This is a genomic window from Sphingobacterium sp. UBA7631, from assembly GCF_002483935.1.
Classification (GTDB): domain Bacteria; phylum Bacteroidota; class Bacteroidia; order Sphingobacteriales; family Sphingobacteriaceae; genus Sphingobacterium; species Sphingobacterium multivorum.
On sequence record NZ_DLIX01000002.1, the window covers coordinates 1 to 57,671 of the forward strand.

Genomic DNA, 57,671 nt, shown 5'->3' on the forward strand with positions numbered 1-57,671 from the left:
TCAAGGGCTTCTTTCGTTTAGCTACCTGCCTGTACTTCCCCGACCAGCCCTGCCCTCTAGCCTTTACTGTTAAAACAGCGGATGGTGCAGTAGTATGACCATCGATGACTGTAGTTCAGTTTACAACTGTGCTGTAATGGTATGGAGCATCCTCGGAGTCAGGGGCATGCAACCGTCACCGTGGTCTATCGTATGGTAAATCGACGTAGCCAGCAGGGGTATGCAGTCGTCACTGTGGTCTAGCGGTACTGTGTAGCGTCTGTTCCAAAACTTTCGTATCTGAGTTTTTTTTATATTGCTAGAAGTATTATTGGCCACATTTGGTATGCTGTAGCGTCATAGTCACGGGGTATTGTAAGCCAAGTGGACAACGGTCGCACAAAAGCTACTTGTAATGACCATTAGCCTACCTTGTCCGAACTGTTATCCTGATAGCTTGCAAATGGGATAAAATCTCTCTTTCTGGGGATATCATTCGCATTTCTACGAGATATTATCTAATTTAGTTGTTATTGCATTATATTATGATAAAAGTAAAACAGGTATTGGTGTTCGGTTTTTTAATCGTGTTTTTTTTGAAGAATAATCGATTAAATGCACAAAATAAATCTTTAGATGATGGTGTGCTACGAATATTGGCCATCGGTAATAGTTTCTCGGAAGATGCTATTGAACAGAATTTATATGAATTGGCGAAAGCTGGGAAAAAAAAGATAGTAATCGGCAATCTCTATATTGGGGGGGCTCCTTTAAGTTTACATGTTAGCAACGCAAAAGAGGATAAGCCGGCTTATCGCTACCGTAAAATCAATCTTGACGGGCAGATGTCGGAGAAAGCAAATGAGCGCTTATCTGAAGCGCTTGTAGATGAGGCTTGGGATTATATTAGCTTTCAGCAAGCAAGTCCGCTATCAGGAGATTATGATTCGTATGCGAAGGATCTGCCGCTCTTATATGATTATGTAACAAAACATATTTTATTTCCTGAAACCAAGTATATATTACATCAAACCTGGGCGTATCAGAACGGTTCATCACATGAAGGTTTTGTTCGCTATAACCGTAGCCAAGATAGCATGTATAGGGCTATTGCCAACACTTCGCAGGAGGTGTTTAACTGGGGTAATTTCGATCTTTTGATTCCTTCGGGTACAGCTGTTCAAAATGCGCGTTCGAGTTTTATAGGTGATCATTTTACACGTGATGGCTATCACTTAAATCTGAACTACGGACGTTTCGTTGCTGCCTGTACCTGGTACGAGGCGTTATTTCATGAAAATGTACTCAACAATACATTTTTACCGCTCAAGGTAACCTATGTAGAGGGAGAAATTGCGCGAGCAGCAGCACATAAGGCTGTGGAATCACCCTATGCTGTTACCGTATTAAAAGATTTTCAATTCATGAATTAATATTTATATGAGTATCAAAAAGAGCTATTTGATCGAATTGGATCACGAAACAAAAAATACCAAACGTATTCTAGAACGCATACCAGACGATAAATTGGATTGGCGTCCACACGAAAAATCGATGAGTCTGGGAGAACTAGCTGCTCACATTGTTGGACTACATAATTGGGTACACCAAGCAATACCAAAAGATGTATTTGATTTTAAAGTGGATTATCAGCCCATTAAAGTATCTTCTGTAGAAGAATTAAAAGAGATATTAACAATAGGCCTGGAAAATAATAAGGCCGCAATTGAAGACATAAAGGAAGAAGACTGGTTTAAAGATTGGGTGTTACAATCGGGTGATTATCTCATTGCACGTTTACCACGAGCCGGAGCAATACGTTTTATTGTCAATAATCATATTGTTCATCATCGTGGCCAGTTGACGGTTTATTTTCGATTATTGGATATTGCTGTACCGGGCTTATATGGACCATCGGCAGACGAAGCAATGCCTAGTTGATGTTGTAATGTAATTATATAGGTATAAAAAAAGGGAATCAAATTTGATTCCCTTTTTTTATATGTTCGATGGTCTAATTATTTAGCCAATTCTTCTGCGATTGCTTTTCCAATTTCAGCCGGAGACTCAACAACACGAATACCACACTCACGCATAATTTTCATTTTTGCTGCAGCAGTGTCATCTGCACCACCTACAATTGCACCAGCGTGTCCCATACGACGTCCTGGAGGCGCTGTTTGACCTGCGATAAATCCAACAACAGGCTTAGTACCGTGTTCTTTGATCCAACGAGCAGCTTCAGCTTCCATTCCACCGCCGATTTCACCAATCATGATGATCGCTTCAGTTTCAGGGTCGTTCATTAATAATTCAACAGCTTCTTTCGTTGTCGTACCAATGATAGGGTCACCACCAATTCCGATTGCTGTTGTGATACCTAATCCTGCTTTTACAGTTTGATCTACGGCTTCGTAAGTTAAAGTTCCTGATTTAGAAACAACACCCACATTACCTTTTTTGAAGATAAATCCTGGCATGATACCGATTTTAGCTTCTCCTGCAGTGATAATACCTGGGCAGTTAGGACCGATCAAACGAGAGTTTTTGTCGCTCAAGTAAGATTTTACTTGGATCATATCTTTTGTTGGGATACCTTCTGTAATACAAACAATCACTTCGATACCAGCAGCGGCAGCTTCCATGATCGCATCTGCAGCAAATGCTGGAGGTACAAAAATAATAGAAACATTAGCTCCTGTAGCGTCTACTGCATCTTGCACAGTATTGAATACAGGACGGTCTAAGTGTTGTTGACCACCTTTACCAGGAGTAACACCACCAACTACATTTGTTCCGTACTCAATCATTTGAGTAGCATGGTAAGTACCTTCGTTTCCAGTGAAACCTTGAACGATTACTTTTGAATCTTTATTAACTAATACACTCATTTCTTCTTTAAATTTTGCACACAAATCTACTATTTTGCTTTCTAAAATGGAAGCAATGTGAATAGGAATGTGACCTTTATTGATAAATTTTTAATTGAAATTGCGTTTTTGGATAAAATCCCAAAGAATAATGCCAATTGCGACAGATACATTTAAGGAATGTTTGGTCCCGTATTGGGGGATTTCGATGCAGGTATCAATTTTTTCCATGACATCCTCATCTACTCCATTAACCTCATTTCCAAAAATCAGCGCATACTTTTTGTCATTTTCTGGTTCAAACTGATGTAACATAACACTATCATCTGCTTGCTCGATGGCAATAATGACATAGCCTTCTGTCCGAAGCTGATCTACAACAGCTGAGGTATCTCTGTGGTATTCCCAAGCGACCGATTGGGTTGCCCCGAGGGCAGTCTTTTCGATTTCACGATGAGGAGGTGTGCCGGTAATGCCACACAGGTATATTTTTTCAATAGCAAATCCGTCTGCAGTACGGAAGGCCGAGCCCACATTATGCATGCTCCGTACATTGTCCATAACGATTGTGATAGGAGTTTTTTCTTGTTTTTTAAACGATTCAACGTCTGTACGTTGAAGTTCATCCATCGATAATTTTTGCATGTCGCAAATATACTAAACCTAAAAAATAAAATAGATTTTGAATATTGAAAATAAGGTGTTATTTTTGCAGTCCGAATTACAAGAAAAAATTGAATAAAAATTAGCTAAAAAAAATGGCAAATCATAAATCAGCGATCAAAAGAATTAGAGCAAACGCTACTAAACGTTTAAGAAACCGTTACCAAGCAAAAACTACACGTAACGCAATCAAAAAATTACGTCATACTACTTCTGCAGAAGAAGCAAAAACATTGTTACCACGCGTAATTTCTATGCTTGATCGTTTGGCAAAGAAAAATGTGATCCACAAGAAAAAAGCTTCTAACAACAAATCGAAGTTAACAAAATTTGTTAACGGTTTAGCGTAAGCTTTTCGTATAGATTTAGAGGGGTACAGCTCGCTGTATCCCTTTTCTTTATGTTATATACTTTGGATTTCTCTTTCCAAGCGAATAGTAAATAAAAAAGCATCGAATACCGATGCTTTTTTATTTTAAAACTGAAATTTGCAGTGTATTTATTGCTGTAAATTTGGAAGTAGCTCTGCGATGACCTTTTTCAATTTGTTGGGATCTTTCATGTAAGGTTCTAAATCGTAAAGTTCCACTTTTTTGAAATCAATGGGATGGCTCTCACTCTGAAGTGAAATAGTACCCTTGTTTAAAAGCTGTCCATCTTTCTTCACTTTGGGATCGAAACCACTTACATTGCCGCCACCAATTTGGGGTTTAGTATACTGTAATACGACCTTGTTTTCAAGGATATGTTGCACAAGAGAGTCTCCCAACACCAAGAAATCAGCAGTTACCCATTGATCTCCAGCATAGGTTTTTGATGTTGAGCTGATGCAATGTGGTGTGAATAGCTTATTGTCGATCACAACGTTTGTGCCTGGTGTACAAAGATTACTTGTGGTCCGTTCGTCCTTGCCATTTCCACCCAGCAGTTGCCCTTCGATAGATATTGGAAAGTCTTGATCCACACCCATGGTATTAGGATCCTGTCCATGTAGCATGGCTCCGCTATTACGCCAAGCCCAACCTTCTCCACCATTTACCTGTTCACCGACAAATCTGTAAGTGACGCGCAACAAATACGCTGAGAATTCTTTATTGTAGAACAGATGGCCATACTGAAAATTGAAATTATCATAACCATCATATCTTACCTTGAGTAAACCGTCTTCTACACGAAATGTATTTTTATAATTATCGCCAACTTTGTGGTTTCTGATTTTTGGAGTCCAGTTCTTCAAATCTTTCCCATTAAATAACTGAATGGGTTTGGGTTTCTTATCTTGAGATTTGGCAAATAAAGAAGTGCTAAGCAATAGGATTCCAGCACTGTAAATGATATGTTTGAATTTCATCCTGAATTAGGTTTATTGACCTAAATTAGGCAAACATTTTTAAATAAGCAATTCTTTTTGTTTCACATATTCGCTTGGACGGATGCCGACGACCTTATTGAATGTGTTACTAAATGTGGGAAGGCTATTGTATCCAACTTTGAGCGCAACTTCATTTACGCTTAGTTTTTCGTCTAAAAGGAGCTTAAGTGCGGTCAGCATTCTGAGGATCGTGTAGTATTGGATAAAAGACATATTTAATTCCTTTTGAAATAGTCTAGCCAATGTGCGTTCACTAATGTTAAATAATCCGGCAAGTTTTTTAAAGCTGACATTTTCCTCTATATTTTCTTCGAGGTAAGTGACAATATCCTTTAATTTCTGATGACTAGGATAGGGTAAGGCTAATGGAAGCTCATGCAGCGATAGTTCCGGCAGGATAAGCTTGAATGCTGTAGCGATACTATATTTAGGTTCTTCGACCGGAAAGATATTGCCATTCCAGCGGTTGGTAAACATAATCAGCTCTATCAAAAGATCATTTACTGGATAAATCCCCATTTTACTGTAGAAGGGGGCGTCATTAGCGGCTTTGGGAAAATATAAATTACGCATAACGACCTCAGGGGTACTTGGATGAATACTATGTTTTATGCCAGCAGGAATCCACAAATAATGACGAGCAGGTAGGAAATACGATTTTTCCTCTGTTTTAACAAATACGACACCGCCTTCTGTATATAGAAATTGATCCTTATCATGGCAATGTTCGGAAATATGGTTCTCTGCTATAATAGCGTGGTGACAGTAAATGCTATCTTCAAATGAGTCTACTTCCGTCATATAATAACGGTTGACATATTTGGCATCTGTACTTATATCTTGTGTATTCATTTTAACCTATAATACGATGTCACAAAGGTAAGACTTTTTTACTAGACCCCACCTTTACTTCTTGAAAGTGAGTGTATGCTTACGTTAAAATGGCAATTAATCGACTAGCGAGTTAGTCTTTACTTACTTTGGTTTTATTTTTATTGTTGTAAGTTGTTTGTTTTCAGTGTGATATATATTATACATGCGTGTGATATAAACTATTTTTTTATTATGATTTGTTGTATATTTTTGATTTGTAGTGCGTTGCGTATTTTTAGTCACCTTTGGATAATTTTGTGTCAAATGATAATAAATATGCAGTTGAAAAAAGTGCTAAAATTGTTTGGTTAAGAGGTTGCAAATTATAGCAAAGAACTTTTCAACGAAGGGAAATATATAGATTTCAATTTCTTAAGTTTACAATAATGGAATAAAATCAAACTATAAAAATATGGCTTACGAAAGAATAAAAGTTCAAAGCTTACATGATAAAGTGATTACAGCAGAAGAAGCTGCTAAACTATTTCAAAACGGAATGGTCGTTGGGTCGAGTGGTTTTACCAAGGCTGGAGACAGTAAGGTGGTGTTACCTGCCTTGGCTGAACGTGCAAAAGTGTATCCATTGAAAATAACCTTGATTACTGGGGCTTCGTTGGGACACGGAACGGACGGTAAATTGGCGGAAGCGGGAGCATTATCCAAGCGGATGCCCTTTCAGGTGGATCGTATTTTACGTCATAAAATTAATGCTGGAGATGTGTTGTTTATTGATCAGCATCTAAGCGAAACGGCCGAATTGCTGCACAATAAGAATTTGCCTCAGGTGGATATTGCTGTTTTGGAAGTAGCAGCAATAGAATCGGATGGAAGTATTGTTCCAACGACTTCTGTGGGAAATTCGGCAACTTTTGCTGCATTGGCTAAGCAGGTTATTTTGGAAGTCAATACTGCGATACCGGTGACTATTAAAGGAATACATGATATTTATCAAGCCGAAGATTACCCTCGGCGTAATGTTATTCCAATCGTAGCTCCAGAAAATAAAATTGGACGTAAAACTATTCCTTTGGACGCGAGCAAGGTGGTGGGAATTGTGTTTACGAATGAGCTTGATAGCCCTGCCGATATTGCTGAACCGGATACCAAAACAACAGCGATAGCGAAGCATATTTTGCAGTTTTTCGAAAATGAGGTAGCGCTAGGCCATTTGTCAGAAAGCTTGATGCCACTTCAAGCGGGTATTGGAAAAGTAGCTAACGCTGTTCTGACGGGATTTATACATAGTAAGTTCCGTAATCTAACGATGTTTTCTGAAGTGTTGCAAGATAGCACCTTTGACCTTATCGATGCCGGAAAACTGGATTTTGCTTCTGCTTCTTCAATTACTGTTTCCGAAGAGTGTTATTCAAGAGTGTTCGATCATTTGGATCGATACCGTGATAAAATTGTATTGCGCCCACAGAATATTTCCAATACACCTGGACTGATCAAACGTTTGGGGATTATAGCAATTAATACAGCCATAGAGTTTGATATTTATGGAAACGTAAATTCTACCCATACTTCAGGAACAAATATCATGAACGGTATCGGCGGGTCGGGTGACTTTGCACGCAATGCTTATTTGAGCATCTTTGTCACACAGGCGGCCTCTAAAGGAGATGCAATTTCTCATATTGTTCCTATGGTTTCCCATGTGGATCATACCGAACATGATGTCGATATTTTGGTAACAGATTATGGCTTGGCAGATTTACGTGGTTTAGCGCCTCGCGAGCGAGCGAAAGTAATTATAGCGAACTGTGTACATCCCGATTACAAAGAGCAGCTATTAGATTATTATAACCGCGCTTGTGAGAGAGGGGGGCATACACCACATTTGTTAGAAGAGGCTTTTAGCTGGCATATCAACCTTCGTGAAAAAGGAACAATGAAAAAAGACCAATAACCGAGGGCGTGGTTACATATGGACTAAAGGTTTATAGAAAGGCGAGGTTTAATTGTAGACTTCGCCTTTCCTGCTGTATAGTTCTTTCTTGATGTATAATTATCGCAAAGAAAATCACGCATTCATTTCATTGGTTAAGATGAATCGTCGTATCCTCCTGCCGATTCTGTTTAGTCCTCAAGTTGTGGCGATTGAGACCAATCGTAATTTTTGTCCGAAACCATTGTTTGGTTTCTGGCGATTCAATTGCTTTACTGTAGCAAGCAACAAGATCGGGATGGAATTTTGCTATTGTTTTGGCTCCCCAGCCAATTCCCTTTTTTACATGAAAATCTGTTGTGTTTGACAATGAAATCAGTAGGTTCAATAAAATGTTTACGTATGTGGCTGATAGGCCTTTTTTTACGGCATAATGTGTAGCTACACCAATTGTTCGGACAATCCATTTGTCAGAATGATGAGCTAATTCTTCTAATAGAGGTATTGCTTTTTTAGGCGAAGTCAACAGCGCATGACCAATTACGCGTTCGCCGATGATATCACAGACGTACCATTGATTACCTATGGTTATATAGGTACAGGCTTTATGGATGGATTGTTCGAAGTGTTCGGGGAGACGTTGCTGGAGAATTATTCCCGTTAAAACATAACTTCCCATTTCTGTTGTGGCAATGAGACGATCTGTTAAGTGTAACTGCTCGGTTTCAGGTAGGAATAGCATAATTTCCCTGGCCGCAAACTCCAGAAGGGGAAAACGAACTTTCTTTTTCAGTAAACACGCTTGTAAGCTTAACATAAAAGATTCTATACCAGATTGCTGTCCTTGCTGTTTCGCCGCTGCGACAATTTCTCGGATCTGTACTTTACTGGTAATTTTGTCCATGGCAGTGCTCAAATCCCTATTGTTGATCTTTATAAATATTCCAATAATTAAAGTCTGTCATTGGAGCATCCGTTATTCCAATAGCTCGGCCCATTGTAACGATCTGTCCCCTGTGATATGTTCCGTGGAGGATCAGCTGTTGTATGTATTCATACTTCGTGAAGTCGCATTGAAACCATGGTGATTCCACTTTGATATTTTTTTCAAGATCCAACTCGGTTAGCCTGTGTATGTAATCCACGAGTTGAGCTGAACTTCTTTGTAGTGCTTCAAATATTTCTTCTTTTGTGGCTCGCTTTTTCTCAAAATCAAAATCATTGCTTTCCGCAATGTGGCTCCACCAATATTCCTGTGTCTGCAAGATGTGATTTAAGGTCTTCAAAATGGTCGGGAAACTTGAAGGTACCTCTTGGTTAAGTTGGTCATCTGATTTATCAGCCAACCAATTGATGTATTTATTGACGACCCAGTTGTTATATTCAGCACTTTTTGTGATTAAGGTTTTTAAACTCATAATTTTAATCTATAGTATGGTGTTAAATGAAATATTTACTAAATATAAATCCTTTTTGGAATGAATTTACATTAAATTTTATAGTAGATAGCTTGTTTGATAAGCCGCTTTGAAAGTATTTATTTCTTATAAAATTGTGACTGGTACAGGCCTGTCCATTAAGCGTAACTTATTTGAAATAAATAAAAAGTATTCTTCATATTTTTTATATTTATTTTGCAATAGCAGAATGGTTTAGCATTTTGCAGAATGTGTGTGTGGCACCAACAGAAGATTTGACAGCTGCTTGAGCTTGTTGGATTAACCAATTAAAATAAATATGATAAAATCAACGCATTGTATTCTTTCTCTACTAGCCATGTTGTTTATGAACATGGGAAACGCCCAAGTTAATTATTTGCAGGAATCCAAAAAGGATTTTGATGAACGGATGCATTGGTTTAGGGAAGCAAAGTACGGAATGTTTATTCATTTTGGGCTTTATAGTCAACTTGGAGGGATGTATAATGGGGATTCAACCAAGGGATATGCCGAATGGATACAATCGGAAATGAATATTCCGAAGGCAGCATATTCGGAACTGATCAACACCTGGAATCCTAAGGACTTCAATGCGGATCGTATTGTTCAATTGGCTAAGGATGCTCGAATGAAATATATCGTCCTGACGACCAAACATCATGAGGGGTTTTGTCTGTGGGATTCCCCCTATACAGATTATGATATCGCTTCGACGCCAATGAAAGGAAGAGATCTCGTGCGGGAGTTGTCCATAGCTTGTAAGAAAGCTGGGATTAGATTTGGTACCTACTACAGTATTATCGACTGGCATCACGATTCGCAATATGTTGATCCCAATGGTAAAGGCGACTGGGGCCAGATTCTCATTAAGCCGGAACAGAAAGCCGCTTATATTCAATACATGAAAAATCAATTGAAAGAATTGGTTGTTAAGTATGATACTGACATCCTGTGGTTTGATGGGGACTGGGTGAATTGGTGGGATATAGCCGCGGGAGAAGATCTTTATCAATATCTACGCAAATTAAAACCCACTCTAATCATTAATAACCGCGTAGCAAAGCGGGATCAATTTAAGCGTGATTTTGGAACGCCTGAACAAGAACATCCTGGAACGTTACTGGATTACGATTGGGAAGCCTGTTATACCTTGAATAATTCTTGGGGATATAAAAAATCAGATAATAATTGGAAATCTCCTACAGAAGTAAATACTAAGCTGCGCGAGATAAATGAAAAAGGCGGGAATTTGCTGCTCAATATTGGACCTGATGCTAACGGAAATGTGCCGGCTGCCAGTAAAGAAATTTTGTTGAAAGCAACAGCAGAGCGAAAAAAGAACTAATCTGAGCGAATTTGCTGTTTATTGACTTATAGACCTTACTTTATAGCTGGTTTATAGTTGATATAATCCAGCTAAAATTATATGAACGATTAAAATTATGAAGATATCTTGTATGTTATTTCCAAAATTATTATTTATTGGCCTTACCGGTGTCGCTTCACTTAGCGTGCATGGGCAACAGTCTGGCTCGGTAAAACGTATTTACATCAGTACAAAAGGAAGTGATGAAAACCAAGGAACCATGGGCAGTCCCTATGCCACAGCTGAAGCCGCACTGCGATCGGTAGAAAAACAGAAACAAGGAAAAAATACACCAGACATCGAAATCATCTTTATGGCGGGCACCTACCAGCTGGATAAACCGATTGAATTGTCTGCCGGGGTATCGGGCACAAGAAGACAACCCTTGCTGATCAAAGCTGAGGAAGGAGCACAAGTTACGCTGAGTGGTGCCAAATCGCTTAACCTCAAATGGAAACAGGGCGATCATGGTATTTGGGAGGCTAAGGTCCCAAGTGGAGTAAACTTCCAAAGTCTATATGCAAATGATAAGCATCTTGTCCGGGCACGTTATCCAAACTACGATCCTACAGTCTTGCCATTTCAAGGCTATGCTGCAGATGCATTAAGTCCCGAACGTGTAGCAACCTGGAAGAACCCTAAGGGGGGAATTGTACATGCTTTGCATGCTGGTCGCTGGGGAGGGTTCCATTATCAGATTACAGGAAAAGACGGATTATCAACTGTTACACTTGAAGGTGGACAGCAAAATAATCGTCCCAGCAAAATGCACGAGACCTATCGCTTTGTAGAAAATATCTTTGAAGAACTCGATACCTTTCAGGAGTGGTATTTGGATGTGGAGAAGGCACGCTTATATTATATGCCTGCTAAAGGAATTAATCCCAACCAGCTGAAGTTTGTAGCGCCACAATTGGAAAATCTAATCTATCTTTCAGGTTCATCTTTCAGTCCAGTGCATGATATTGAGGTTAGTGGCCTTCGCTTCATGTATACTGCTCCTACCTTTATGAAAACAAGCGAACCACTCTTACGTAGTGATTGGACGATCTATCGACAGGGAGCAGTAAAGATTGAAGGTGCGGAAAACTGTATCTTCCGCGCGAATGATTTTATCGCTTTGGGCGGCAATGCAATATTTGTTAATAATTACAATCGCGGGGTCAAAATCGAAGGCAACCGGATTGAACAGATCGGTGCAGGAGCGATCAATTTTGTAGGAGATCCAGCGGCAGTACGCTCACCGGAATTTCGATATGAAAAATTTGTCCCATTTGACCAAATGGATACCATCGAAGGGCCAAAAACCAATAATTACCCCATGGACTGTGAGGCAAGTGACAACCTGATCCATGACATTGGCTTGATCGAAAAACAAGTGGCAGGTGTACAGGTCTCCATGGCTGAATCGCTACGAATTTTGCATAATACCATTTACAATGTTCCTCGAGCAGGTATTAATGTAGGTGATGGGACTTGGGGCGGTCATGAGATCGCTTACAATGATGTTTTTAATACAGTCCTGGAAACCAGCGATCACGGTGCCTTCAACTCATGGGGGCGCGACCGATTTTGGCATCCCAATCGAAAGGAGATGGATGAACTGACGGGGAAACATCCCAATTTAATATTGCTGGACGCAGTCAAAACAACCAAAATTCATGATAATAGATTTCGCTGTGATCACGGTTGGGATATTGATTTGGATGACGGATCTTCCAATTATGAAATTTACAATAACCTTTGTTTAAGTGGAGGACTAAAACTAAGAGAAGGGTTTTATCGCAAAGTGTACAACAACGTGATGATCAACAATGGTTTTCATCCTCATGTATGGTTTCAGCATAGTCACGATGTATTCCGTAATAATATCGTGATGGAGTCCTATCAGGATATACAGGTCAAGTATTGGGGGGAAGAGGTAGACCATAATATTTACGGACGGCAGGATGACCTCGACAAAGATCGAGCAAAAGGCATAGAAAAACATGGTCGGGTTATTCAATTGAACTTTACGAATCCCGCACATGGTGATTTCCGGTTGAAAAACTGGAAGGATCAGGATTTTAAAAATTTTGACATGCTGCATTTTGGCGTTACCAGTAAAAAACTTAAAACTCTTGCCGCTAGTCCTGAAATACCTCAGTTGATCCAATCCGAAGCAAAGGAGCAGGGGAGCAGATGGTCCTGGAAGTCGGGGGTATTTAAATCAGTGGAGACTTTGGGGGAGCAGTCGGCCGCAGGCCTACCCGCGATAAACGGCGTGCTGCTGCTCGAGTTGGATGAAAAAGGCAATCTTTACAAAAGCGGTTTGCGTGTCGGCGATGTTGTATTGAATTATCAGGGCGAGAAAATAGATCAATTAATAGACCTGCAACAAGCGATAAAAAAGCATGTACACGCTGACCAGCCGAAGGTGTTCATTTTTAGAAACCAACAGCAGCAGGAATTAACCCTGCAGCTGTAGTAAATTTTCTATGGACTTATTGAAATATAGCATTGTACTTTGGTTTGTTGACATGCGATATAGCTATTGTGAGCAATTAGCAGTAAAACATGGCAGTTGTGATAGATCGATCATCTTATGACGATATTATTTTTTTGTTTATAATTTTTATTTCCATTGGGACTATTGAGCATCTTGGTCGTCATTATAACAGTGTGTTATCATTTACTGGGGTAGACACATGATATTAAATTCTTATTCGTATTAATTGATGTATAAGGCTGTACAGCACATGAGTGCTGGCAGCCTTATTGATTTAACTGTGCAATGGGTTTGACCAAAGGTAATCGCCGAACGATGAGCGAGGAAGTGAAGGTACAACACGGGTATTACAGCGAGGGGAGTCTTTGTGAGTATGGGATGGTTGAAACAAATTTCTTAAACTGGTTTAAGTTTGGACTGTTTTTGTTCTTTTAAATTTGGTTTATATCGTTTATACCCTATTTATATAATTCATACCATGTATAGTCAACTTTTTGTACGTTTAGCTGTATCTACAGCGTTTCTGTCTGCTGTCGCAGATCGTTTGGGGCTGTGGGGGGTACCGGGGGCATCACATGTTTCCTGGGGAAATTGGGCCAATTTTGTAGCCTATTCAAATACCCTTAATTTTTTTGTGCCTGAAACTTTCGGTAATATACTTGCTATCGGCGCAACATTATTAGAGGTTGTCTTAGCAATCCTATTGCTGATCGGCTATAAACTGCGTTTTACTGCATTCGTTGCCGGGATTCTACTGATCTGCTTTGGGGTGGTGATGACCCTCTCGTTAGGAATTAAATCGACGTTCGATTATTCGGTCTGGGTAGGAGCGGCTGCCTGTTTTCTACTGCGGACTGCCGATAACTTTCCCATTAGCATAGACCGGTATATTGAACTTCGAAAAAAGTAAATGGATGGGTAACTGAAGGGTCGAAGATTTGATCGTCTTAGAAATACGTTTTAAAAAGCATAAAAAATGCCGTCAAACAAAGGAGCTTAACGGCATTTTTTTGATTACATTTCCTTTAAATTTACCTCTTTCTTTTCACCGTCTTTGTCAATGGTGACGTGCTTTTCAACATTGGCTTTGTCGACATAGGATGATCTTGCCGTACCATAATTTGTCGTGGAACCTGTATAACCCCAATAGTTATAATAATTGGTGTAGCCTGATACATAGGAATAGTTGTAAGAATTGGTAAAATCGAAGCTCGCCATAATCACGTATGCACCTGGCATGAGATCTGCAAATTCGAAATGCCCCTCATCATCATACACCTTTGCTTTTTTAATAGCATAGCCAAAATCGGGATCCAATGGAACTTCCTGCACCTTTTTCTGTTTTCGGATCTTTTTATTGACTTCCAGCCATTCTTCGTAATAGGCGGAGTTGGCGAAGAGCGTAATTTCTGTACCTTTTGGGGCATATTGCTTTTTGGCGGTATTCACGAGTCCGCCAAGTTTTTTTCCGGAGCTAGATCGAGCGTAAGCCGTCCCGATAATAACACTGTTACCCTGGGAAATCTGTTGGGCAGCCTGTTCTTTGTTAAATCTATTTTTAATAGGTTGATAGTCCAGTTCTTCGTTTACGGTAATTTCCCATTTGCCGTTTCCCATGGACATTTCCCTTTGCCATAATCGGCGATCTTTCTTATCGATGACATAATTATAGATGGCTCCGGTACTTTCTTCTAAAAGTGTAACCAGCCAACTGTCGTGTTTACCTGTTTTTGGGGAGCCATAGCTGTAGCTTTTTACTTCCTTGATGGCATAGTCTTCGACGAAAATGTCCGAATCACTATTATAATAAAATTGCGGGATGCGCGCTTTATACCCTAGGTCTAAAGGGAAAGTTGAAATCAGGTGATCTGTCCAGTTAAAATCCACAAAAGGTCTAGTTGGCTGTAAGTTGATCTTTTTTTCCTTTTTCGTTTTCTTCGAATAATAATTACCTGTAATTGTTTCTCCAAAGTTGAGGTTTACTTTTGTTTCCTTGCCATCGCTAGAATAGCTGATAGACCGAAGTGTTTTTGCGTCGGCAGTCGTCGTGCGTATCGAAGTCCAGGCATTGTCTTTCGGAACATAGGTATTGGTTAAGGTCAGCTGATTGTTGGCCGCTACAATATCGTAGGTCAGTGATCCTTGTTTGTCCCAATTGTTGTCTTTAACATAATAGACCGTATACAGTGATTTTTCTGGTTTTATATAGTTGGTATTGATATCGCTGCTCCCAGGGGTGACGGTCTTTTGACATAATCCTACGGCTGGAAGTAAACCTACTCCCAATACAAAGGCATATAATTTCATATATGTAAACTATAGTTAATGAAAAAACAAGTTGTTTTCTTGTTCGATTTATTTATCTAAGGTAATAAAAAAGTTTTTTATTTTTTTGCTGGGGATCGCTTCTTCACATAGGCTGATGCTATAGCGGAAATTTAACCTCAGAGCATTTTGGAGCTTGTTTGAATGTTGATGATATACTAGAGCGAAAAGTAAAACGGAGGTATTTCTACCTCCGTCGTTGTGCTCTTTTGAGCACCATTGATGATTAGAAAAAAAATCTTTGTGATGATGGTCAATAATTATCTTCAGCTTCCTTTTCTTTGTCGATGATAGAAGAGCGCATCCGGTAGACATTCATTTCACCCAGATGGGTATAACTTTTCCCGCCGTTTTTAAGGATCATTAGCCGGAAAAATTTGGCCTTATAGTTTTTATCAAAAGCCAAACTTTGCTCTTCAGCTACATTTGATGTGGAAAGATTATCCTTTGATGTAAACACTCTTGTCCACTGCTGGCCGTCTGAACTTATTTCTATTCCCCATTGTTTCGGACGTCCGGCTTCGTCGCTATTGTTTTGTCTGAAGAAGTACTTTATGGCGCCAATCTCTTCTTCTTGGGGAAAATTTAGTTGGATCCAGTGCGGAAGAGGGGCTGTATTTGCAGACCATGCTGTATGCCAATATGTATTCTTATCGCCGTCAAATAAATTCTTTTTGGGTCCCTCGCTGTTTTCCTGCGTGTAGGTTTCTACCATATTATCGGTCACCTGTATTTTAGTTAACTCGTTCGGGAAATAGGTCACTTCCGAAGGCCTAACGATTGGCCGAACACTATTGCTGCTTATGATATCTCCCCCAATGCTTGTTTTCTTGTCTTGATTGAACAATTGGACGTTGAAGACATATTCATATTTGTTGATCAATCCGTCGATCCGCATGGTGTCGGCAAAAGAACTTATATTGATTTTATAGATTTTATCGGGATCTTTTGATCCCACTTTTTTATATGTGATCTGTCCATAAAGATAATTGTTATCTGAAGGAAGTTTCCATTTCAAAAGAGTCCCGCCAATACGTGGTTCAGCTTCAATCGAAACCAGTTGTGGTGGCTTGGTCATTTTTATTTCGTCTTTTTTACACGCTATTGCTAAAAAGAGTAGAGCGAATATTCCGATATTGTATTTCATCTTGTGCAATTCATTAAATTAATTAATAACCGGGATTTTGTACCAATTCCTCGTTTTTATTGATCTCTTCCTGTGGTATAGGCATTAAATAATTACGCTGACTAAAACTACGTGGAAAAACGACCGTTGTTATTTTGAAAAATTCTGTATCGGTAGCTCCTTGTATATTCATTCCTTTCGCCTGTTGGTTGAGGTATTGATCGGCGATCATCCAACGTCTTAAATCCCAGAAGCGATGGCCTTCCAAGTAAAGTTCAATAGTACGTTCTTGTCTGACGATGGAACGTAGTGTTGCCTGATTCGTTGCGCCGCCAATTGGAGCCCATGCGACATCAATTGTTGGGATGCCCGCACGGACCCTAACGCGGTCAATATATTGTTTGGCCGTATTCAGATCCTGACCGTATTCGATCAGCGCCTCCGCGTAGTTCAGGTACAATTCTGCTAGACGTATCACAGGCCATGGATAATTGACGGAGACCTGCAGTCTACTTTGGTTCAATTCGGGCGCAATACCTTTTTTGTTGAGATATCCTGTTGGTGAGTAGTTATTAGACCGTCCTTGGATGCCGCAATTGTCATTTTTCCGAAACTGAACTAGGATTTGATTGGCACTCCCTCTAACCACTTCATAGTAGCTGTTGTGATATGCAATCCAAGCATTGAAGCGCGGTTCTCTGTTTAGATTTAACGATAATGTATTGCCATTGGGTGTACTTGTTACAGCGTATCGTCCATTATAGTCATAATTGGGGTCTTTGTCAATCGGTAAACCATTTTTACTATAAAACGATTCGATCAGAGTGAGGGTCGGGGATACACCGTTATACGACTCACCTTGTGCGCCGCTAAGAAAGGGAGTAGATTTATTTTGAAAATCGTAGAGACCTTCCCGACGTGTTTCCGCCCAAATCACTTCTTTGGTATTGGCTTTGTCAATAAAAGTAAGGCGTAAGTCCTTTTCAATAGGATTAGCTGGTAGTACGGTATTGTAGGTGCTGTTTTTATACAGTGAAGCCCCACTTTGTTCAGCTGCATCAATGGCTTCTTTAGCCGCTAGGGCTGCACGGCGCCATTTTTCTTTGTCGAAGGTAGTACTGATCAATGCTGTGCCATCCAAATTTTTGAAATTGGCATAGAAGCTCTGTTTATCACTTCCACCGCCATTAAAGAGCGGTGATGCTGCATAAAGCAATACCCTAGCCTTTAGCGCTTTGGCAATAACCGAGGAAGCACGACCCCACTCATCCGCAGCACGAAGAGCAGGTAACTGTCCAGCTGTCTCATCCAGCTTTTTGATAATAAAATCAACGCAGGCATCATAAGTCGAACGTTTGGGATACGCTGAAGAAGGGGCATTGACGTCAAACTCTTGGTCTGCAATAACGACTGGACCGTACATCCGGACCAGTAAGAAATGATAAAAGCCGATCAGGAAATTGGCTTCAGCTTTATATTGTGCCGCCTCCTGTGGATCTATCCCAGGGACTTTATCTACATTGCGAATTAAGATATAGCATTGTCTTATTCCTTTGTAAAGGTTATCCCAGTAGGAAATGACAGGACTTGAGGCCGTATATTGCCCACGGGGAAATCGGGCGAAGGTTTCATGTTCAAAAGCAGTCGTTACCTCGTCAGAAGTCATCAAATCAATGGAAGAGGTCCCTACCCGTGAATTCGGAATCCACGCATAGCAGGAGTACAAATAACCTTTGGCTGAATTTGGATCACGAAAGGCATCTGCTTCGGAAGGACGCTCATCTGGGACGATATCCAAGAATTTGCTGCAGGAAGTGGTGGTCAAAAAAGTCGCGCATGCAAATAATGCAAGGTAGCCTATATATTTTCTTTTCATCTGATAAATCATTTTAAAATTCTACTGATAGTTTTAATCTCGAAGTTGTTCTAATTGAAACGAAGTTGGACTCCGAGATTGAATACTTGCTGTGTCGGATATCCCAAACCATTGCCTCCACCTTGTTCAGGGTCCCAAAGTTTGAACTTAGAGAAGGTCAATAGATTATAACCACTTAGAAAAATGCGTGCAAATTTGTGTGAATATCCAATCTCAGCACTTCTGAGTTTTAGGAATGCCCCATTTCTCAGCCAATAAGAAGAAGCTTCGGTATTGTTGAGATTGTCCAATTTGCTCAGCCGTGGGTAAGCAGCAAATATGTTAGGGTTTTCAGGACTCCAGCGGTCCTCGGCAATAAACTGCAATACATTGCGCACACCTTGATTTCCAAATGGATGAAAACCACTGATCATAAAAGAAGTTCTATCAACTCCCTGTAATAAAAAGGAAAAATCAAACTTTTTGTAATTGATAGAAGTGCTCAAACCATAGACGATTTCAGGTGTTGTTGGATAACCCATGCGAACTCTATCATCGCTATTGATCAGATTTAGACCATCGATATCATTGGTTAGATCTTTATATTTGATGTCTCCAGGAGCTACAAAACCGCCTAGCTGTTGTAATGGACTGTTGTCTATTTCGGCCTGATCAATAAATAACCGTTCGGCAAGATAGCCTAGGTTTGTGCCAATGGAATACCCGATTTGAGATAGGTTGCGGTATTTGGTAAAGGCAGGTTCATTATTTTTCAGAACGGTATTATGTGCATAAGTAAAGGTTCCACGCATCGATATTCCCCAATCTTTTTCGCTTTTGTTCCATTCTAGGGAGAAATCAAATCCCCTATTTCTTACCTCACCAACATTGCCATACACTTTCGTTCCTGCAGTACCAAATACGTTAGGGATTGTTGCCGAACGGTCAACGAAGATATTGGTTCTATCTTCCTGGTATAGGTCGAACACAATATTAAACTTATTGTTAAGAATACCCAGGTCCACACCAATATTTTTCTTCTCTGCAACTTCCCATGAAATCAATGGGTTTGCAAATTGTAGGTATGTAGGGCCTGTATAAGTTGTATTCTGATCGATACCGGTTGTAAACGATGCTCCATCCAATTTGAGGTCTGAAAGATAAGGGAAACGTCCGCCGCCAATCTGATCATTACCAACTTTACCCCAGCTACCTCTAATTTTTAAATTACTGACAGCAGGAAATAAATCGGTAAAAAACTTTTCATTACTGAGTACATAGCCCAAACCAACGGAAGGGAAGAAACCAAAGCGACTCCCAGTGGCAAAGTTTTCGGAACCATTGTAGCCAAAGTTGACTTCCGCAAGATATTTATTGGCGAAGCCATAAGTTGCACGTCCAGTAATACCCTGGCGTCTACGTGGTAGCGAGCTGATTAGATCAGCTGGATTATTGACATTAAAATCGGTAGTATTGTAAAGAAATAATCCCGATACGGTGTGATTGCCGAATGTTCTGTTGTATTCGATGGAAGGCTGAAAATAGATTTCGCGATCACCGCTAGTACCCGTTTCGGTTCCCAGGGAAAGATTTTGTGGCTGCCCCACCATGACTAGATCATAGTTATATCCACCTGCAGGATCGGGAGCATAACTGTTAATCATGTATTGATTGTAACCACTGGTTCTTTTTGTTGTCGTGTTGCTCCAGTTTTTAAAGGAAACCAAGGCTTTAAATTCTAGCCCTTTTGTAATGAAATCAAGTTTTTGAGCACCGTCAATGGTAGTCAATAGGGTACTCTGGAAACCATTTTGATAGCCATTGACCATGCGGGCAAAGGGATTGACAAATCCATTGTTGACTGTACCACCAGCTTTTCCTCCGTATTGAACGTCTCTTCTGTCAATACCGGTAAATGGAAACATAATAGGGAAGTCCACGGGATTAGCATTCATAATGTCGCCAAACACGCTTGGAGCATCCACACCAGCCCCATAGTAATCACGAAGTTGTGCATTGAGCTTTAACGCTATTTTGGTAGTTGAAGTAAGGTTGACATTGATATTGTTCTGAAAGCTATAACGTTTGACAGAGACATTATTGTCAAAAGAGTTGAGGTCAAATTTGCGCAATAAACCGTTGCTAATGTTGCCGGTTGCACTGAGAAAATAACCTATTTTGCTGCCACCACCTTGCACATTTAGATTGAGCTCGTTGTTGATGGTATGGGACTTAAACATTTCATTATACCAGTCAACGTTAGGATATACATAGGGATCCAAGCCTAATCTTGTGCCGTTTATTTTATCTTGGGAATATAAAATTTCACCTGTACCGCGACCTGTAACTGCCTCATTGAACATCTCCATATAACTTACACCATCAACAAATTTTGGGATGGAAGTAGGTCTTGAGATTTGTGATTGTGCACGCGCTGAAATACGAGGTTTATTGAGGTCTTTACCTGTTTTGGTGGTGATAATTAGCACGCCGTTTGCTCCTCTAGTACCAAACACAGCGGTGGCAGTAGCATCTTTAAGGACGGAGAAGCTTTCGATAACTTCTGGTGCCAATGCGTCCAAGTCACCTTTAGAGATTGCTACACCATCCAATAAGATCAGGGGATTGGTAGCTCCGCTAAATGTCGATACACCGCGAATGAAAAAGCTAGCCCCATCTGCACCAGGTTCGCCCGAACGTTGTACCGCGATTACACCCGAAAGTCTTCCGCCCAATGCATTGGAAAGGTTGGCAGTGGGGATGCGTAAGGTTTCCGGTTTTACAGATTCCAATGCGCCCACAACACTGGTTTTTTTCTGTGTTCCGTAACCGACAACAACAACTTCACTTAAGCTCTGATCGGGAGTTAGCTGCACATCAATACGACGTTTGTCGGCAATGGCAATTTCCTGATTGGCATAACCGACATAGGAGAATATTAGTGTTGAATTTGTGGGAACCACAAGAATGTATCTTCCGTTGCCATCTGTTGTTGTCCCGATTGACGGGCTATCTTTAACTTTGACACTAACACCATAAAGATTGTTTCCGTCATTTTTCACCGTGCCCACGATCTCAACCTTACCGTTTTTTTGAACGACGGGGGCGAGGGGCGTTTTTTTTTCTCGGTCCGAAATCACAATAATGCCATTGTCAATTGTAAAGACCAAAGGCTGATGTTCCAATAACTTTTCAAGGGCCTGTTTCAGTGGCTTATTCTGGATATCTATATTTTGAATAGGCCTTACTTTGTCGAGTTGGCTGGTCTTAATGATAAAATCGACGTTTGTCTGTTTTCTGATCTCTTGAAATGCTTCGGACAATGTAATCTGCTTGTGTTTAAGGGTAACATTTTGAGCAGAGGACACATGTGTGAAAAAGATAAATGCTGTTAAGAGGATCACAACTTTTGTAGATGTGTTGCATAATGATCCGATGTATCGCATAGCTTTAATAAAAAAGACAATACAATACTTACTACATAAATAATAATGCATATATTTATAAATTGGTTAACTGGTTTGATGTTGAAATGAATTCTTGTTTTCCAAGTAAAAAATTAGTCGAGAGTGCTGGCAGGCATTTTCGGCTATTTTTTTTGGAAGAAATGTTTAGGCTGGGCTGGTTTCTTTCATAATCTGTGGTTATTAATGTGTGTTATAGTTTATTGCGATATGTACAGTTTATTGTTTCGTATACTATACTTGATGGAACCGGAAAGCTGAAGTGCTCTTAGTACATCGTTTAATCGTTTTTTTCTAGAAATTTGAGCGAAGTAGGTTTCCTGTGAAATAGGACCTTCAAAAATTACTTCAATGTTATACCAGCGCGAAATTTTACGCATGATTTCCTTTAAGTTATTATTCGAAAAATTGAAATCACCATTTTTCCAATCTAATACTTGATCCAGGTTTACTGATCTTACTGCGATATTTTGATCTGTTAAAGTAGATTGTTGGCCTGGTTTTAGTAAGGTTGTATTGTTTTTGCAACTCACTCTTACGGATCCTTCTGCAAGGGATGTCTGTGTGGAAGATTCGTCATCGTAGGCATTGATATTGAATTTAGTCCCTAAAACTTCGACCTTTTGAAGTGAAGTTTCGACAATAAATGGTTTTTGTTTATTTTTTGAGACTTCAAAGTAGGCTTCACCCGTTAGTTCTACCCGGCGTTCAGAGGCTGAAAATGCGCTTGGATATTTGAGGCTGGAATTTGAGTTTAACCAAACTTTTGTGCCATCAGAAAGGGTTATCTGAAATTGTCCGCCCTTTGGTACATTCAAAAGATTCATGGCGACGCGTACATCGGTATTTCCCTCAACCGTATAATTAATTTCGCCTTTTTCTGTTTTTTCAATTGTTGTGCCGAGCTCTTCAGTTAATTTTCCATTAGCAACATCCTCCAGTACGATCGTTTTACCGGAAGAAAGCACAAGTGTTGCTTTATCGCGACCAGGTTCGATGATAGTAGCTGTATGATCATTGTATGTGCTGCGGTTAAGAAATAAATAAGAGATAGAGATAACCAGTATTATAGCAGCTGCAGCACCTGTAATCTTATACCATGTAGGGCTTTTGATTTTTTGTGGTTCGACGTCAAGATCAATTTTACTAAAAACACGGTCTAAAATCATCTTGTCTATAAGTTCTTCTTTATCTTGAGATTCAAGTTGGTTCTCGATCATCTGTTCAAGCGCCTGCTTGTTATTCGTATCCTGAAAATATTGAAATAGCTCCGCCGTCTCTTCTCTTGAAGCGCGGTTATTGAGATATCTTTCAAATAATAATTTTATATGTTTTGAATCTTTCACTGATTGGCTATTTATAGATAATACGGAAAATAGGAGCCTGTCCTCTGCTCTGATTTTAAAAAAAAAGTAAAAAAATTAAAAGGCTTTAAAATGGGCTGTTTGAATACTGATGGAGGTGATCTGTTTGTCTATAAAAACAGGGAGTGTTTTATTTTTGATTTAACACGGCACTGATAAGAGCAATTAACAGGGACGGTGTAATTTCCTTGCTCAAACAGAAACTCTGAATCTGTTTTGTAGCCTTCACGATATGATCACTGATCGTAGAAGTAGAGATACCTAAGGAGCTACTGACCTCCTCATAGCTTTTCCCTTCAATTTTGCATAAGGTATAAATGAGTTTGCGTTTTGGAGATAAGTTTTCAATAGCTTGATTGACAATTTTTTTAGATTCTTTGTATGCATATTCCTCTTCAATGTGGGAATAGTCTGATGTTGAAATGGAAATAATCAATTCTTTTAGATTTCGATTTTTGATCTCCTTGTGAAAGAAATCATACACGAGGTGTTTAGCAATAGTGAACAGATAAGACTGAAAGGACTTTTCAGGGTCTATGCCACCGCGCCTCTCCCATAATTTCTGAAATACATCCTGAAGAATTTCTTCTGCACAGGTAGGTACTTTGACTAAGTTCAGTATATGACGGTAAAGTCTAGGGCTATAGCGGTAGTAGAGCACCTCAAATGCCTTATGATTGCTTGACTTAAGAGCGTGCAGTAACGCCAACTCATCATTTTTACATGCCTCCATAATTTAAACTTGTATTTATAACCAAATTCCTCCTGATCGGAATTTAATAATTGGATATCGTACCGTATAGCAGTAGTCTTATCTTAATGATAGCAGATGAATACTACAAGTATACTTCAAGTATATTGTTGGTATACTATTGGTACTCTTCTACAATGTTACCGATTTGTTATTTGGTTTTTATACAATTTTTTTACGCAAACGATTGCTTTAAAAATAAATCATGGTGGAATTTGTCGTTTTTTTTACTACGATCCAATCCATATACATTTTGGAAAATGGTGATTTTTGTTTTTAACTTGATTTTAGATGGATATCACTATCCATAAGAAGAGTTGCTGGATTAGATTCTGAATAATCTAAACAACATGTTGGTTTATAGGTGTGTAGTCGAGAGAAGTGGATATATCACAATAAGAGGAATTGTATTCCTCTTATTGCATTTCGAAAAATTCCGTTCGCTATTTTTTATTCACTGTATTTACTTCCACTTCGGGTTTCACTTTTAGGGAAATCCGTATAGGCTTTTCCTCCTTAACTTGAATGTCTTTTTGATCTTGATTTGAACTGACATTGGCATTGGCAGAAAGATTGATCCGCTTTGGTTGACGCGGTTGAATATCTTCGACCCATACTTCCTCAATTTTAGGGGCTACTTGCACTTCTTCGGCTATCGGTGAAACTCTTTTTGATGGTGTAGACTCTTTTCGAGGCTCCGCAAATTTGATTCGCTCCACATGTACCTCATCGATTATTTTTGGGGAATTTTGAGGTGGGGCAGGTTTTTTCCGAGGTTCCGGGAAACGTACATTACCTTCCTGTTGAGAAGAAGACCTCTGCTGGGATTTTATTGGTGGAGCCATCTCTTTTGTTGGTGATTTAGGAATTCTTCCACTAGTTTTAGGAGCCTCCGATTGCCGTGATGCAGGCGGTGTTATTGCAGTGTTGGCTGTCGCGGCTTTTTTTGGCGTAGTCGGCGTTGTTTTCTGTGCCTCCACATGTGTTGAAAACAACGTGGATATCGCTACTGTCAGTAACAAAGTAAGCCCAGGCATTAACAAGAGTTTACTTCGGGTTGTTCTTTTTTGTAACATAATTAATCGTTTTTTTGTTGTTAAGAAATTAAAATTACTGGCCGGTAATGTGTTTATATCAGGGGTGGACATGCTCCACTCGATAATTAAATGTTGGTATCTTAACTTTTCATGAATCTTGACTACTGCATCATCTGCAAGGTATTCATGTGTTTGTCGGATCGATTTTTGAATGAGATAAATAAAGGGATTGAACCAAAAAAATATAGCCAAGAGCTGTATAAAAAGTACATCCATTGAATGGCGTTGATTGGCATGGGCCCGTTCGTGCGTTAGAATTGACTGATCAATATCGCCCTGTTGATAGGCCTCTTTGGGAACATAAATTTTTTGAAAAAAAGAAAAAGGTGTTTTTAAACCACGTATGCAATAAATAGACTGTTCATGAGTCGGTGTGGCACTTCGGATATAATACAGGAATTTGCGGTACAACCAAATCTGTTTCAAGAGTAATGCAATGGCGACAATTACATAAACTAGCAGAGCGAGGTTGTACCAATCGACATAATCATTATTGAAGAGTGCTGAATCCGTTGCGGGCTGTGTAATAATCGGTCCGACCGGGATTGCATCGCTGTCTCTGTCATTCAATAAGCTGAAAACATCATATGGGACAGCGATTTGGATCATTGGAATGATGACAGATAAAGGGATAATCCCAAGTAAATAACAGCGGTTGAATAGCAACGACTTCTGGTTGCGTAGTACTGACCAATAAATGAGATACAGTAAACCCGAACAGGCTATCAGTTTTCCAATATATAGCATCATGTCTCTTTATTTTTAATTTCGGAATCAATTATATTTTTCAGTTCCTCCAATTGCTCTTTGCTCAGCTGAGATTGTTTAGTGAAAAAAGAAGCAAATTTTAATGCTGAATTGTCGAAGTAGGTTTCTACAATATCATTTACATGTGCTAAGTAATAGTTGTCTTTATCGATTAGTGGATAATACTCCCTCGAATTTCCATAAAGCACATAAGATATCGCCCCCTTTTCAGTCATTCTCTTCAATAATGTAGCAACAGTTGTTGGCGCCGGTTTAGGTTCAGAATACGCTTCCATAAGATCTTTCATAAAAGCTTTTTTCATGTCCCAAATGTAGCCCATCAATTGTTCTTCCGTAGCTGATAATTTATTCATACTACAAATATAGAATATATTCTACATTGTGTAGAATTAAAAAGTGTTAAATAATTTATATTAATTTATTTTGTTGATTTATAGTTGTTTAAATTATTTGTTTTAAGGGTGAGGATAATTTTGCCGTACAATTAGTTGTCAATTCGCATATACAAACGGTAAGTATATACAAATATGAGGGCGAATATGTGCTTGTATTTTTTCAGCTAAAGAATCTGTGGTAGCCTATAGCAGTAGTTTGATACTTAGTTTACACGGTTAGAAAAGCATTCAAAGTATAAATAAAACAAAATGGAATGTATCGTTATTATATATGGCGTTGGCCCTGTGGTGGGCGACAGTTTTAAAAAAACTTAGGATAAATAATGGCAAAACTTTTTTTAGTACGGCATGGACAATCGCAATGGAATTTGGAAAATCGCTTTACGGGTTGGCAAGATATTGATATTACCGAATTGGGACAACAGGAAGCTCGGCAGGCGGGAAAGGCTTTGGCAAATGAACGAATTGATATAGCTTATACTTCAGCGCTTATGAGAGCACAGCATACATTAAAGATTATTTTACATGAAATGGGCAATCCTTCCGTCCCCATTGTTATAAATGCTGCTTTGAATGAACGTGGTTACGGACAACTTGAGGGCTTGAATAAGGCTGAAACGGCCAAAAAATATGGTGCCGGACAAGTGCATATCTGGCGTAGGTCTTTTGATGTTCCGCCACCAGGAGGGGAAAGTCTTAAAGATACATACGAACGTGTTATTCCATATTATGAACATTTTATAGCACCTAAACTGAAAGAAGGCAAAAATGTACTTGTTGTTGCGCATGGCAATAGCCTTAGGGCACTGATTATGTTTTTGGAACATCTTTCTCCGGAACAAATATTGGAACGGGAGATTGCTACCGGACAACCGATCGAATATCAGGTTGAGGGATAGTATTATACTGATTTCTAGGCTAATCTAATCATTCATGAAATGGTGAAATTGCAGTTGTGAAACAAAAAATCCTGCCATACGAACGATGAGCAGGATTTTTGTTATTTGTATCCGCGTTATACTATTTCAAAACGAATTTAAATCCTAAAGAAAAACGCGATGGTTCGAAATTAGAACCATGAGAAAGATTCCACCAAGGTTTCCAGTCGAAATGCATGGCTAATGGTGCCGAAGGTATTTTGAACTCTAGACCCAAGGCTGGACGGATCGCAAAGTCAGTATGTGTTTTCCCATCTTTCCAGTGGTAGTCGTCATACCAGTCGTCGTGCCATTTACCATAATCAATAAATGAAACTTGTGGACCAACACCAATGTACCATGAAAGACCTCGAGATCCAGGAATACGTTTATTGTATGAATAATCCACACCGATAACAGTAATATTGTCTCCAAATAATACTTGTGCATTTCCGGCGTCATTTCCGCCAAAATTGTGTTTTATCTGTGGACCGAATAGCGTTTGACCATCGCCGACGTCTATTCCAAGACCAATGGCTGTCCGATAGGGAGTTTGTGCGTTTGCTTGCTGATGAGCAGCAAATAGTAGCGTAAAAAGTGTTAGAAAAGGTAGAATTACTTTTTTCATGATAATTTAAAAAAATATTAGTTGTGCGTTTTCGATTAGAAAACTTTCGCTGTTCAAACAAATAGTTTGCCAAAGATTTTTTTAATGTTTTGATAAACAATAAATGATCTGTAACTGCTTCTTTTTTAATGTCTTTTTTTGTGCATCATCTAAAAATAAAGCCAACCGTTTTTGCTAGCGTGTGTTCTAATCACAGAAAGTCTGTTTTTTTAAGGTATAATTAGTGCGCTGGACTATTTTTTATCGATGAACTATTATTAGATGTTATAAGACAGCATGTAAGATGCTACAAAATACGGAAAATGGAGAAACTACAAATCAATACCGAAAAGATTGAAGAATGGATTGCAGCGGGATATGATGTTCTTCAGGATGGAAAATTAATTAAAGTTGAAGGTAATCTACAGGAATTTCTACAACAGTTTGCTGATGATACAGCAGATGGAGGACCAAAAATATATTTGTTGAAGGAGCTGCTTACCTGGCCAGAGGAAGATTTAAAAAAAATAGAAATGGGTTATGGAACAGATGAAAATACCTGAAGATAAAATTGTACCACTGGATTTTGATTCAGAAGAATTACCTTTTGAAATTCGTGAGCTACGTCCTGTTGTTTTTAAAGAAGAAACATCGTATTGGTGTTTACTGGGGCCCGATCCGCATCAAGGCATTTTCGGAAACGGTGAAACGGCTTTAGATGCATTAGCCGACTGGCTAGAAAATCTGCAGGTACGTTTAAAAACCGGAGACGAAAATGATGAAGTAGCGAATTACGCTCGGGAAAGCCTTAAGGCATCAAATCGTGATGTGTGGTAATATTTTGTATTTATAGCAGAATCTTCCAATATACATTGGAAAGAGTCGGTTAGTTGAATATAGTAGGATAATTTCTCAGTCTAATCGGACTCTTACAGCGTACATTAGCTAAATTAACAGTTGGGTTAATTTAATTACCATCTTATGCTCTCGAAACCTAAAAACGAGAGATATGTTGATGAAAAGAAGACTGAACCTTTAAAAATTGACAGTAAAGACAGTTTTATAGCGAATTATCTGAATAAGATCGCATACTTCTTTTATTTAAAAATCAATTTATCTATGTTTGGAGTAACATGTTAAGTCTGTATGTGGCTGACTTTTAACAGTGTTGGTTTTGCATCATAATATATTTTAGATGAACAAAAAGGAACAGGTCAAAGAAAGAATTGGACAGGCGGCCATGGAATGTTTCGAGCGTTATGGATTGGAAAAAACAACCTTGGAAGACATTGCTAAAACTGTGGGATTGAACAAAACGTCTCTTTATTATTATTACAAGAACAAAGAGGATATTTTTATTGAAGTAGCCATACGAGAGGGACAATCTTTTATCGATACATTACAAAAAAGTACATTGAAAAAGAAGGGCGTGGAGAATCAGATTTCTTTTTATTTAGAATCGAGATTGAACTATTATACCAATGTGCTCAATATGAACAGGGTGTCTGTCGAATCACTTGATAAGATTTTACCTCGTTTTTTTGAACTATATGATGCCATGATGGTGCAAGAGAAAGCTTTTCTTACGAAGCTTCTTACGCAAGCCATTGCACATGAAAAATTGGATCTAACAGATCCTGAAAATATAGCTTCTGTACTTATAAATTTTGCTAATGCATTAAAACATAGTACAGAACAACAGGCAATACTGAAGCGGCAGGTCGAAATTGACTATGCACAAAGTCTTCGGGATACCAAATTTCTAGTCGGCCTAATTTTTAGGGGACTTAGAATCTAATTCTCGATTGTCCATTTAGGAGAATCATGGTGGGTAAGGTGAAGCATTGAAGCGATAATAATACGCTAACCAATATAAACATGAAAAAATTGCCTTATTAATCCAGATTCTCTGTATCTGTGTGCCATTTAGCTTGTCTGCACAACAGATCATCAATGGGCAGGTCAGTAATAGCTCGACATCCGAGCCGGCCTATGCCGTTTCGATCCACGTAAAAGACGGAAAGGAAGGTACTTTTACAGATGATCGAGGGCGTTTTCAGCTGAAAACAAACAAACCACTACCCATTACGCTCTATATTTCCGCTATTGGATATGAATCGAAAGAAGTTTTGGTGAATAACCTGTCATCGCCTTTGCGTATTTCGTTGAATTTGTCCCCCATTTTGGGGCAGGAGGTTGTTGTTTCTGCAAGTAGAACCGTACAGAGTAAACTATCCGCTCCAGTAACAATTGAGCAAATGAGCAGCAAAGACATTCGTAATGCTGCACAATTAAATTACATGGATATGCTTCAAGGTTTGAGGGGAGTCGATGTTACCGTATCCAGTATTGGTTTTACCAGTGTTACAACGCGGGGATTTAATACCAGTGGGAATACCAACTTTACGCAGATCGTAGACGGGATGGATAATCAGCCGCCCGGTCTGAATTTTCCGCTCGGGCCAGTCATCGGGCTAACCCAGCTTGATGTCGATAATATAGAGGTGCTGTCTGGAGCATCTTCGGCCCTGTATGGTTCAAGAGGATTGAATGGTACGATGGTGGCCACAGGCAAAAATCCGTTTAAATATCAAGGATTAAGTGTACTGGTAACTCAAGGTGTAAACCATATTAATCCTAAAAAAAACAATGATCCGGTGCCTACGTCACCTTACTATGATTGGGCTATCCGCTACGCAAAACAAATGGGGAATAAAATTGCTTTCAAGCTCAATGGCCAGTATACACAGGCAAAAGATTGGGTAGCCAACGATGAAACCAACAAAAATGGTCCGGGGACAGCGCTGACAGATCCAAACTATAATGGGGTTAACCTGTATGGCGGAGCGACTTCGACCGATATCAATCCCTTTTTGGAAGGTGCACTGCAGGGAAATCCGGAATTGGCCCCCTTAATCGAACCCTTACTGAAAAATCCGAATTATGTTGCCCGGACTGGATATCCTGAATATGGCTATCTCGATAATAGAGCCAAGCTCTTTAAAATCAATGGTGAATTCCGTGACAAGGTTTCCACAAATATTGAAGCCATAGCTTCAGCCACTTTTGGTACAGGCAATATTGTGTATACCAACGATACGCGTTATCAGCTGAAAGGATTTAAAGTTGGGCAATATCGGCTGGAACTTCGTGGGGATAAATGGTTTTTCAGAACGTACACAACCCAGGAAAATTCAGGGAGAACACTGGTTGCAGGGCCGACAGCACAATATATCAATGAATCTTGGAAAACAAGTTACGACGGAGGAACAGGTGGCTGGTATCCTGAGTATACTGCTGGTCTCTTAAACGCACTTGCTTCGGGTACTTCACTCACAGACGCTCATTTAGCAGCGCGCACGCTAGCCGACCAAGGACGTGCAGAACTCGGAACACCACTGTTCAATAGACTGAAAGACAGTATCAGCAATACACCAATATCGCAGGGCGGAACGCTGTTCTTGGACCGCAGCAAATTATACAATGCCGAAGCACAATATAATTTTTCAGATCTCGTGAAATTTATGCAGGTGATTGCAGGTGTCAATTGGCGTTTGTACAATCTAAATTCAAAAAATACATTATTCCCAGATAAGGATAAGCCAATTCATGTAAAAGAGTACAGTGCATACCTGCAACTCGCCAAAAAAGTATTGGACGATCGCTTGAATATTGCTACCTCATTCCGTTACGATAAGAATACGTTGTTTGCTCAACCAAAATTAACTTCACGGGCATCACTGGTGTTTGATCTGTTTCATATTATTTACGCCTTTCTTATCAGAATGCGTATAGTTTCCCCTCCAATATACAAGCTTTACAAAATACCTTAAATGGTTATAATAGCTATTCCTCCGGTGGTTCATCGCTGCTGTTGATCGATAATTATCAGTTTGACCGCTATCCTCCTTATACCTTGGAAAGCGTGCAGAAGTTTCAGCAATCGAACGATCCAACTGTACTTCAGAAATTTAAATTTGATGATATTAAACCGCAGTCGGTTAATGCTTTCGAACTGGGTTATGCAGCTATGTTGGGTAAGCGGGTGATGATCGATGTGTTAGGCTATTTTTCAACTTGGAAGAATTTTATTGGCTATGCCAATGTTGCTAATACTCCTGGAAGCAATGATTACAATGCGTTTAAAGATCATGCAACCTATGTGCAGTATAATATCGCCTTTAATGGCGGAGAGACCGTAAATACCTATGGATACGCCGCGAGTCTTAGTTTGGATCTAGGTCGGAATTTTGTAACCAAGGCCAATTATTATTCTGACTACCTAAAAAATAAAAACAATAGTCAAATTAACAACTTCAATACACCACACTATCACTTTAATTTTGAATTCGCGAATAGTGGCTTTGGAAAAAAACAAGTTTGGTCGTTTAGTACTTCCTTACGCTATAAACCGGGCTACTATTATGTCGTGTCTGGGGGGCTTGCCGCAGGCCAAGTGCCAAGCTCGGCGGTGATCGATGCACAAGTGAGCTATAAGTTTGTTAAGGCTCGTTCCGGAATTCGCATTGGCGGAACCAATATTACAAACAAATACTATTCTACAGGTATTGCTAATCCACGTATAGGTGCAGTATATTATGTCACTTATGCTTATAATATTTTCTAATCAAAATTAAATAAATCAGACCATGAAAAGATATTTAAAACAATTGATCGGTATTGCGGTCACAGCTCTCTTGATGTACAGTTGTGCCGACCAATCGAAAGACAGTTACAAAGTCCTAACGTTTACTCCTGGACAGGAAGAGGCTATTGAGGAAGCTTTCCTCTCCATTAAAGATAGCACCAACATCGTGCTAAAAGCCGGGAAATACTCCTTCGATAATTTGAGTATCGCACAAGTAAATCATATTAAAATTGAAGGTGAGGGCTATGATAAGACAATTATTGATTTTTCCAGTCAAACACAGGGGGGAGAGGGAATACGGGTTACCGATGTGAAAGGTTTAACGATTGGGAATATGACCATTCGTGATTCAAAAGGAGATCTGTTGAAGATAAACAATAGTCAAGACGTTGTCATTTCAAACCTTCATAGTATATGGAGCTCGGCCGATTCTACGAGTGGTGGATATGGGATTTATCCTGTGCTCTGTAAGAATGTGCTTGTCGAGAATTGTTATGCCGAAGGGGCTTCAGATGCCGGTATTTATGTGGGACAGACAAAAGGTGTTATTGTGCGTAAATGCAAGGCAACGAAAAATGTGGCTGGATGTGAAATTGAAAATACAACAGATGCTGAAGTTTATGATAATGAATTCTATGGAAATACAGCCGGATTTCTGATTTTTGATCTGCCTGAACTTTCACAGCGGGGTGGAAGAGTAAAGGCGTATCACAATAAAATCTATGCTAATAATTTTAAAAATTTTGCCAAAGGTGGGAGCTTCGGAACTTTCTGGGGGGTAGGGAATGCATCACCGGGAAGTGGTATCATTATTCTCTCGACATCAAATATCGAAATTTACGATAACGTTATCGAACAAAACAATACCTCTGCGATTACGATCGCTTCAGGCTTTGCAGTCGATGAAAAAGCTGGAGAACGAATCAATGCAAATTACTCTCCAATACCCACACATGTTAAAATTTATAGAAACACCATTAAGATGGGGGATAAATTCCCGCAAGCAGCATATGAGCATCGTATCGGTCAATTGATTATTGCTACCGAAGCCCAGTTAAATAGCGTTGAGCCGGATCGAAAAAATAAGCGAATTCCAGCCATATTGTATGATGGTATCACCAGTAATGTGATCACGAATGGTCGCACTCAAAACCCAGATTCCATCTGTATCAATCAGCCGGGTGAGAATATGTTTGTAGCCGCAGATTTTAGTCACGCAGGTCAACCAGCGAAGTGGAAACCCTCAAGTAATGTACAACCTTTTCAATGCAATTAACCGTGAAACCAACAAAATTTGCCCTCGTCTGTACCGGAATATTGAGCGTGATCCTGCTAGTGCTGCAACAGAGCTGTCGGCAGGGACAAAAGAAATCATCAGACCATGGGGTTGTTTCTTTTGAATTTAAAGAACGACTTTCCGAATACGGCTTTTTTACTGGAAAACTAAATCAATTAATCGCAAGAGCCGATATCTTGGGCTACGATCTGAGTACACCTCTATTTTCTGATTATGCCGTTAAAGACCGCTTTATTGTATTGCCAAAAGGGGGGAAAATGGGCTATACAGAACATGGTCCGTTAGATTTTCCCGACTCAACAATTATTATAAAGAATTTCTCCTACATCAATGAACAAAAGCAAAAAGTATTGATAGAGACGCGCTTACTGGTGAAGGATCCAGCTGATCATGCCTGGAAAGTGATGAATTATCTGTGGAATGATGCGCAGAATGATGCGATGAAACACATTCGTGGTGCTAAACTACCGATTACATTGATCGATCATGCTGGCAACAAGCATACGACAAACTACATGGTACCCAATACCAACGATTGCAAACGCTGCCATAACAATAGCTCCAAGCTGATGCCCATAGGTCCAAAAGCCCGAAACCTCAATTTTGTGCGATTAGGCGATTCGATCAATCAACTCGCCAAATGGGTTTCTCTTGGTCGGATGGTCAATATGCCCAATCTAAAGAGTGTACCGCAATTGCCCGTATGGACTGATGAAAACAAATTCAGTTTGGAACAACGGGCAAGAGCCTATTTAGATGTGAACTGTGCGCATTGCCACACCAAAGGGGGAGACGCTTATAATACAGGGCTTTTCCTGGATTATGATGTGAAAATTCCTTCACACCTTGGTATTGGTAAAGCTCCTGTTTCAGCTGGAGGTGGAGCAGGTGGCTTGGATTTTGATGTGGTTCCAGGAGATGCCAAGCATTCTATCCTGCTTTATCGGATGAATAGTGTGGAACCGGGTACAGCTATGCCGGAGTTGGCCAGAAGTATAATACATCAAGAAGGTGTGGATCTGATTCGTCAATGGATCGATAATATGCCGTCAAAAAAATAATAATATTGATCTTCAATTGGTATGAACAAAGAGACATCAACCGATCAGATCGGTTTAATATTTGAACAGCAGCAGCTTTTTAAATATGAATTACGGTCTAGCAGTGCAGAGGAACGGATAAAGAAACTCTACAAGCTAAGGGCGCTTATTGAAAGTCATGAGGATTTAATCTATGCGGCGCTCGAAAAAGATTTACGGAAGTCACGAAGTGAAGCCGCCATAAGCGAAGTATTGTTTATTTACGGTGAAATAGCATTTGCAATACGACATTTACGAAAATGGATGAAGCCTAGAAAGGTTGGTCGCTCAATGACCAATTTTCTTGCTAAAAGCACAATTACCTACCAGCCTAAGGGTACGGCGCTTATTATATCGCCTTGGAACTACCCATTTCAGCTCACCATGAGCCCCTTGATTTCAGCTATTGCAGCGGGTAATTGTGTGATTTTAAAGCCCTCAGAACATAGCCCATTCATATCGGCAGTTATTGGGGAGATCTTGACCAAAGGATTTGACCAACGGGAATTGGCCTGTATTGAAGGTGAACAGCATGTTTCCGAAGCACTATTAGCGCTTCCTTTTGATCATATTTTCTTCACCGGGAGTCCGGCGGTGGGCAAACTGGTTATGCAGGCTGCCTCCCGCAATCTCAGTTCCGTGACCCTGGAACTTGGTGGAAAATCTCCCGTTATACTAGATGAGACTGCAGATTTGGAAATGACTGCCCACAAAGTTGCTTGGGGAAAATTGATCAATGCGGGGCAGACCTGCATTGCGCCAGATTATGTTCTTTTGCCTAAAGATAAGCAGGATGAGTTTGTAAACTATTATCTAAAGGCGGTTAAAAGTATGTTTTTCACCGGTGATGGGCAGCTGGATCGAACAGTTTACGCGAAGATCATTAATCAAAGGCACGCTAGTCGTCTTGTTTCATTAATCACCAATGCAATAGCATGTGGGGCAAAACTGCGCGAAGGCGGACAATTAGCCGATGATCTGACATTAAGCCCTGCATTGTTGATCGATGTGAGGGCCGACAACAGCATTATGCAGGAAGAAATATTTGGCCCCATACTTCCCATAATAACCTATGAAGACCAAGAAGAGGCTCTAGCACTGATTAATCGTGCTGAAAAGCCTTTGGCTTTGTATATATTTAGCAATAACAAGTCCAATATTCAATATATCCTCCAACAGGTGTCCTCTGGAGGTGCTTGTGTGAATGACGTTTTGATTCATGTTTCCAACCCTCATTTGCCTTTTGGTGGTGTCAATGGCAGTGGCTTGGGCAGCTGTCATGGGCAGTTTGGCTTTAAGGCATTTTCACATGAAAGAGCTGTCATGTTTCAGTCTAAATTTTCAGTTTCTACGTTGATTTATCCACCCTATGCTAAAAAGAACAAGGTTTTTAAATTATTGAAGAAATGGATTTAGTCACTTGAAACGGTGTTTCAATAAAGACAGCTACCCTGCCCTTTAGAGCCAGCTATCCGGGAAGGATTTAGTTGCGATTGTAGCTTGTCACTCGATTGACCCGTAATAGGAGTTCTTCCGGGCTAAACGGCTTCACCATAAAATCTGAAGCGCCAAGATCAAAAGCTTCAATGACGACTTCTTCTTGTCCCATGTTGGAAAGTACAATGACGGGGATTTTTTTCTCGAGCTTTTTTATGGAAGAAAGTACTTCTATTCCTGAAGCAAACGGCATCATAATGTCGGTAATGATCAAATCGAGATCCATTGTATTGAGCTTTTCAATTGCATCTTTTCCATTGGTGGTAGTGATAACCTCATGACCTGCCTTGATCAGTTTGTATTGAACTGTCCGTAATATCAACTCATTATCTTCTGCAATTAAGATGACCATCTTATTTTTATTATTAATATACTACTATGGAGGCCACAACAAGTTTAGATCCTATTCCATATCCTGACGATAGGTACAGAATATTTTACAATATATGTTTAGTTTTCAGCTTCTGTTTGTGTTTTACATGGTCTGAAAACATAGGTAGCAAAGAAGGACTTCAATAGCAAGAAGCTGTCCTGGTATTATTGGAAAATGATCGCAAAATTGCTTTCGGCTAATATGAAATTCAATGTCCCCAAGTGAATTTCTGCGCAAATATAGGATTGTAATAGAAATATTCAATAAAAGAAAAGCAGTAGAAGGTAAATTTTATGCTAATCTGTTGTTGATGAGTTTTGTATCCTTCCTTTTTTACAAAAAGTAAAGGCTGAAAATTAAAGATTGTAACATGATGTTACGGATAAGGGAGACGATAGCTGACAGATGTTTTAATCCCTGTATACCAGAATTATTCATTATATTTAATCAACCTAGTTCATTCGATATGTCATATAATATTCCCGAGAATCTGAAAGGTCTTTCCGCAACTGAGGTGCATGCCTCCCGAGCTAAATATGGTTGGAATCAATTGAGCGATAGCCACAAGAATACATGGTTTGAACTGCTTGTGGATATTTTGAAGGAGCCTATGCTGATTCTATTGATTATCATCTCGATGATTTATGTTTTTGTGGGGAATTACGGAGAGGCCGTATTTATGTTTGTCGCTATTGTTGCCGTTACGGCAATTTCCTTTTATCAGGACAATCGTAGCAAAAAAGCCCTGGAGGAACTTGAAAAGCTGAATGAACCATTAAGCACTGTGATTCGAAATGGGAAGGTTAGTGAAATTCCTACACATGAGATTGTTGTGGGCGATCTCTGTATTACAGAGGAAGGTCGAATTATAAACGCCGATGGTCGTATTTTACATAGTAACGATTTTTCTGTCAATGAATCTTCGCTGACAGGGGAAAGTTTTTCGGTCTTTAAGGACAGTAAGTCCGAGGATAATCTGGTCTACAGTGGGACAGTTACGGTCTCGGGCCTGGCCGTGTTTGAAGTTACTGAAATCGGTAAAGAGACACGTGTTGGGAAAATCGGTGAATCGATAAAGAATATCAAAGAAGAAATTTCGCCATTGCAGGTGCAAATCCAAAAGTTTGTAAAAGCAATGGCCATTGTCGGTATACTCATTTTTTTATTCGTATGTATATACAGTTTTATTGATAGTGGTAATTTGGTGGCGAGCTTGCTCAATGGACTTACGTTGGCGATGTCTGTGTTGCCAGAAGAGATTCCTGTTGCATTTACGACTTTTATGGCGCTTGGCGCATGGAAGCTCATGCGTGAGGGGATTATCATCAAAAGAAGCAGTATTGTTGAGACTTTGGGCAGTACGACGGTGATTTGTACCGATAAGACCGGGACTATTACAGAGAATTCCATGCAATTGAAATACCTCTATAATTATGCTACGGATTCATCTTATGATCAGGAAAGGTTTGATGAATCCGATTTAAGAGAGCTTATCGATTATGCGATGTGGAGCAGTGAGCCTGTGCCCTTCGACCCCATGGAAATTACGTTACATAAAATATATGAAAAAACGCAAAAGCGGGACCTCAGAAAGGAATATGTACTATTTCATGAATATCCTTTAGAGGGTAAACCGCCGATGATGACCCATCTTTTCGAAAATACAGGAAAAGATCGGATTATTGCTGCCAAAGGGGCGCCGGAGGCTATACTTAGCGTATCCAAGCTGTCCGATAAGGAGAAAAATAAAATTAGGGCTATTGTTAAATCCTATGGAGCGCAGGGTTTTCGCTTATTAGGTGTGGGGAAAGCGACATTCGAAGGCAATAATTTCCCTGCGAATCAACAGGAATTTGAGTTCCAATTTTTAGGGTTCACGGTATTTTATGATCCGCCCAAAAAGGGTATTCAGGACGTGTTTCAAGATATTTATGATGCGGGGATTAAAGTCAATGTGATTACCGGCGACAATGCCGATACGACTCAAGCAATAGCAGCTCAGGCCGGAATTCGTATTTTGTCTGCGCCGGTCAATGGCAGTGAAATCGTAAACAAGTCCGAAGCTGAAATTATGGCGATAGCAGAGCAAACAACGCTATTTACCAGAATGTTTCCGGATGCTAAACTGGCCATTGTAAATGCCCTGAAAAAGAAAGGCGAGGTCGTGGCGATGCTTGGCGATGGGGTGAACGATGGCCCAGCATTAAAAGCAGCCCATATCGGCGTGGCAATGGGCAATAAAGGTACTGAAATTGCAAAATCAGCCGCGGCATTGATTATCACAAACGACGATTTACAAAAGTTAATAATCGGTATAGCCGCCGGAAGAAGGATTTACGCAAACATCAAGAAGGCGGTTCAATACATCATTTCTATTCATATCCCCATTATTTTGACCGTATCACTCCCTTTGTTTTTAGGCTGGGTATTTCCGCAGATTTTTAGCCCTGTGCATGTGATTTTCCTCGAATTGGTCATGGGGCCTACTTGCTCGATCGTATATGAAAATGAACCTATTGAAAAGGATACCATGAAGCGGCCTCCTAGAGCTATGAGCGACACTTTTTTGAGTATAAATGAGCTTGGAATCAGCATTGTTCAAGGCCTGATAATCACCATAGGAATTCTTTTTGTTTATCAATTTGCTGTTCAGCAGGGGGGAACCGAGGAAAAAACAAGGGCTATGGTTTTTGCTACTTTAATCTTTGCCAATATTTTACTGAGTTATGCCAATCGATCTTTCCATTATAGTATCCTGGAGAGTTTTAAAAACCGAAACTTGCTGCTCGTTGGAATTTCGATCGCTGTGCTTCTATTTTTAGCGGTGATATTATATGTTGCTCCGGTTGCCCAATTTTTTGCTGTAACAGCCCTAAGTGGATATGAATTGGGAATAGCGCTGTCCGTGGCTGCAGTATCCGTTTTATGGTTTGAGGTTTATAAATTGATCCGGAGAATTTCAGTTCAAAGAAAATCTGATAAATCTTAATATAAGATTAGGATTTGAAATTTACACTAACAGCGATTAGCTGAAAGGCAGCCTAAGCTCATGATGCGATGCAGTTTCAAGTGCGATATTTGATGGCGAAATGATTTCTGTAGTGATTTGAGGTGGAAAAATGATGGTATCAGTCTTACTGAATAAATTTCGAAGTAATTCCTCTTTTCTTGATGTAGAAATTCAGCGCTCGCCCTGCTTCCGTAGGTCGATCTGTACTTAATATGTCTGCGCCGCGATCAATAAACCCAGCATAAACTTGAAAGCCTTTTTTGTCGGCCTGTTTGTCCAAGTTCCCCAGTGTACCCAATATGCACATGATGCCATGGTCATGTAGTATTTTGGTTAATGCTGGATCTGCTTCACGTGTTCCGACGAAAGCTAACAAGCGATTGTCGGGTATATCTTTTTCATTTAGACGAGCAAGGTCCTCAATGTTATTGACCGAAGCCGAAATCATGATGTCGCTCGCCAGACTGTGCACTTTGGCCGCTTGGTTGGCACTATACGTGATGATGACTACGCTGGATTCTGCCCTTTGTTTGCGAATAGCGTTGATAACGGCTTCATAAGGGACATCATTTTTAATGTCTAAGGTGAAGATTACCTTTCCTTTTCCCCAAGCAAGTGCTTCTTCCAGCGTAGGGATCCTATAGGGCGTTATCTTTTTGTTATTGTCCAATAGACGAAGACTTTTGAGCTCAGCCAATGTGCTGGCGTTCACAGTCCCTCTACCTGTGGTTGTTCGGTTTAGCGTATTATCATGCATTAATATTAATGCCGAGTCTTTACTGATACGAACATCACATTCAACAAGGGCTGGCTGTAAGCTCGCGTTATAGGAAAAAGTTTCGATTGCATTCTCCGGGTATCCGGATGCGGGGCCCCCACGATGCAAACTGACCAATGGATAACGATTATCATCATAGGTCAAAAACTGATATAATTCCTCCACATTTTGGAGCTGTATACGTTTACCCACCGGCAAGCCATCCGTATTGGCTCCATTACGAAAGCAACTGCTTACGATAAAGCAGATCAATAAAAGGAAGTAGTGGGGGGTACGTATATTCATTGTCTATCTATTGTACTGATTAATCAAATCGGCCAGTGTCTCGACACTCGTGTTTAATTGGTCAATCGTCAAATGTGCCTGTGTATAATAAGGTTCTCTTTCGATCAACTTTTCTTCAATAAATAGCCGTAGTTCCTCCGGTGATTTTCCGATCAGAATGGGCCGTTTGTGTAATTTAGATTGAGAAAGACGGTCAAAAAGTGCTTTGGGCGACATCTGTAAGTAGACGGCATAACCATTCGCCTTGATCCATTCCATGTTATCAAAGAAACAGGGGGCGCCACCACCCGTAGATATTACGGCAGCATTCTCCGCAAATTTACGCAATTGCTCGCGTTCTAATGTCCGGAAGGCGTCTTCACCATGCTGACTAAAATATTCGGTAATGCTCATGCCAATTTGTTTGACGATTTCCTCATCAGTGTCGATGAAAGGGAGCTCGAGTTTGGTGGCAAGTTTCTTACCCAGGGTAGTTTTTCCACTTCCCATATAACCAATCAAAAATATAGGTTTAGGCATAGGTACTATTTGTCTTTACTTAGAAATTTATCTTCAATGGTTTTGGCATCCGGAAAATTATTATAGTGCCATTTTCCGACGACGTTGCCTCCTTTTAGGAGCAGTACACCAGGATTTGCTCTCACCATGCTTTTCAGAGGAATGAGATCGGCATAGAATATCTCCGCAATTAATTGCATTTTATCACTCAGATATTGCGCGTCTTTGGATGCAGAAGCAGTCAATAGAACAACGCGCAGTCCATTATAATCTTTTGTTAACTGAATGGCTGTCTGATTGATCTTTTGGATAGCATCAATATTGGTCGAAGAAAGATCTTTTGCAACGATCACAAGGTTATAATACGGGTTGGCAATGATTTCCTGTGTATGATCTGCACCATCAGCGTCTGTAATTAAGAGATCAGGAATAGGGATGTCATATCCTTTTTTTACTAATCTACTCTCAGGCTCACCTATAATTTCCCATGATTCATCTTCCCATAGCTTGTCAGCCATATAGACTTTGTCATTGACCTTTTTGGTTTCGCCCGTCTTTTTGTTTTTCATGGTATAGATTTGCTCAAAGACATCGCCTTGTTTGCCTTCAGGTAATACCATTAATGAAGGTAAGTTGTTGCCAACTTTGTAGGGTAAGAAATCAATAAAGGGGAGGTAGTTTACGGTGTAAACACCAATACCTAAGGAGATGATCGCTGTAATCAAAGTAGCAACGAATTGATTGCCTGATCCTTTGATAATTGATCGTAATTGTTTTCGGTTAAAAAATATAATAAGGATCAAGGCCAAGAGCACCAGATCTTTAGAAAATGATTGCCAAGGTGTGAGTGGGATGGCATCGCCAAAACAACCACATGAGGTCACGACCTCAAAAAATGCCGAATAGAAGGTTAGAAAGGTGAAAAACAGGATCAGCAGCAGCAGGCCCCAGGCAACGGTATTTGCATAAACCCCAAGTAATAAAAGTGCGCCTAACAAAATTTCAAAACCACATATCACCACGGCCATGGCAGTGGCGTATTCATTAAAAGCTGTGAGATGAAAGACCTCAAAGTATTCCTGAAGCTTATAGCCAAACCCTGTCGGGTCATTTGCTTTAATAAAACCGGAGAATATGAACAAAAGTCCCGTAAAAATCCGGCAAAATCCTAAAAGATAATTTGTTTTGGTACGCTGCTGTGTGGCTGTCATAATCCGATTATTGTTGTGCAATTCCTAATTTAATTAATGCAAAAACTGCGTAGTTGAGCATATCTTGATAGTTGGCATGGATGCCTTCAGAAACAAGGGTTTGCCCATCATTATCTTCAATTTGTTTAACGCGGTGAATTTTCATCAAGATCAGATCTGTCATGGAAGAAACACGCATATCGCGCCATGCTTCACCATAATCGTGGTTTTTGGCAAGCATGAGATCTCTGGTCTCGGTAACCTTTTCGGTATATTTCTGATTCACAAAAGTTGGATCCAGATTTTCTTCACCATCTTCACCCAAATCAATCTGAATCATGGCCATGACACAGTAATTGATAATACCGATATATTCGTCGACAATGCCTTCGCCAACTTTGGAAACCTTTTTGATTTCTAGCGTGCGTATACGTTGTGCTTTAATGTAAATCTGGTCTGTAATGGAAGATAGGCGCATAATCCGCCAGGCCGTTCCATAATCTTTTGTTTTTTTAATAAATAAATCCTGACAATGTTTGATAACATTGTTATATTCCTGAATGGTATCCATATCGTTGATTGAAGAAACTTGATGAGACAAGTTGTGATTACACTACAAATATAATTAGAAAATAATACTTCCAACGGTCAAATGAATGTACAATTTGTGCTTTATTGCTAAAATATAAGCAATAATTTTGGATATTACCACACTTAATAGTTCGCAGGGACAAAGAGTAGCGGCATTGTGCAAGTACATGACGTGAATTTCTCGTTTCCTATAGCTGCAAACGTTTAAATATAGGTAACTTTAGATAAGTTTGATCAGTTTGCATGGTATTGCCAACTTTGAAGATCGTAAAAATATAATTCATGGATTTTAAACAACCTGTTATTAGAGATGTAGAGATCATCCGATATGTTCAGCCATTTCGGGAAGGAGGGTCTTTGCCCGCATTAGTCGATGCCGATGACGGCTTTAGTTATGTTATAAAATTTAGAGGGGCAGGTCAGGGACGAAAAGCATTGATCGCAGAACTGATCGGTGGAGAGCTAGCAAGATTGCTAAAATTGAGGGTTCCCGAAATTGTATTTGCGGAGCTGGACGAATCCTTTGGCCGTACAGAACCCGATGAAGAAATTCAGGATCTGCTCAAATTTAGTGTAGGCAAAAACCTGGGACTTCATTTTCTGAGTGGAGCCATCACATTTGATGCGAATGTTGATGCCATCGGCGCGGAGGAAGCTTCGAAAATTGTCTGGTTGGATTCTCTCTTGATGAATGTTGACCGTACCGTTCGGAATACAAATATGCTGATATGGCATAAAGAACTTTGGTTGATAGATCACGGCGCTTCCTTATATTTTCATCACAGTTGGGATAACTGGGAAGAACAATCCCTAAAACCATTTGTTCAGATTAAAGATCACGTACTGCTCAAAAATGCGAGTATGGTGGAGAAAATAGATCAGGAATATCGTTCCGTTTTTACGGAAGCGGTATTTCGTGGAATATTGGCGGTGGTACCCGATGAATGGCTGGAAGATGCCGAACGTGAGCTCTCCGCAGCCGATGCGCGCGAAGTGTATGTTTCTTTCCTGAAACAGCGTGTAGCCAATTCATCCATTTTTGTAAAACAAATAGAAGATGCCAGAAAAGACCGTATATGAGTATGCTGTGGTACGTTTGATACCACGAGTGGAGCGAGAGGAATTTATCAATGTAGGCGTAGCTCTTTATTGTCGTAAGTATCGTTTTGCGAAGATGGTTTATCTGGTCAATGAACAAAAGGTGCGTGCTCTTTGCCCGAATATCGAGTTGGAGTTGATCGAAAATCATCTGTCTTCCTTCCAGCGAATCTGCCACGGCGAAAAAGATGCCGGTAAACTTGCCGAGTTAGATATCACTGAACGGTTTCGTTGGCTCACAGCGAAGCGGAGTACCCTGATTCAATGCTCGGCATCACACCCCGGATTATGTGAGGATCCCGAAGCAACATTGAACGAGCTGTTTGAACGCTTGGTTCGCTAAGCTAAAAGATATGCTCTGCTCATCAAATGAGCTCAATGATCGGCAATGGGGCTAAGTTTTGATAATAAGGCTTAATCTATCAATATTGTATAGTATATTTGTTTTAATAAACTAGTGAAGATGCATGATTTTTATCAACATATCTATGAACAGCAATTGGCTGTTCTAGAAATGCCTTCTAACAAGAAGATCTGCGGCTGGGCTATCCGAATTGTGGATGTGCTCTTCCCCGAACGAAATTCTAGCGAGATGAAATCGGTCGATGATGTGAAGCTCGCTTTTGAACAATTTGAATTGGAGCTTGAGCAGCTCCTGAGCAAATCCAAAGCTTGTCAAAGCTGCAATCACTCGGAAGTAGCGCACCAGTTTTTTGAACGGATTCCACAACTTTATGAATTGATGTGCTGGGATGCAGATGCATTGATGGATGGCGATCCTGCAGCACAGAATAAAAGAGAGGTTGTACGTACTTATCCCGGTTTCTTTGCGATCTGTATTTTCCGGATGGCGAACGAACTACATCGCCTGGGTGTTCCTTTGATACCGCGCATATTGACAGAACATGCGCATTCCAAAACGGGAATTGATATCCATCCTGGAGCAACAATAGGCCATCATCTGCATATTGACCATGGCACCGGATTGGTTATCGGCGAAACCTGCACCATCGGTAATTATGTGAAACTTTATCAGGGTGTAACCCTGGGGGCCCTGAGTGTGGATAAGGTGTTTTCCAATGTAAAACGCCACCCGACAATTGGCGATCATGTTATTATCTACTCTGGAGCCACAATCCTGGGCGGCGAAACACACATCGGCCATCATTCGGTCATTGGCGGGAATGTCTGGTTGACAAGTTCTGTCGAGCCTTACACCACCGTATACCATCAGGCTACATCAAAATTTATAGATTCAAAACCAATAATATAGATACCATGGGAAATATCATAGATACCATAGGAAATACACCCTTAGTCGAGATTACACAATTTCATACAAATCCCAAGGTGCGGATCTTTGCAAAAATGGAGGGTAATAATCCTGCGGGCTCGGTGAAAGATCGTGCAGCACTCAATATGATCCGTTCGGCGATGGAGCGGGGCGATATTACAAAAGATAGTAAATTGATCGAGGCAACGAGCGGTAATACGGGGATCGCACTTGCTATGATCGCCGGTATATATGGACTTAACCTCGAGCTTGTGATGCCAGCTTCTTCAACGCGGGAGCGAACGCTTACGATGGAGGCTTACGGGGCGAAAGTTACTTTATTGGAATCCATGGAAATATGTCGCGATTATGCAGAAGAAAAGGCCGAAAAAGAAGGCTATTTTATATTGAATCAATTTGCAAATCCAGATAACTACGAAGCACATATCAAAACAACGGGACCTGAAATCTGGCGTGATACTGCGGGGAAGATTACACATTTTGTAAGCGCCATGGGGACTACGGGGACAATTATGGGAAATTCCATCTATTTGAAGGAAAAAAATGCAGCCATTCAGATCGTAGGCTGTCAGCCCACTCCTGAATCTTCCATACCAGGCATACGGCGTTGGCCCGAAGCCTATCTGCCTAAGATTTTTGATCCAAGCAGGGTAGATCGCGTTATCGATATATCCCAACAGGAGGCAACAGCGCTTGCCCGGGAACTTGTTAAGCGTGAAGGGGTTTTTGCAGGAATGAGCACCGGCGGAGCTTTTGCAGGAGCACTTAAAATTGCAAATGAAATCGACGAAGGCCTTATTGTATTTATTGCCTGTGACCGAGGTGACCGCTATTTGAGTTCAGACCTTTTTGGCTAAGAACCCATACGAACAATACCAAGCCCACTATGGATCTTTGCTGATTTTTAGCAATCTTTAGTGGGCTTTTCGCTATTTAAGCATCGGCGCCAAAGGTGAGTAGATTGCTGTCGGGATCTAAAATCGAAAACTCCCGCTGACCCCAGGGCTTAATCTCAAGTTTGCCATTAGGGTGAATCTCAACGTGATTTTCTTGAAAAGACTGATACAGACAATCAATGTCGTCTGTGCGTATATAAACCATACCATAATTTTCTTCTGGTGGAAGTTCTTGGAATTCAAAAAAATGAATTTCAATATGGTCTTTTTTTAGCATCAGGTAACCTTCGTAATCGACTGCTCCACATAATGAAAATCCAAGTTTATGTAGATAAAAATCTTTTGTGATGGTTTTGTTGCGCATGGGTAGTTTGGGATGAATGGCTGTCAGTGTCATCGGTATATAATTATTAAGTCAAGTTTAATTCCTATGAATAACCTCGTTGAAATATAATCATTTATCGTAATATTTTAATGTTCTAATGGGAAGGATTCTTTCATTTTAATAGCGTATCCTTTAATTATTTTGGTTAAAATGCAGTTGTCTGTTATAACCAATTGTTATGACTTATTTGTAATTGTGTCTTTTAAAATAATTGAGAGTTATTCAATTTTGTGCCAAATCAATGCATCATTGTCATGGACAAAAAAATAAATACGACAATTCGTTATAAGCAGCTGCTCAATCGAAAGGTCTCCGTTCGGGAAATCATTTTTATACTCTTATTTGTATTATGTCTTACCCCATTTGTGTCGGCCCCTCTTGCCTTACTTTTGGGTATTATTGTAGCGCAATGGATTGGCCATCCCTTTCTGGCAGTCAATCACAGGGCAACACAGATTTTGTTACAGATTTCTGTGGTTGGACTTGGATTTGGAATGAATATCGATACAGCTATCCAAACGGGTAAGCAGGGGTTTGTGTTAACCGTTATTTCTATTCTCGGAACATTATCATTGGGCTATCTATTGGGTAGGTTACTCAAATTGGAAAAGGTGACCGCTTATTTGATTTCTGTCGGCACTGCCATTTGTGGAGGAAGTGCCATTGCTGCGGTTTCACCGACGATAAAAGCCAATGAAAAGCAAGTAAGTGTGGCTTTAGGGACCATATTTGTACTTAATGCCATTGCTTTATTTGTATTTCCTGTCGTCGGTCATTTGCTTGATCTCAGCCAGACGCAATTTGGTTTATGGTGTGCGGTTGCCATACAGGATACCAGTTCTGTCGTTGGTGCGGCAAGTAAGTACGGTAATGAAGCACTACAGGTTGCGACAACCGTAAAATTGACTAGAGCGTTATGGATTATTCCAATTGCCTGTTTGAGTGCTGTAGCATTCAAAACCAAAGGGACAAGAATTAAAATACCGTATTTTATTGGTCTCTTTGTATTGGCGGTTATCTTAACAAGTTATATCCCTTTTTTTCAGTATATAGGAGGCTATGTCGTTTCTATTTCAAAGATGGGGCTTACCTTAACGTTGTTTTTAATTGGAGCAAGTTTGTCGAGGGAGGTCTTGTTGGCAGTAGGTTTTAAAGCAATACTTCAGGGGGTAGTGCTGTGGTTGGGATTATCAATACCAGTACTCATCTATATCTATTTTTGTCTCTAGGGATTTAACGTATACCGCAGCATAATCATATCTTTCAACAACTGGCCATTTTCATAAATAGGCAGCTCATAATTTTCAATGAAAAAATCTTTACGGATGGCGTATTTAACAAAGCCATTTCGTTCATAAAAGCGAATTTGGGCCAGGCCACAATCTGCAGTACCTACAATCAGGTTCGGGTATTGCCGGTAGTTTTCCTTGATAAAATCAAGTAGTTGACTTCCGAGCCCCATGCCTTGATACGCTGGTGATACGGCAATGTTTTTAATCTCTAATGTATCCGTATTGACGGGATATAAACAGAAAACAGCGATCGGTTTTACCGTTTCATAGACAACATAAACTAGCGATTCATAGAGGTATTTGTCAATTGCATGAATGGTTTCGTCTGCTAAAAGCAACAAATCATAAGGATATTCCTTATGATTTGTAACAAGTTTTATTTGAAAGCTATTGCGCATGTATAAGAATTCGCTAATGGCCTATAGTCTAAGGTTGGAATTAATTGAAATGATATAAGAAGATCACATCACCCACGTACGCCGGTTTTGCACTATCTTTGATTTTCAATGTAGCTTCGATGGTAACTTTGACAACCCCTCTCAAATTGACAACCGATTTTACTTGTGTATGGAGCTGTACAGCATTGTCAACCAAAACGGGTTGTGCAAAACGTAGGTTTTCAATCCCATAATTGATTTCCATTTTGACATTTCTTACTTCAGCAATTTGTTTCCATAAATAAGGAATGAGGGACAAGGTCAGATAGCCATGAGCAATAGTCGATTTGAAAGGACTATCAGTTTTGGCCTTTTCACTATCTAAATGAATCCATTGGTGGTCAAGGGTTGCATCCGCAAATTGATTAATTTGTTTTTGATCAATAACATGCCATTGGGATTCGCCTAATGATTTTCCTTCAAAGGCTTTGTACTCTTCATAATTGTTAATTATTGTCATATGTAATCTTTTTATCGCGTTTTGTTGGTATCGTTCTCCGCTTTCTATGAAGAAGGGGGAGACGAATTAGTGGCTAAATATAACTATACTTTTAAGAATCCTAAGCATATCCTTTATTTAAAAGATGATCGCAAGGAAAGACAAGCTAAGCTCGTCCGTCGTTAATGCGATTGTCCGAGCTGTGTCGTTGTATAGGTATTTTCAACGTAAGATCTGAAATTTTCGAGTATGGCCTGCCATCCATTACGTTGCATATCAATAGGATTTTCCGTTTCTGCATCAAAAATTATCGTGACATCCGTAGCAGACTTTTTTGCATTGAAGTTGATTTCAACATGACGACCATCAGGCATAACATAGGCTATTTTTTTAAAGGGTTCAAGCGCGGTATAGCTGCCTTCAAAATCAAAGCCCATAGATCCATCTTTTGCCTCCATTCGGTTTTTGAACTTTCCGCCAATACGTAAGTCATTGATCGAACTTGTACAGTGCCAGTCATCTGAAGCATGATTCCATTGCATGATATCCTCGGCCGAGTTATAGGCATTCCAGATCGTTTCTACGCGTACGTTGATATGGGTTTCAATCTTTATCCGTTCCATATAATGTTATGATGTTTTCTAAGTTAATAACAGGAAAATTTGTGTTTTGTTATATCTATTGCCAGATAATTATCAATATATAATAAAAAGTGTGAAGTTGAAACTTATTTTAACGCAACCAAATGGTTTTGATGGAGTTTTGTTAACTTTAAGCTATTTAATACTTAAATCCGATTTATATGTCTTCCAAATTGCTTGTTATCTTCTTTTTTCTGCTTTCACCGAGTTTGATGTTTGCGCAGCACTATAAAACGACAACCGACGTTGCCTATTGTAGACCAGATGAACCAGATTCTTATAAGAAAGAACGTTGTAAATTGGATATTTATATACCGACTGATCGTAAAAATTTTGCTACCATCGTATGGTTTCATGGCGGCGGACTAGAGGAGGGAAATAAATTTATTCCACTTGAACTTAAAGAAAAAGGTGTAGCGGTTATAGCAGTCAATTATCGGCTAAGCCCCAGAGCGAAAGCGCCGAGCTATATCGAAGATGCTGCTGAGGCTGTTGCATGGACATTTTCACATATTGCAAACTATGGCGGAGATCCCTCAAAAATTTATGTGTCGGGACATTCAGCAGGCGGATATTTGGCTTTAATGGTTGGTTTGGATAAGCATTACCTGCAAAAATTTGGTGTTGATGCAAATAATATAAAAGGGCTGGCACCGATTAGTGGGCAAACAAATACGCATTATACGATTAAAAAGGAACGTGGGCAATCCATGGTGATCCCCCAGATTGATCATTTTGCACCGCTTTCGTTCGCACGGAAAGATGCACCGCCAATTCTCCTGATCACTGGGGATCAACAATTGGAAATGGCGGCACGGTTTGAAGAAAACGCCCATTTGGCAGCGGTCTTAAAACAGGTAGGGCATACCAGCACCTCGTTGTATCAGCTACAGGGGTTTGATCATGGGGGAGTGTATGCGCCTGGTTGCCTGTTGATACTGAACTGGATCAAAGGACTCGAAAAGTAGTTTTTATGCGGCCAGGCCGAGAATCGGAAATACAGCAAATCAAAATATTATAAATAAAATAAAAAATATTACAATTGTACATTCGAAAATTCTACCGAAATTTATCTCCAAAGTAGCACATCTCTACTTTTCAAATTAATCCGTTATGTGGGCAAAACGTAATATCGTATTTATAATCTGTATGCTGGGGCTTTTCTTAGCACCGTATAGGTTATTTGCCTGCCACGAACCGTCCGAAAAGCCAAAACAGGAAGAAAAATCATGTTGCCTTGATGAAAGACAACAGGTAAAGGACGTCGAAACAGCAGATTGTTGTAAAGATGAAAGAGCTGAATCACCAAAATCAGATCATCATGCGGATGACTGTGGTAAACATTGTGGCGAAAAATCATGCCGTACCTCTCTGCAATGTAATCCTATTGTTTCAGTGATCGAAGCTCAGCTTATTTTACCCTTATATGCTGATGCATCAAGCGCTTATGCGCGCTATAAACAGCCTTATTGCGCTGATGCCTATTTTTCCATTTGGCAACCTCCTCAGATCGCCTAGTGTTAGACTGATAGCCCATGCTATGTCTTTTTGGATCGGTTTCTCTATCCAAAGCCCCGTTTTATTTTAGCTTATGAAAATCCCTTTGGATCTATCGGATTCAATACGCAAATACAGTAAATCGCTGTAGAAGGGTTTTTCGTCGGTATTCTTTTATATACTACATATGATAATCATGAGATTAATGTCATTACTTGGTTTGGTAATCCCTGTATTACTATCCACCCAACATACACATGCACAAATTAAAAATGCAAAGACAGCGACTGTAAAGATTTTTGGAAATACACCGGCTGTTAAAACGATCATTGAAAAAGAAGGTCGGGACGGACAATTTGCGAAAGTTGACTGGAATCAGGCAACCAAACTGGCGGTTGTTACCTACGACTCGTCAAAAACAAGCGCGGATGAGGTTCTTAAGCGCATTGCATTGGCAGGGTTCGACAATGAAAAATTTCTGGCTCCAGATGATGCTTATGTTCAATTGGCAAAAGCTGAACAATATGAACGAGTCCTAAAACCAGCATTAAAAAATGATACTGAACAGCAGGTCGATCATACGAATCATCGTCAGGGCGTACAAACAACAATTCAGCCTTCGGTGAACTCAAAAGCAGCGGATGAAAAGACCGCATTTGCACTGTTGGCAAGTTCTTACTTTGCGCTAAAGGATGCATTGGTGAAGACAGATGCGGTGGCGGCAGCGGCTCATGCCGAGGCATTTCAAGCAGCAGTCAAAGCTGTCGATATGAATAAACTTGGCCACGATGAACATACCGTATGGATGAAGGTGATGAATAAGCTGGCAAGCGATGCGACAGGTATAACTAAAAATAAAGATGTTGCTAAGCAACGTGTGGCTTTTGCATCTCTTTCAAATGCGTTGTATGAGCTGCTGAAGGTGAGTAAAGTGGACGGACCTATTTATTATCAGCATTGCCCTATGTTTAGTGAAGGCAAGGGAGCGCATTGGCTAAGTAAGGAGAATGCCGTGAAAAACCCATTCTTTGGAGCGCAAATGATTAGTTGTGGAAGTACAGTAGAAACGTTAAACTAATCGCCTGTGTTATGAATTATTTCCTAGCGATCCTATCGGTTGTTGTATTGTCTTTAACGGCCTGTAGCGGTTCACAAACAAATACCAAAGCTGAAGATCAAATAGCTTCGACTGATCCGGCGATCAGTTTGCCTGTACAGTCAGTTCAATATAAAGTGGGTGATCTCGTCCCTACAGCACAAGTTTGCATGGTGAATGATGCTTTTATGGGGAAAAAACAATTGCTGGTCAGATACGAGGGTAAGGATTATTATGGTTGCTGTGAAATGTGTAAAAAGCGCATACCGCAAGAAGCTGCGGTACGTGTAGCCATCGATCCTTTTTCAAAAAAAGAAGTGGATAAGGCGACGGCTTCCATTGCAATTACCGGCGATCAAGGGGAAGTTTCCTATTTTGAAAACGAAACAAACTATCGAAATTATATTAAAAATCTAAACCTATAAATTCACGTAATTATGAAAAAGTTTATGCTAATTGTGGCGATCGCATTGATATTCGTTGCATGCAACAATTCAACATCGAAAAATACACATGCAGATCATACGGTCCCTGTTGCTGCGGATACCGCAACGACGAATGTCGACAAAAGCAAAGGCGATAGCGCTTTGACTAAAGAGGCTGCCAGAGTAAATAATACAGCTGCAAAAATAGAACCATCGGCGGGGAAAGTTGATGTAACAGCAGCTAGCAATCCTTTTGCAGGCTTATACAGCGCCTATTTCGCGCTGAAAGATGCATTGGTTAAGGATAATGGCGCGGCTGCACAGACAGCAGCGAAAGGAATACAGGCTGCCATTGCAAAACTTAATAACGAGCAATTAGATGCTGTTCAAGGAAAACTTTGGAAGGAATACCAACGGAAATTGGCTTTCGATACAGAGCATATTGCTGGGATTACGGAAAATGAACATCAGCGAGAGCACTTTGTGACCCTTTCCAAAAATATGTATGTGTTGATGAAATCTGTCAAACCTGAAGCTCCAGTCTATTATCAGCATTGTCCGATGTATCGTGATGGAAAAGGAGCCAATTGGTTGAGTACACAAAAGAAAATTGAAAATCCTTATTTAGGTCAATCAATGACCACCTGTGGATCTATCGTAGAAACAATACATTAATACAATGAAAAGCTTATTCGACGGACTGCCCAGCTTACACCCGCTATTGGTACATTTTCCGATTGTGCTCTTGCTGATGGCCTTGATTAGTCATATAGGTGCCTTATTGTTAAAAAAACATCGACGTCCTTTCACTGTGCTGACTTTCGGATTGTTATTACTGGGAACACTTGGAGCTCTTGCTGCAATTCAGACCGCAACCCATATTTCAGGCGATGCAGATGAAAAGGCCTTCGCGCTTTTTGAGATCCATCAACGTTTTGCCTGGATCAGCTTTTGGATTGCAAGTAGCACTACAGTCCTGCATTTTGTTGGATTGCGAAAAGATACAGGTGCTTGGATAAACTATTTGATATTGATTTTGTTGATCAGTTTATCGGTGACACTATTTATCACAGGGCATCACGGTGCTAGACTGGTCTACCAATATGGCGTAGGACCGATGGGAAATGGAATACTAATGAATTAAATGAATAAACATGTATAAAAAGAGTAATATATTAACGGTTGTCTTACTATTGATGACACAACTGACAGTGCTGGCCCAGAAAGTGGTTCGTCATGACCTTTATGTAAGGGATACCATTGTCAATTATGCCGGCAAATCAAAACGGGCAATCGCTGTAAACGGACAGATTCCAATGCCGACCCTGACTTTTACTGAAGGAGATACGGCGGAAATCGTTGTTCACAATGAGTTAAAGGAAAGTACTTCGCTGCACTGGCACGGTATTTTTCTGCCGAACAAAGAAGACGGTGTGCCACACCTGACGCAGGAACCTATAAAGCCGAATTCGACTTATACCTATCGTTTTCCGATAATTCAACACGGTACACATTGGTATCACTCGCATTCGGGCCTCCAGGAACAGATCGGTATGTATGGTAGCCTTATTCTCAACAAGCGTGCAGATGATAAGACTTTCCGAAAAGGAATTGATGATTTACCCACGATTCCGGTCATATTAAGTGAATGGACAAATTATAACCCCGATAACATTCAGCGAATGCTACACACGGCCAACGATTGGGCCGCGATAAAAAAAGGGTCTACACAATCGTACGTCGAAGCAATTAAAGAAGGGAAGTTTAAGACGAAAGTCACGAATGAATGGAAACGTCAGCTGGCGATGGATGTCAGTGATGTCTATTATGATAAGGTATTGATGAACGGGGCTCATTCCACGGATTTAAAGTCGGTGAATGGTAAAGCTTTGAAAGCAGGAGATAAAGTGCGTTTACGAATTTCCAATGGCGGTGCTTCGTCTTATTTTTGGCTGCGCTATGCAGGTGGCAAAATTACCGTTGTTGCCAATGATGGGAATGATGTGGTTCCGGTGGAGGTCGATCGATTAATGATTGCGGTATCGGAGACTTATGATGTCGTTGTAACCATACCAAATGAAGGTACAGCTTACGAATTCATGGCAACAACAGAAGATCGAACACAATCTGCCAGTTATTTTGTCGGAAATGGTATTAAACAATTGATTTCCCCGCTTCCCCGCCTTAAATATTTTGAGGGCATGAAGATGATGAACGATATGATGAAGATGAATGGTGATCTCAATGATATGGGCATGAAGATGAGCTTGAACCAGATGGATATGAATGTGGTAATGTATCCCGAAATTACAGGTGATGGAAAGAAAAAAGAAGATCACAGTAAACATAGCGGTATGAATCATGGACAAATGAACATGGACGAAGATCCCAATCGTTATAATGCCAATGCATTGGGCGATATTGTCACGCTCAACTATGCGATGCTGGAGTCTCCCCAGGCGACTGAACTACCTAAAGAAGCGCCGATACGAGATCTCAAATTTACCCTGACGGGAAATATGAGCCGTTATGTATGGAGCATGGACAATAAAATTCTTTCTGAAACGGATAAGATACCTGTAAAAAAGGGCGAGGTATTGCGCATTACCATCTATAATAACTCAATGATGCGTCATCCAATACATCTGCATGGCTTTGACTTTAGATTGTTAAATGGAAAAGGATCAAAAGCGCCGTTGAAAAATGTGGTGGATATCATGCCCATGGAGACGGATACGATCGAATTCTTAGCGAATGAAGAAGGAGACTGGTTTTTTCATTGCCATATCCTGTATCATATGATGGCGGGGATGAACCGCGTTTTTGCTGTGGACGATTATAAAAATCCCTATCTTCCAGATAAAGCTAAAGCCTATAAGGAGTTGCAGATGGAAAGTAATATGACTCATTTCATGGCGCAAAATGATTTCGCTACCAATGGAAATGACGGTCAGGCAATGTTTCAGAATGCACGCTGGCAGCTTGGTTCAGAATGGCGTTTGGGGTATAATGATATGCACGGTTATGAAGTGGAAACCCACTTGGGTAGATACTTTGGGAAGATGCAATGGTTTATGCCATTTGTAGGTTTTGATTATCGTTATCGTCGAATGGGGGAGGATGAACATGAGAAAAATATTTTTGGACAGGCCAATAAAAAAGATAGTCGCAAAGCTTTAAGTCTGGGTTTTATGTATACTTTACCCATGTTGGTCAATTTTCAGGCAGAGGTGTATCACGATGGAATTGTGCGATTGCAGCTTATGCGTGAGGATATCCCGATCGCTAGAAGGATCCGTGGCGATTTTATGGTCAACTCAGACCTTGAATATATGGCTGGACTAAATTATGTCATCACCAAAAATATGGCTTTTAGAACACATTATGATAGCGATATGGGCTTTGGTGTGGGCTTGTCATTAAATTATTAAAAACGTAGATTTTATATTGGATTTTTAAAGGGGGCTTTGCATTGCAAAGCCCCCTTTTTCTTGTGCTATAACTTGTGCTATAAAAAGAGTGGATAAGTGGCGTACTGTTTATGAAATAATCCTGATTTTATTGGGAGATAAATCGGACTTTAGCCGCGTTCATCCGAATGAGGTCCCTATAAGGTCCGAATAAGGTCCCTATAAACTCCCTATTATTGAATATAAAAATAACTTGTTATGTAAGCCTTGTCTACAATGTATTTTCATGTTTTGCCCTTCGGGTTATCGCTAGCTTAGTGCTTTCCCCGCTAGCGTATTCCTTTCTCCGCTACTCTGCCTATAAAAGGAAGATAGATCAATTCTTATTGGGGGATGGCGAATCTGGTTTTGGTAGATGGAAAGAAAGAAAAACGCCAGAAAAGGTTTATTCCTGGCGTTTTATACTAGTGTGAATTTTATGACGACTAAAGTTTTTGATCGCTTAAATCATCCATTTAAATATGCTGGCTCCCCAAGAGAAACCTGCACCAAAGGCGGTTAACATGACTAAATCACCGGTATTTAATTTTTTAATATTCTGCCAGATACACAACGGGATCGTGGCAGCAATGGTATTTCCTAGGTATTCGATATTACTTAATGCTCTGTCTTCTGGTATATTCAGACTACGCCCAACGGCATCAATGATGCGCTGATTAGCCTGATGTGGAATTAACCAGTTGATATCTTCAATCTGTAGGTTGTTGCGTTGTAAAACCGTATTACAGGCGTCGCTCATAGACTGAACAGCATTTCTAAATACAGTTTTGCCATCTTGTTTCAGGAATCTGTTGTCGTTGACAGGAAGATTACTGTCGATTGGATACAAAGAACCGCCGGCTTCGATTTTTAAGAATTCCTTTCCCGCGCCATTACTACATAGATAGGCATCCATAATTCCACCTTCTAAAGATGGCTCAAGCCATATCACACCAGCGCCATCACCAAAAAGAATATTGGTCGAACGATCTTTTAAATCGACATAAGTACTGATGTTGTCAGCACCGACTACGAGTACATTTTTATAACGGCCTGTCTCAACGAGAGCTGAAGCCATGTCTAAGGCATATAAAAACCCAGAGCAAGCAGCGTTGACATCAAAAGCCCAAACATTGGTAAGACCTAATTTTTCTAAAATGATATTTGCTGTTGCCGGCATTGGCATATCGGGTGTAGAAGTCGCTACAATTAGCGCATCTACATCGTTCAGATTTTTATGATATTGTGTTGCCAAATCTTGTATAGCTTTTACAGCCATGTCTGATGTGGCAAGATTTTCTTCTAAAATTCTCCGCTCCTTAATACCTGTACGTTTGATAATCCATTCATCGGATGTATCGCAAAACTGCTCCAAATCTGTATTTGATCTCTTATTCGGTGGAATATATCCGCCAATACCAGTAATTGCTGCATACGGCCTGCTGGGTATTCTCTCAGTCATAAATTAATGTACTCTATTCTCTCTCTTATTATAGCTATCCTATTAGGAATGACTCGTGTGTTTTTTGCGCCGTAAAACTACGGTTAATTTATGCGATTAATAAGCGAAAAAAATGATTTATGGCAAAAAATTACGTTTTGCCAACACTTTTAACTGTTTTTTACATATTGTCTATACTAATCTTTTAATCGGTCTTTATGATGCGGAATTAAATATTGAATGCGCCTGTTTTTACGAAATATTAATCTAACTATGTTCGTCCAATTCGCAAAATAGTCTAGTTGCTTTTTGTGTTTCAAATCATCGGAAGGAGCGTTTCGCCTGTTTCAAAAGTTCAGCTAAAATGATGATTCCTTCCTCGATCAATTCCTCAGATAAGGATCCATAGCCAAGTCGTATTCCACCAA

General features: G+C 40.0%; 55 protein-coding genes (1 of these 55 running past the window's edge). 29 read left to right on the plus strand and 26 right to left on the minus strand.

Features of this window, described 5'->3' with window-relative positions:
- The first annotated feature begins 524 nt into the window (after positions 1-524).
- Together B3P16_RS00290 and B3P16_RS00295 are read left to right on the plus strand one after the other, a co-directional pair.
- On the plus strand, positions 525-1,412 hold the full coding sequence (locus B3P16_RS00290; RefSeq protein ID WP_286832135.1) for a DUF4886 domain-containing protein: 888 nt from the start codon (positions 525-527) through the stop codon (positions 1,410-1,412).
- 7 nt (positions 1,413-1,419) lie between these two features.
- Positions 1,420-1,920, plus strand: coding sequence for a DinB family protein (locus B3P16_RS00295; RefSeq protein WP_286840857.1), 501 nt, complete (start codon positions 1,420-1,422; stop codon positions 1,918-1,920).
- Positions 1,921-1,997: 77 nt separating this feature from the next.
- Here the strand turns inward: B3P16_RS00295 and sucD are convergent, their stop codons facing one another.
- Together sucD and B3P16_RS00305 are read right to left on the minus strand one after the other, a co-directional pair.
- Entirely contained in the window at positions 1,998-2,870 is an 873-nt protein-coding gene (gene sucD / locus B3P16_RS00300; protein WP_046671644.1) for a succinate--CoA ligase subunit alpha, read from the minus strand.
- Between the two features lie 90 nt (positions 2,871-2,960).
- Positions 2,961-3,494, minus strand: a complete 534-nt coding sequence (locus B3P16_RS00305) for an RNA methyltransferase (protein WP_046671645.1) — start codon at positions 3,492-3,494, stop codon at positions 2,961-2,963.
- 113 nt (positions 3,495-3,607) lie between these two features.
- Between B3P16_RS00305 and rpsT the strand changes: the two genes are divergently transcribed.
- Positions 3,608-3,862, plus strand: coding sequence for a 30S ribosomal protein S20 (gene rpsT, locus B3P16_RS00310; protein WP_046671646.1), 255 nt, complete (start codon positions 3,608-3,610; stop codon positions 3,860-3,862).
- Positions 3,863-4,011: 149 nt separating this feature from the next.
- Here the strand turns inward: rpsT and B3P16_RS00315 are convergent, their stop codons facing one another.
- Together B3P16_RS00315 and B3P16_RS00320 are read right to left on the minus strand one after the other, a co-directional pair.
- On the minus strand, positions 4,012-4,863 hold the full coding sequence (locus B3P16_RS00315) for a 3-keto-disaccharide hydrolase (RefSeq protein WP_046671647.1): 852 nt from the start codon (positions 4,861-4,863) through the stop codon (positions 4,012-4,014).
- Between the two features lie 39 nt (positions 4,864-4,902).
- Positions 4,903-5,736 (minus strand): AraC family transcriptional regulator, encoded by an 834-nt coding sequence (locus tag B3P16_RS00320; protein WP_112373721.1) that lies wholly within the window; start codon positions 5,734-5,736, stop codon positions 4,903-4,905.
- 433 nt (positions 5,737-6,169) lie between these two features.
- Here B3P16_RS00320 and B3P16_RS00325 point away from each other — a divergent pair, with 433 nt between their 5' ends.
- Positions 6,170-7,666, plus strand: coding sequence for a succinate CoA transferase (locus B3P16_RS00325; protein ID WP_286840860.1), 1,497 nt, complete (start codon positions 6,170-6,172; stop codon positions 7,664-7,666).
- Between the two features lie 127 nt (positions 7,667-7,793).
- Here B3P16_RS00325 and B3P16_RS00330 read toward each other — a convergent pair whose 3' ends face one another.
- Complete coding sequence (locus B3P16_RS00330) at positions 7,794-8,549, minus strand: DNA alkylation repair protein (RefSeq protein ID WP_286766980.1); 756 nt, start codon at positions 8,547-8,549, stop codon at positions 7,794-7,796.
- Positions 8,550-8,565: 16 nt separating this feature from the next.
- Positions 8,566-9,063, minus strand: a complete 498-nt coding sequence (locus B3P16_RS00335; RefSeq protein WP_286768871.1) for a DinB family protein — start codon at positions 9,061-9,063, stop codon at positions 8,566-8,568.
- A gap of 319 nt (positions 9,064-9,382) precedes the next feature.
- On the opposite strand from B3P16_RS00335, the gene B3P16_RS00340 reads away from it, so the two are divergent.
- The 3 genes from B3P16_RS00340 to B3P16_RS00350 all read left to right on the plus strand — a co-directional run bounded on the left by B3P16_RS00340 (position 9,383) and on the right by B3P16_RS00350 (position 13,848).
- A complete protein-coding gene (locus B3P16_RS00340; RefSeq protein WP_286840862.1) occupies positions 9,383-10,429 on the plus strand; it encodes an alpha-L-fucosidase in 1,047 nt (348 codons plus the stop codon).
- A gap of 97 nt (positions 10,430-10,526) precedes the next feature.
- Positions 10,527-12,917: a PDZ domain-containing protein gene (locus B3P16_RS00345; protein ID WP_286840864.1), complete on the plus strand. Its 2,391-nt coding sequence runs from the start codon at positions 10,527-10,529 to the stop codon at positions 12,915-12,917.
- A gap of 499 nt (positions 12,918-13,416) precedes the next feature.
- On the plus strand, positions 13,417-13,848 hold the full coding sequence (locus B3P16_RS00350) for a hypothetical protein (RefSeq protein ID WP_286840865.1): 432 nt from the start codon (positions 13,417-13,419) through the stop codon (positions 13,846-13,848).
- 104 nt (positions 13,849-13,952) lie between these two features.
- Here the strand turns inward: B3P16_RS00350 and B3P16_RS00355 are convergent, their stop codons facing one another.
- The 8 genes from B3P16_RS00355 to B3P16_RS00390 all read right to left on the minus strand — a co-directional run bounded on the left by B3P16_RS00355 (position 13,953) and on the right by B3P16_RS00390 (position 26,041).
- Positions 13,953-15,245, minus strand: a complete 1,293-nt coding sequence (locus tag B3P16_RS00355; protein WP_286840867.1) for a hypothetical protein — start codon at positions 15,243-15,245, stop codon at positions 13,953-13,955.
- 271 nt (positions 15,246-15,516) lie between these two features.
- On the minus strand, positions 15,517-16,410 hold the full coding sequence (locus B3P16_RS00360; RefSeq protein WP_201639702.1) for a discoidin domain-containing protein: 894 nt from the start codon (positions 16,408-16,410) through the stop codon (positions 15,517-15,519).
- A gap of 22 nt (positions 16,411-16,432) precedes the next feature.
- Positions 16,433-18,265 carry a RagB/SusD family nutrient uptake outer membrane protein gene (locus B3P16_RS00365; RefSeq protein WP_286840869.1) on the minus strand — a complete coding sequence of 611 codons (1,833 nt, stop codon included), beginning with the start codon at positions 18,263-18,265 and terminating at the stop codon, positions 16,433-16,435.
- A 50-nt stretch (positions 18,266-18,315) separates the two neighbouring features.
- A complete protein-coding gene (locus B3P16_RS00370) occupies positions 18,316-21,690 on the minus strand; it encodes a TonB-dependent receptor (RefSeq protein ID WP_286752390.1) in 3,375 nt (1,124 codons plus the stop codon).
- Positions 21,691-21,908: 218 nt separating this feature from the next.
- Positions 21,909-23,054, minus strand: coding sequence for a FecR family protein (locus tag B3P16_RS00375; RefSeq protein ID WP_286774821.1), 1,146 nt, complete (start codon positions 23,052-23,054; stop codon positions 21,909-21,911).
- A gap of 148 nt (positions 23,055-23,202) precedes the next feature.
- Positions 23,203-23,805 (minus strand): RNA polymerase sigma factor, encoded by a 603-nt coding sequence (locus B3P16_RS00380; protein ID WP_201639698.1) that lies wholly within the window; start codon positions 23,803-23,805, stop codon positions 23,203-23,205.
- 461 nt (positions 23,806-24,266) lie between these two features.
- Entirely contained in the window at positions 24,267-25,670 is a 1,404-nt protein-coding gene (locus tag B3P16_RS00385; protein WP_112373711.1) for a M56 family metallopeptidase, read from the minus strand.
- Positions 25,667-26,041, minus strand: coding sequence for a BlaI/MecI/CopY family transcriptional regulator (locus B3P16_RS00390; protein WP_112373710.1), 375 nt, complete (start codon positions 26,039-26,041; stop codon positions 25,667-25,669). The genes B3P16_RS00385 and B3P16_RS00390 overlap by 4 nt, the downstream gene beginning before the upstream one ends.
- 365 nt (positions 26,042-26,406) lie before the next feature.
- Between B3P16_RS00390 and B3P16_RS00395 the strand changes: the two genes are divergently transcribed.
- Positions 26,407-26,982, plus strand: coding sequence for a 2,3-bisphosphoglycerate-dependent phosphoglycerate mutase (locus B3P16_RS00395; protein ID WP_201639696.1), 576 nt, complete (start codon positions 26,407-26,409; stop codon positions 26,980-26,982).
- A 121-nt stretch (positions 26,983-27,103) separates the two neighbouring features.
- Here the strand turns inward: B3P16_RS00395 and B3P16_RS00400 are convergent, their stop codons facing one another.
- Positions 27,104-27,628 carry a hypothetical protein gene (locus B3P16_RS00400; RefSeq protein ID WP_046671657.1) on the minus strand — a complete coding sequence of 175 codons (525 nt, stop codon included), beginning with the start codon at positions 27,626-27,628 and terminating at the stop codon, positions 27,104-27,106.
- A gap of 302 nt (positions 27,629-27,930) precedes the next feature.
- Between B3P16_RS00400 and B3P16_RS00405 the strand changes: the two genes are divergently transcribed.
- From B3P16_RS00405 to B3P16_RS00440, 8 genes are all read left to right on the plus strand, one after another.
- Positions 27,931-28,170 carry a hypothetical protein gene (locus tag B3P16_RS00405; protein WP_201639695.1) on the plus strand — a complete coding sequence of 80 codons (240 nt, stop codon included), beginning with the start codon at positions 27,931-27,933 and terminating at the stop codon, positions 28,168-28,170.
- Positions 28,148-28,444 (plus strand): hypothetical protein, encoded by a 297-nt coding sequence (locus tag B3P16_RS00410; protein WP_112373707.1) that lies wholly within the window; start codon positions 28,148-28,150, stop codon positions 28,442-28,444. The genes B3P16_RS00405 and B3P16_RS00410 overlap by 23 nt, the downstream gene beginning before the upstream one ends.
- A 358-nt stretch (positions 28,445-28,802) precedes the next feature.
- Positions 28,803-29,405, plus strand: coding sequence for a TetR/AcrR family transcriptional regulator (locus B3P16_RS00415; RefSeq protein WP_046673894.1), 603 nt, complete (start codon positions 28,803-28,805; stop codon positions 29,403-29,405).
- Positions 29,406-29,526: 121 nt separating this feature from the next.
- Entirely contained in the window at positions 29,527-31,440 is a 1,914-nt protein-coding gene (locus B3P16_RS00420; RefSeq protein ID WP_286840872.1) for a carboxypeptidase-like regulatory domain-containing protein, read from the plus strand.
- Between the two features lie 41 nt (positions 31,441-31,481).
- Positions 31,482-32,234, plus strand: a complete 753-nt coding sequence (locus B3P16_RS00425; protein ID WP_286840874.1) for a hypothetical protein — start codon at positions 31,482-31,484, stop codon at positions 32,232-32,234.
- Positions 32,235-32,256: 22 nt separating this feature from the next.
- Positions 32,257-33,531, plus strand: a complete 1,275-nt coding sequence (locus tag B3P16_RS00430; RefSeq protein WP_286752394.1) for a parallel beta-helix domain-containing protein — start codon at positions 32,257-32,259, stop codon at positions 33,529-33,531.
- A complete protein-coding gene (locus B3P16_RS00435) occupies positions 33,522-34,613 on the plus strand; it encodes an SO2930 family diheme c-type cytochrome (protein ID WP_286840876.1) in 1,092 nt (363 codons plus the stop codon). Before B3P16_RS00430 ends, B3P16_RS00435 begins: the two co-directional genes overlap by 10 nt.
- Positions 34,614-34,634: 21 nt before the next feature.
- Entirely contained in the window at positions 34,635-36,047 is a 1,413-nt protein-coding gene (locus tag B3P16_RS00440; RefSeq protein WP_286840878.1) for an aldehyde dehydrogenase family protein, read from the plus strand.
- Between the two features lie 67 nt (positions 36,048-36,114).
- Here B3P16_RS00440 and B3P16_RS00445 read toward each other — a convergent pair whose 3' ends face one another.
- A complete protein-coding gene (locus tag B3P16_RS00445; protein WP_286752397.1) occupies positions 36,115-36,480 on the minus strand; it encodes a response regulator transcription factor in 366 nt (121 codons plus the stop codon).
- A 487-nt stretch (positions 36,481-36,967) separates the two neighbouring features.
- Between B3P16_RS00445 and B3P16_RS00450 the strand changes: the two genes are divergently transcribed.
- Positions 36,968-39,490 (plus strand): cation-translocating P-type ATPase, encoded by a 2,523-nt coding sequence (locus tag B3P16_RS00450; protein WP_286840880.1) that lies wholly within the window; start codon positions 36,968-36,970, stop codon positions 39,488-39,490.
- Between the two features lie 145 nt (positions 39,491-39,635).
- On the opposite strand, the gene B3P16_RS00455 is transcribed toward B3P16_RS00450, so the two are convergent.
- The 4 genes from B3P16_RS00455 to B3P16_RS00470 are packed head-to-tail and all read right to left on the minus strand — an operon-like array spanning position 39,636 to position 42,833.
- Positions 39,636-40,574, minus strand: coding sequence for a glycerophosphodiester phosphodiesterase family protein (locus B3P16_RS00455; RefSeq protein ID WP_286840881.1), 939 nt, complete (start codon positions 40,572-40,574; stop codon positions 39,636-39,638).
- Between the two features lie 3 nt (positions 40,575-40,577).
- The gene (locus B3P16_RS00460; RefSeq protein ID WP_046673900.1) at positions 40,578-41,093 is read right to left on the minus strand and encodes a shikimate kinase; all 516 of its coding nucleotides are present in this window, start codon (positions 41,091-41,093) and stop codon (positions 40,578-40,580) included.
- A 5-nt stretch (positions 41,094-41,098) separates the two neighbouring features.
- Positions 41,099-42,283 (minus strand): BT_3928 family protein, encoded by a 1,185-nt coding sequence (locus tag B3P16_RS00465; protein ID WP_046673901.1) that lies wholly within the window; start codon positions 42,281-42,283, stop codon positions 41,099-41,101.
- A 7-nt stretch (positions 42,284-42,290) separates the two neighbouring features.
- A complete protein-coding gene (locus B3P16_RS00470; RefSeq protein ID WP_046673902.1) occupies positions 42,291-42,833 on the minus strand; it encodes a DUF1599 domain-containing protein in 543 nt (180 codons plus the stop codon).
- A 302-nt stretch (positions 42,834-43,135) separates the two neighbouring features.
- Between B3P16_RS00470 and B3P16_RS00475 the strand changes: the two genes are divergently transcribed.
- From B3P16_RS00475 to cysM, 4 genes are all read left to right on the plus strand, one after another.
- A complete protein-coding gene (locus B3P16_RS00475; RefSeq protein WP_046673903.1) occupies positions 43,136-43,933 on the plus strand; it encodes a HipA family kinase in 798 nt (265 codons plus the stop codon).
- A complete protein-coding gene (locus tag B3P16_RS00480; protein ID WP_046673904.1) occupies positions 43,911-44,294 on the plus strand; it encodes a DUF3037 domain-containing protein in 384 nt (127 codons plus the stop codon). The genes B3P16_RS00475 and B3P16_RS00480 overlap by 23 nt, the downstream gene beginning before the upstream one ends.
- Positions 44,295-44,414: 120 nt before the next feature.
- Positions 44,415-45,224 (plus strand): serine O-acetyltransferase, encoded by an 810-nt coding sequence (locus tag B3P16_RS00485; protein WP_046673905.1) that lies wholly within the window; start codon positions 44,415-44,417, stop codon positions 45,222-45,224.
- A 5-nt stretch (positions 45,225-45,229) separates the two neighbouring features.
- On the plus strand, positions 45,230-46,102 hold the full coding sequence (gene cysM / locus B3P16_RS00490) for a cysteine synthase CysM (RefSeq protein WP_046673906.1): 873 nt from the start codon (positions 45,230-45,232) through the stop codon (positions 46,100-46,102).
- A 76-nt stretch (positions 46,103-46,178) separates the two neighbouring features.
- Here cysM and B3P16_RS00495 read toward each other — a convergent pair whose 3' ends face one another.
- Positions 46,179-46,538, minus strand: coding sequence for a bleomycin resistance protein (locus B3P16_RS00495; RefSeq protein ID WP_046673907.1), 360 nt, complete (start codon positions 46,536-46,538; stop codon positions 46,179-46,181).
- 242 nt (positions 46,539-46,780) lie between these two features.
- Here B3P16_RS00495 and B3P16_RS00500 point away from each other — a divergent pair, with 242 nt between their 5' ends.
- Positions 46,781-47,755: a YeiH family protein gene (locus B3P16_RS00500; protein ID WP_046673908.1), complete on the plus strand. Its 975-nt coding sequence runs from the start codon at positions 46,781-46,783 to the stop codon at positions 47,753-47,755.
- On the opposite strand, the gene B3P16_RS00505 is transcribed toward B3P16_RS00500, so the two are convergent.
- The 3 genes from B3P16_RS00505 to B3P16_RS00515 form a co-directional block, all read right to left on the minus strand.
- A complete protein-coding gene (locus tag B3P16_RS00505) occupies positions 47,752-48,216 on the minus strand; it encodes a GNAT family N-acetyltransferase (protein ID WP_046673909.1) in 465 nt (154 codons plus the stop codon). The genes B3P16_RS00500 and B3P16_RS00505 overlap by 4 nt on opposite strands.
- A gap of 40 nt (positions 48,217-48,256) precedes the next feature.
- Positions 48,257-48,715 carry a MaoC family dehydratase gene (locus B3P16_RS00510; RefSeq protein WP_046673910.1) on the minus strand — a complete coding sequence of 153 codons (459 nt, stop codon included), beginning with the start codon at positions 48,713-48,715 and terminating at the stop codon, positions 48,257-48,259.
- Positions 48,716-48,876: 161 nt separating this feature from the next.
- Positions 48,877-49,317: an SRPBCC domain-containing protein gene (locus tag B3P16_RS00515; RefSeq protein WP_286840884.1), complete on the minus strand. Its 441-nt coding sequence runs from the start codon at positions 49,315-49,317 to the stop codon at positions 48,877-48,879.
- A 179-nt stretch (positions 49,318-49,496) separates the two neighbouring features.
- Between B3P16_RS00515 and B3P16_RS00520 the strand changes: the two genes are divergently transcribed.
- The 7 genes from B3P16_RS00520 (at position 49,497) to B3P16_RS00550 (ending at position 55,784) form a co-directional block, all read left to right on the plus strand.
- Positions 49,497-50,303 (plus strand): alpha/beta hydrolase, encoded by an 807-nt coding sequence (locus B3P16_RS00520; RefSeq protein ID WP_286840886.1) that lies wholly within the window; start codon positions 49,497-49,499, stop codon positions 50,301-50,303.
- A gap of 145 nt (positions 50,304-50,448) precedes the next feature.
- On the plus strand, positions 50,449-50,853 hold the full coding sequence (locus B3P16_RS00525; RefSeq protein WP_046673913.1) for a hypothetical protein: 405 nt from the start codon (positions 50,449-50,451) through the stop codon (positions 50,851-50,853).
- Between the two features lie 175 nt (positions 50,854-51,028).
- A complete protein-coding gene (locus B3P16_RS00530; protein ID WP_286840888.1) occupies positions 51,029-51,910 on the plus strand; it encodes a DUF3347 domain-containing protein in 882 nt (293 codons plus the stop codon).
- An 11-nt stretch (positions 51,911-51,921) separates the two neighbouring features.
- Positions 51,922-52,353 (plus strand): hypothetical protein, encoded by a 432-nt coding sequence (locus B3P16_RS00535; protein WP_286752403.1) that lies wholly within the window; start codon positions 51,922-51,924, stop codon positions 52,351-52,353.
- A gap of 12 nt (positions 52,354-52,365) precedes the next feature.
- A complete protein-coding gene (locus B3P16_RS00540; protein ID WP_286752404.1) occupies positions 52,366-53,028 on the plus strand; it encodes a DUF3347 domain-containing protein in 663 nt (220 codons plus the stop codon).
- Between the two features lie 4 nt (positions 53,029-53,032).
- On the plus strand, positions 53,033-53,497 hold the full coding sequence (locus tag B3P16_RS00545) for a DUF2231 domain-containing protein (RefSeq protein ID WP_286840890.1): 465 nt from the start codon (positions 53,033-53,035) through the stop codon (positions 53,495-53,497).
- A 52-nt stretch (positions 53,498-53,549) separates the two neighbouring features.
- Positions 53,550-55,784 (plus strand): multicopper oxidase family protein, encoded by a 2,235-nt coding sequence (locus tag B3P16_RS00550; protein ID WP_313418319.1) that lies wholly within the window; start codon positions 53,550-53,552, stop codon positions 55,782-55,784.
- 481 nt (positions 55,785-56,265) lie between these two features.
- On the opposite strand, the gene B3P16_RS00555 is transcribed toward B3P16_RS00550, so the two are convergent.
- Both B3P16_RS00555 and B3P16_RS00560 read right to left on the minus strand, forming a co-directional pair.
- Positions 56,266-57,264 (minus strand): beta-ketoacyl-ACP synthase III, encoded by a 999-nt coding sequence (locus B3P16_RS00555; protein ID WP_286840892.1) that lies wholly within the window; start codon positions 57,262-57,264, stop codon positions 56,266-56,268.
- Positions 57,265-57,564: 300 nt separating this feature from the next.
- A protein-coding gene (locus tag B3P16_RS00560) for a PLP-dependent aminotransferase family protein (RefSeq protein ID WP_286840894.1) crosses the window boundary here: on the minus strand, positions 57,565-57,671 show its 3' end. Its footprint extends 1,330 nt past the window's final position; 107 of the gene's 1,437 nt are visible here — the last part of the coding sequence; its start codon lies off the right edge, out of view; the stop codon is at positions 57,565-57,567.

Coding starts and splice junctions, on each gene's coding strand:
- B3P16_RS00445 (WP_286752397.1), bottom strand. CDS start 36,480: ATGGTCATCTTAATTGCAGAAGATAATGAGTTGATATTACGGACAGTT.
- B3P16_RS00525 (WP_046673913.1), top strand. CDS start 50,449: ATGTGGGCAAAACGTAATATCGTATTTATAATCTGTATGCTGGGGCTT.
- B3P16_RS00290 (WP_286832135.1), top strand. CDS start 525: ATGATAAAAGTAAAACAGGTATTGGTGTTCGGTTTTTTAATCGTGTTT.
- B3P16_RS00435 (WP_286840876.1), top strand. CDS start 33,522: ATGCAATTAACCGTGAAACCAACAAAATTTGCCCTCGTCTGTACCGGA.
- B3P16_RS00455 (WP_286840881.1), bottom strand. CDS start 40,574: ATGAATATACGTACCCCCCACTACTTCCTTTTATTGATCTGCTTTATC.
- B3P16_RS00415 (WP_046673894.1), top strand. CDS start 28,803: ATGAACAAAAAGGAACAGGTCAAAGAAAGAATTGGACAGGCGGCCATG.
- B3P16_RS00345 (WP_286840864.1), top strand. CDS start 10,527: ATGAAGATATCTTGTATGTTATTTCCAAAATTATTATTTATTGGCCTT.
- B3P16_RS00480 (WP_046673904.1), top strand. CDS start 43,911: ATGCCAGAAAAGACCGTATATGAGTATGCTGTGGTACGTTTGATACCA.
- B3P16_RS00505 (WP_046673909.1), bottom strand. CDS start 48,216: ATGCGCAATAGCTTTCAAATAAAACTTGTTACAAATCATAAGGAATAT.
- B3P16_RS00520 (WP_286840886.1), top strand. CDS start 49,497: ATGTCTTCCAAATTGCTTGTTATCTTCTTTTTTCTGCTTTCACCGAGT.
- B3P16_RS00450 (WP_286840880.1), top strand. CDS start 36,968: ATGTCATATAATATTCCCGAGAATCTGAAAGGTCTTTCCGCAACTGAG.
- B3P16_RS00350 (WP_286840865.1), top strand. CDS start 13,417: ATGTATAGTCAACTTTTTGTACGTTTAGCTGTATCTACAGCGTTTCTG.
- B3P16_RS00315 (WP_046671647.1), bottom strand. CDS start 4,863: ATGAAATTCAAACATATCATTTACAGTGCTGGAATCCTATTGCTTAGC.
- B3P16_RS00475 (WP_046673903.1), top strand. CDS start 43,136: ATGGATTTTAAACAACCTGTTATTAGAGATGTAGAGATCATCCGATAT.
- B3P16_RS00410 (WP_112373707.1), top strand. CDS start 28,148: ATGGAACAGATGAAAATACCTGAAGATAAAATTGTACCACTGGATTTT.
- B3P16_RS00330 (WP_286766980.1), bottom strand. CDS start 8,549: ATGGACAAAATTACCAGTAAAGTACAGATCCGAGAAATTGTCGCAGCG.
- B3P16_RS00550 (WP_313418319.1), top strand. CDS start 53,550: ATGACACAACTGACAGTGCTGGCCCAGAAAGTGGTTCGTCATGACCTT.
- B3P16_RS00370 (WP_286752390.1), bottom strand. CDS start 21,690: ATGCGATACATCGGATCATTATGCAACACATCTACAAAAGTTGTGATC.
- B3P16_RS00355 (WP_286840867.1), bottom strand. CDS start 15,245: ATGAAATTATATGCCTTTGTATTGGGAGTAGGTTTACTTCCAGCCGTA.
- B3P16_RS00540 (WP_286752404.1), top strand. CDS start 52,366: ATGAAAAAGTTTATGCTAATTGTGGCGATCGCATTGATATTCGTTGCA.
- B3P16_RS00385 (WP_112373711.1), bottom strand. CDS start 25,670: ATGATGCTATATATTGGAAAACTGATAGCCTGTTCGGGTTTACTGTAT.
- B3P16_RS00440 (WP_286840878.1), top strand. CDS start 34,635: ATGAACAAAGAGACATCAACCGATCAGATCGGTTTAATATTTGAACAG.
- B3P16_RS00485 (WP_046673905.1), top strand. CDS start 44,415: ATGCATGATTTTTATCAACATATCTATGAACAGCAATTGGCTGTTCTA.
- B3P16_RS00470 (WP_046673902.1), bottom strand. CDS start 42,833: ATGGATACCATTCAGGAATATAACAATGTTATCAAACATTGTCAGGAT.
- B3P16_RS00460 (WP_046673900.1), bottom strand. CDS start 41,093: ATGCCTAAACCTATATTTTTGATTGGTTATATGGGAAGTGGAAAAACT.
- B3P16_RS00555 (WP_286840892.1), bottom strand. CDS start 57,264: ATGACTGAGAGAATACCCAGCAGGCCGTATGCAGCAATTACTGGTATT.
- B3P16_RS00340 (WP_286840862.1), top strand. CDS start 9,383: ATGATAAAATCAACGCATTGTATTCTTTCTCTACTAGCCATGTTGTTT.
- B3P16_RS00535 (WP_286752403.1), top strand. CDS start 51,922: ATGAATTATTTCCTAGCGATCCTATCGGTTGTTGTATTGTCTTTAACG.
- B3P16_RS00545 (WP_286840890.1), top strand. CDS start 53,033: ATGAAAAGCTTATTCGACGGACTGCCCAGCTTACACCCGCTATTGGTA.
- B3P16_RS00305 (WP_046671645.1), bottom strand. CDS start 3,494: ATGCAAAAATTATCGATGGATGAACTTCAACGTACAGACGTTGAATCG.
- B3P16_RS00395 (WP_201639696.1), top strand. CDS start 26,407: ATGGCAAAACTTTTTTTAGTACGGCATGGACAATCGCAATGGAATTTG.
- B3P16_RS00530 (WP_286840888.1), top strand. CDS start 51,029: ATGAGATTAATGTCATTACTTGGTTTGGTAATCCCTGTATTACTATCC.
- B3P16_RS00430 (WP_286752394.1), top strand. CDS start 32,257: ATGAAAAGATATTTAAAACAATTGATCGGTATTGCGGTCACAGCTCTC.
- B3P16_RS00390 (WP_112373710.1), bottom strand. CDS start 26,041: ATGAATAAATTATCAGCTACGGAAGAACAATTGATGGGCTACATTTGG.
- B3P16_RS00380 (WP_201639698.1), bottom strand. CDS start 23,805: ATGGAGGCATGTAAAAATGATGAGTTGGCGTTACTGCACGCTCTTAAG.
- B3P16_RS00515 (WP_286840884.1), bottom strand. CDS start 49,317: ATGGAACGGATAAAGATTGAAACCCATATCAACGTACGCGTAGAAACG.
- sucD (WP_046671644.1), bottom strand. CDS start 2,870: ATGAGTGTATTAGTTAATAAAGATTCAAAAGTAATCGTTCAAGGTTTC.
- cysM (WP_046673906.1), top strand. CDS start 45,230: ATGGGAAATATCATAGATACCATAGGAAATACACCCTTAGTCGAGATT.
- B3P16_RS00360 (WP_201639702.1), bottom strand. CDS start 16,410: ATGAAATACAATATCGGAATATTCGCTCTACTCTTTTTAGCAATAGCG.
- B3P16_RS00325 (WP_286840860.1), top strand. CDS start 6,170: ATGGCTTACGAAAGAATAAAAGTTCAAAGCTTACATGATAAAGTGATT.
- B3P16_RS00495 (WP_046673907.1), bottom strand. CDS start 46,538: ATGACACTGACAGCCATTCATCCCAAACTACCCATGCGCAACAAAACC.
- B3P16_RS00500 (WP_046673908.1), top strand. CDS start 46,781: ATGGACAAAAAAATAAATACGACAATTCGTTATAAGCAGCTGCTCAAT.
- B3P16_RS00295 (WP_286840857.1), top strand. CDS start 1,420: ATGAGTATCAAAAAGAGCTATTTGATCGAATTGGATCACGAAACAAAA.
- B3P16_RS00510 (WP_046673910.1), bottom strand. CDS start 48,715: ATGACAATAATTAACAATTATGAAGAGTACAAAGCCTTTGAAGGAAAA.
- B3P16_RS00320 (WP_112373721.1), bottom strand. CDS start 5,736: ATGAATACACAAGATATAAGTACAGATGCCAAATATGTCAACCGTTAT.
- B3P16_RS00405 (WP_201639695.1), top strand. CDS start 27,931: ATGGAGAAACTACAAATCAATACCGAAAAGATTGAAGAATGGATTGCA.
- rpsT (WP_046671646.1), top strand. CDS start 3,608: ATGGCAAATCATAAATCAGCGATCAAAAGAATTAGAGCAAACGCTACT.
- B3P16_RS00465 (WP_046673901.1), bottom strand. CDS start 42,283: ATGACAGCCACACAGCAGCGTACCAAAACAAATTATCTTTTAGGATTT.
- B3P16_RS00365 (WP_286840869.1), bottom strand. CDS start 18,265: ATGAAAAGAAAATATATAGGCTACCTTGCATTATTTGCATGCGCGACT.
- B3P16_RS00335 (WP_286768871.1), bottom strand. CDS start 9,063: ATGAGTTTAAAAACCTTAATCACAAAAAGTGCTGAATATAACAACTGG.
- B3P16_RS00400 (WP_046671657.1), bottom strand. CDS start 27,628: ATGAAAAAAGTAATTCTACCTTTTCTAACACTTTTTACGCTACTATTT.